Annotated in this window: 53 protein-coding genes (2 of these 53 cut by a window edge); 24 read left to right on the top strand and 29 right to left on the bottom strand. The window is 48.5% G+C overall.

Going from position 1 to position 57,671, the window contains the following annotated elements:
* On the bottom strand, positions 1 to 669 hold the 5' portion of the coding sequence (gene argC, locus ACOMG9_RS05200) for an N-acetyl-gamma-glutamyl-phosphate reductase (protein WP_448216059.1). 366 nt of this gene lie to the left of the window's left edge; the window shows 669 of its 1,035 coding nt (coding positions 1-669); its start codon is at positions 667 to 669; its stop codon lies beyond the left edge, outside the window.
* Between the two features lie 391 nt (positions 670 to 1,060).
* Here argC and hemJ point away from each other — a divergent pair, with 391 nt between their 5' ends.
* From hemJ to ACOMG9_RS05175, 5 genes are all read left to right on the top strand, one after another.
* Positions 1,061 to 1,483, top strand: a complete 423-nt coding sequence (gene hemJ / locus ACOMG9_RS05195) for a protoporphyrinogen oxidase HemJ (RefSeq protein ID WP_494529899.1) — start codon at positions 1,061 to 1,063, stop codon at positions 1,481 to 1,483.
* A 96-nt stretch (positions 1,484 to 1,579) separates the two neighbouring features.
* Positions 1,580 to 2,407, top strand: a complete 828-nt coding sequence (locus ACOMG9_RS05190; RefSeq protein WP_494529898.1) for a DUF805 domain-containing protein — start codon at positions 1,580 to 1,582, stop codon at positions 2,405 to 2,407.
* Between the two features lie 414 nt (positions 2,408 to 2,821).
* A complete protein-coding gene (locus ACOMG9_RS05185) occupies positions 2,822 to 4,030 on the top strand; it encodes an acetate kinase (protein WP_494529897.1) in 1,209 nt (402 codons plus the stop codon).
* Positions 4,031 to 4,075: 45 nt separating this feature from the next.
* Positions 4,076 to 6,172, top strand: a complete 2,097-nt coding sequence (gene pta / locus ACOMG9_RS05180; RefSeq protein ID WP_448216056.1) for a phosphate acetyltransferase — start codon at positions 4,076 to 4,078, stop codon at positions 6,170 to 6,172.
* Positions 6,173 to 6,431: 259 nt separating this feature from the next.
* Entirely contained in the window at positions 6,432 to 6,716 is a 285-nt protein-coding gene (locus ACOMG9_RS05175; protein WP_422476287.1) for a GDCCVxC domain-containing (seleno)protein, read from the top strand.
* Positions 6,717 to 6,803: 87 nt separating this feature from the next.
* Here the strand turns inward: ACOMG9_RS05175 and ACOMG9_RS05170 are convergent, their stop codons facing one another.
* From ACOMG9_RS05170 to bioA, 4 genes are all read right to left on the bottom strand, one after another.
* Complete coding sequence (locus tag ACOMG9_RS05170; protein ID WP_422132627.1) at positions 6,804 to 7,466, bottom strand: YiaD family glycine zipper/OmpA-like lipoprotein; 663 nt, start codon at positions 7,464 to 7,466, stop codon at positions 6,804 to 6,806.
* 11 nt (positions 7,467 to 7,477) lie between these two features.
* On the bottom strand, positions 7,478 to 8,122 hold the full coding sequence (locus tag ACOMG9_RS05165; protein WP_422132626.1) for an MBL fold metallo-hydrolase: 645 nt from the start codon (positions 8,120 to 8,122) through the stop codon (positions 7,478 to 7,480).
* 200 nt (positions 8,123 to 8,322) lie between these two features.
* A complete protein-coding gene (locus ACOMG9_RS05160; RefSeq protein WP_448216054.1) occupies positions 8,323 to 8,571 on the bottom strand; it encodes a hypothetical protein in 249 nt (82 codons plus the stop codon).
* A gap of 226 nt (positions 8,572 to 8,797) precedes the next feature.
* Complete coding sequence (gene bioA / locus ACOMG9_RS05155) at positions 8,798 to 10,084, bottom strand: adenosylmethionine--8-amino-7-oxononanoate transaminase (protein WP_494529896.1); 1,287 nt, start codon at positions 10,082 to 10,084, stop codon at positions 8,798 to 8,800.
* Between the two features lie 205 nt (positions 10,085 to 10,289).
* Here bioA and ACOMG9_RS05150 point away from each other — a divergent pair, with 205 nt between their 5' ends.
* From ACOMG9_RS05150 to nagA, 3 genes are all read left to right on the top strand, one after another.
* Positions 10,290 to 11,144, top strand: a complete 855-nt coding sequence (locus ACOMG9_RS05150; RefSeq protein WP_422137284.1) for a 6-carboxytetrahydropterin synthase — start codon at positions 10,290 to 10,292, stop codon at positions 11,142 to 11,144.
* A 111-nt stretch (positions 11,145 to 11,255) separates the two neighbouring features.
* Positions 11,256 to 11,912, top strand: coding sequence for a hypothetical protein (locus ACOMG9_RS05145; RefSeq protein ID WP_422137283.1), 657 nt, complete (start codon positions 11,256 to 11,258; stop codon positions 11,910 to 11,912).
* Between the two features lie 123 nt (positions 11,913 to 12,035).
* Positions 12,036 to 13,190, top strand: coding sequence for an N-acetylglucosamine-6-phosphate deacetylase (gene nagA / locus ACOMG9_RS05140; protein WP_422132621.1), 1,155 nt, complete (start codon positions 12,036 to 12,038; stop codon positions 13,188 to 13,190).
* Positions 13,191 to 13,232: 42 nt separating this feature from the next.
* On the opposite strand, the gene ACOMG9_RS05135 is transcribed toward nagA, so the two are convergent.
* Together ACOMG9_RS05135 and ACOMG9_RS05130 are read right to left on the bottom strand one after the other, a co-directional pair.
* Positions 13,233 to 14,132, bottom strand: a complete 900-nt coding sequence (locus tag ACOMG9_RS05135; protein ID WP_448216052.1) for a GlxA family transcriptional regulator — start codon at positions 14,130 to 14,132, stop codon at positions 13,233 to 13,235.
* Between the two features lie 197 nt (positions 14,133 to 14,329).
* On the bottom strand, positions 14,330 to 15,022 hold the full coding sequence (locus ACOMG9_RS05130; protein ID WP_448216051.1) for a class I SAM-dependent methyltransferase: 693 nt from the start codon (positions 15,020 to 15,022) through the stop codon (positions 14,330 to 14,332).
* Between the two features lie 269 nt (positions 15,023 to 15,291).
* On the opposite strand from ACOMG9_RS05130, the gene ACOMG9_RS05125 reads away from it, so the two are divergent.
* The 8 genes from ACOMG9_RS05125 to ACOMG9_RS05090 all read left to right on the top strand — a co-directional run bounded on the left by ACOMG9_RS05125 (position 15,292) and on the right by ACOMG9_RS05090 (position 24,435).
* Positions 15,292 to 16,506, top strand: coding sequence for an aspartate aminotransferase family protein (locus ACOMG9_RS05125; RefSeq protein ID WP_448216050.1), 1,215 nt, complete (start codon positions 15,292 to 15,294; stop codon positions 16,504 to 16,506).
* Positions 16,507 to 16,615: 109 nt separating this feature from the next.
* Positions 16,616 to 17,878, top strand: coding sequence for a hydrolase (locus ACOMG9_RS05120; RefSeq protein WP_448216049.1), 1,263 nt, complete (start codon positions 16,616 to 16,618; stop codon positions 17,876 to 17,878).
* The gene (locus ACOMG9_RS05115; RefSeq protein ID WP_448216048.1) at positions 17,875 to 18,906 is read left to right on the top strand and encodes an arginine N-succinyltransferase; all 1,032 of its coding nucleotides are present in this window, start codon (positions 17,875 to 17,877) and stop codon (positions 18,904 to 18,906) included. The genes ACOMG9_RS05120 and ACOMG9_RS05115 overlap by 4 nt, the downstream gene beginning before the upstream one ends.
* A 36-nt stretch (positions 18,907 to 18,942) precedes the next feature.
* Complete coding sequence (locus ACOMG9_RS05110) at positions 18,943 to 19,767, top strand: DUF1338 domain-containing protein (RefSeq protein ID WP_448216047.1); 825 nt, start codon at positions 18,943 to 18,945, stop codon at positions 19,765 to 19,767.
* A 114-nt stretch (positions 19,768 to 19,881) separates the two neighbouring features.
* Complete coding sequence (astA, locus tag ACOMG9_RS05105; protein ID WP_448216046.1) at positions 19,882 to 20,919, top strand: arginine N-succinyltransferase; 1,038 nt, start codon at positions 19,882 to 19,884, stop codon at positions 20,917 to 20,919.
* 48 nt (positions 20,920 to 20,967) lie between these two features.
* A complete protein-coding gene (gene astD / locus ACOMG9_RS05100; protein WP_448216045.1) occupies positions 20,968 to 22,434 on the top strand; it encodes a succinylglutamate-semialdehyde dehydrogenase in 1,467 nt (488 codons plus the stop codon).
* A gap of 33 nt (positions 22,435 to 22,467) precedes the next feature.
* Positions 22,468 to 23,811 (top strand): N-succinylarginine dihydrolase, encoded by a 1,344-nt coding sequence (gene astB / locus ACOMG9_RS05095; protein WP_494529895.1) that lies wholly within the window; start codon positions 22,468 to 22,470, stop codon positions 23,809 to 23,811.
* A gap of 66 nt (positions 23,812 to 23,877) precedes the next feature.
* The gene (locus ACOMG9_RS05090) at positions 23,878 to 24,435 is read left to right on the top strand and encodes a DUF4136 domain-containing protein (protein ID WP_422132608.1); all 558 of its coding nucleotides are present in this window, start codon (positions 23,878 to 23,880) and stop codon (positions 24,433 to 24,435) included.
* 32 nt (positions 24,436 to 24,467) lie between these two features.
* On the opposite strand, the gene ACOMG9_RS05085 is transcribed toward ACOMG9_RS05090, so the two are convergent.
* The 7 genes from ACOMG9_RS05085 to ACOMG9_RS05055 all read right to left on the bottom strand — a co-directional run bounded on the left by ACOMG9_RS05085 (position 24,468) and on the right by ACOMG9_RS05055 (position 36,697).
* Entirely contained in the window at positions 24,468 to 26,282 is a 1,815-nt protein-coding gene (locus ACOMG9_RS05085; RefSeq protein ID WP_494529894.1) for an F-box/WD repeat-containing protein, read from the bottom strand.
* A gap of 331 nt (positions 26,283 to 26,613) precedes the next feature.
* A complete protein-coding gene (locus tag ACOMG9_RS05080; protein ID WP_494529893.1) occupies positions 26,614 to 28,422 on the bottom strand; it encodes an F-box/WD repeat-containing protein in 1,809 nt (602 codons plus the stop codon).
* Positions 28,423 to 28,703: 281 nt separating this feature from the next.
* The gene (locus ACOMG9_RS05075) at positions 28,704 to 30,557 is read right to left on the bottom strand and encodes an F-box/WD repeat-containing protein (RefSeq protein WP_494529892.1); all 1,854 of its coding nucleotides are present in this window, start codon (positions 30,555 to 30,557) and stop codon (positions 28,704 to 28,706) included.
* Positions 30,558 to 30,776: 219 nt separating this feature from the next.
* Positions 30,777 to 32,582: an F-box/WD repeat-containing protein gene (locus ACOMG9_RS05070; RefSeq protein WP_494529891.1), complete on the bottom strand. Its 1,806-nt coding sequence runs from the start codon at positions 32,580 to 32,582 to the stop codon at positions 30,777 to 30,779.
* A gap of 592 nt (positions 32,583 to 33,174) precedes the next feature.
* Positions 33,175 to 34,188 (bottom strand): IS110 family RNA-guided transposase, encoded by a 1,014-nt coding sequence (locus tag ACOMG9_RS05065; protein ID WP_448215063.1) that lies wholly within the window; start codon positions 34,186 to 34,188, stop codon positions 33,175 to 33,177.
* A 208-nt stretch (positions 34,189 to 34,396) separates the two neighbouring features.
* Positions 34,397 to 35,914 carry an IS1182 family transposase gene (locus tag ACOMG9_RS05060; protein ID WP_494529730.1) on the bottom strand — a complete coding sequence of 506 codons (1,518 nt, stop codon included), beginning with the start codon at positions 35,912 to 35,914 and terminating at the stop codon, positions 34,397 to 34,399.
* Between the two features lie 147 nt (positions 35,915 to 36,061).
* Positions 36,062 to 36,697, bottom strand: a complete 636-nt coding sequence (locus ACOMG9_RS05055) for a glutathione S-transferase family protein (protein ID WP_494529890.1) — start codon at positions 36,695 to 36,697, stop codon at positions 36,062 to 36,064.
* 159 nt (positions 36,698 to 36,856) lie between these two features.
* On the opposite strand from ACOMG9_RS05055, the gene ACOMG9_RS05050 reads away from it, so the two are divergent.
* Positions 36,857 to 38,017, top strand: coding sequence for a JmjC domain-containing protein (locus tag ACOMG9_RS05050; RefSeq protein WP_494529889.1), 1,161 nt, complete (start codon positions 36,857 to 36,859; stop codon positions 38,015 to 38,017).
* Positions 38,018 to 38,046: 29 nt separating this feature from the next.
* Here the strand turns inward: ACOMG9_RS05050 and ACOMG9_RS05045 are convergent, their stop codons facing one another.
* On the bottom strand, positions 38,047 to 39,849 hold the full coding sequence (locus ACOMG9_RS05045) for an F-box/WD repeat-containing protein (RefSeq protein ID WP_494529888.1): 1,803 nt from the start codon (positions 39,847 to 39,849) through the stop codon (positions 38,047 to 38,049).
* A gap of 836 nt (positions 39,850 to 40,685) precedes the next feature.
* Between ACOMG9_RS05045 and ACOMG9_RS05040 the strand changes: the two genes are divergently transcribed.
* On the top strand, positions 40,686 to 41,567 hold the full coding sequence (locus tag ACOMG9_RS05040; protein ID WP_494529887.1) for a hypothetical protein: 882 nt from the start codon (positions 40,686 to 40,688) through the stop codon (positions 41,565 to 41,567).
* Positions 41,568 to 41,791: 224 nt separating this feature from the next.
* On the opposite strand, the gene ACOMG9_RS05035 is transcribed toward ACOMG9_RS05040, so the two are convergent.
* A complete protein-coding gene (locus ACOMG9_RS05035) occupies positions 41,792 to 42,313 on the bottom strand; it encodes a hypothetical protein (RefSeq protein WP_448216034.1) in 522 nt (173 codons plus the stop codon).
* Between ACOMG9_RS05035 and ACOMG9_RS05030 the strand changes: the two genes are divergently transcribed.
* Positions 42,312 to 42,659: a hypothetical protein gene (locus ACOMG9_RS05030; RefSeq protein WP_494529886.1), complete on the top strand. Its 348-nt coding sequence runs from the start codon at positions 42,312 to 42,314 to the stop codon at positions 42,657 to 42,659. The genes ACOMG9_RS05035 and ACOMG9_RS05030 overlap by 2 nt on opposite strands.
* On the opposite strand, the gene ACOMG9_RS05025 is transcribed toward ACOMG9_RS05030, so the two are convergent.
* The 5 genes from ACOMG9_RS05025 to ACOMG9_RS05005 form a co-directional block, all read right to left on the bottom strand.
* Positions 42,646 to 42,804 carry a hypothetical protein gene (locus tag ACOMG9_RS05025; protein WP_448216032.1) on the bottom strand — a complete coding sequence of 53 codons (159 nt, stop codon included), beginning with the start codon at positions 42,802 to 42,804 and terminating at the stop codon, positions 42,646 to 42,648. The two genes, ACOMG9_RS05030 and ACOMG9_RS05025, sit on opposite strands and share 14 nt — an antisense overlap.
* A 329-nt stretch (positions 42,805 to 43,133) precedes the next feature.
* A complete protein-coding gene (groL, locus tag ACOMG9_RS05020) occupies positions 43,134 to 44,780 on the bottom strand; it encodes a chaperonin GroEL (protein WP_422132594.1) in 1,647 nt (548 codons plus the stop codon).
* Between the two features lie 55 nt (positions 44,781 to 44,835).
* Positions 44,836 to 45,129: a co-chaperone GroES gene (locus ACOMG9_RS05015; protein ID WP_448216031.1), complete on the bottom strand. Its 294-nt coding sequence runs from the start codon at positions 45,127 to 45,129 to the stop codon at positions 44,836 to 44,838.
* Positions 45,130 to 45,266: 137 nt separating this feature from the next.
* Positions 45,267 to 45,734: an FxsA family protein gene (locus tag ACOMG9_RS05010; RefSeq protein ID WP_448216030.1), complete on the bottom strand. Its 468-nt coding sequence runs from the start codon at positions 45,732 to 45,734 to the stop codon at positions 45,267 to 45,269.
* A 117-nt stretch (positions 45,735 to 45,851) separates the two neighbouring features.
* Entirely contained in the window at positions 45,852 to 46,574 is a 723-nt protein-coding gene (locus ACOMG9_RS05005) for a HugZ family pyridoxamine 5'-phosphate oxidase (RefSeq protein ID WP_448216029.1), read from the bottom strand.
* A gap of 377 nt (positions 46,575 to 46,951) precedes the next feature.
* On the opposite strand from ACOMG9_RS05005, the gene ACOMG9_RS05000 reads away from it, so the two are divergent.
* Together ACOMG9_RS05000 and ACOMG9_RS04995 are read left to right on the top strand one after the other, a co-directional pair.
* Positions 46,952 to 48,004, top strand: coding sequence for a hypothetical protein (locus ACOMG9_RS05000; protein ID WP_494529885.1), 1,053 nt, complete (start codon positions 46,952 to 46,954; stop codon positions 48,002 to 48,004).
* Positions 48,005 to 48,247: 243 nt separating this feature from the next.
* Entirely contained in the window at positions 48,248 to 49,009 is a 762-nt protein-coding gene (locus ACOMG9_RS04995; protein WP_448216027.1) for an SDR family oxidoreductase, read from the top strand.
* 48 nt (positions 49,010 to 49,057) lie between these two features.
* On the opposite strand, the gene ACOMG9_RS04990 is transcribed toward ACOMG9_RS04995, so the two are convergent.
* Positions 49,058 to 50,002 (bottom strand): DUF481 domain-containing protein, encoded by a 945-nt coding sequence (locus tag ACOMG9_RS04990; RefSeq protein WP_448216026.1) that lies wholly within the window; start codon positions 50,000 to 50,002, stop codon positions 49,058 to 49,060.
* Between the two features lie 396 nt (positions 50,003 to 50,398).
* Between ACOMG9_RS04990 and ACOMG9_RS04985 the strand changes: the two genes are divergently transcribed.
* Both ACOMG9_RS04985 and ACOMG9_RS04980 read left to right on the top strand, forming a co-directional pair.
* Positions 50,399 to 50,713, top strand: a complete 315-nt coding sequence (locus ACOMG9_RS04985) for an MGMT family protein (protein WP_448216025.1) — start codon at positions 50,399 to 50,401, stop codon at positions 50,711 to 50,713.
* Between the two features lie 3 nt (positions 50,714 to 50,716).
* Positions 50,717 to 50,911, top strand: coding sequence for a hypothetical protein (locus ACOMG9_RS04980; protein ID WP_448216024.1), 195 nt, complete (start codon positions 50,717 to 50,719; stop codon positions 50,909 to 50,911).
* A 22-nt stretch (positions 50,912 to 50,933) separates the two neighbouring features.
* Here the strand turns inward: ACOMG9_RS04980 and ACOMG9_RS04975 are convergent, their stop codons facing one another.
* From ACOMG9_RS04975 to ACOMG9_RS04960, 4 genes are all read right to left on the bottom strand, one after another.
* The gene (locus ACOMG9_RS04975; protein WP_422132582.1) at positions 50,934 to 52,499 is read right to left on the bottom strand and encodes an AmpG family muropeptide MFS transporter; all 1,566 of its coding nucleotides are present in this window, start codon (positions 52,497 to 52,499) and stop codon (positions 50,934 to 50,936) included.
* A 242-nt stretch (positions 52,500 to 52,741) separates the two neighbouring features.
* Positions 52,742 to 53,227 (bottom strand): YajQ family cyclic di-GMP-binding protein, encoded by a 486-nt coding sequence (locus tag ACOMG9_RS04970; RefSeq protein WP_448216023.1) that lies wholly within the window; start codon positions 53,225 to 53,227, stop codon positions 52,742 to 52,744.
* Positions 53,228 to 53,323: 96 nt separating this feature from the next.
* A complete protein-coding gene (locus ACOMG9_RS04965; protein WP_317142992.1) occupies positions 53,324 to 53,545 on the bottom strand; it encodes a dodecin in 222 nt (73 codons plus the stop codon).
* A gap of 48 nt (positions 53,546 to 53,593) precedes the next feature.
* The gene (locus ACOMG9_RS04960; RefSeq protein WP_494529884.1) at positions 53,594 to 54,334 is read right to left on the bottom strand and encodes a class I SAM-dependent methyltransferase; all 741 of its coding nucleotides are present in this window, start codon (positions 54,332 to 54,334) and stop codon (positions 53,594 to 53,596) included.
* 521 nt (positions 54,335 to 54,855) lie between these two features.
* On the opposite strand from ACOMG9_RS04960, the gene ACOMG9_RS04955 reads away from it, so the two are divergent.
* The gene (locus tag ACOMG9_RS04955) at positions 54,856 to 55,329 is read left to right on the top strand and encodes a hypothetical protein (RefSeq protein ID WP_494529883.1); all 474 of its coding nucleotides are present in this window, start codon (positions 54,856 to 54,858) and stop codon (positions 55,327 to 55,329) included.
* Between the two features lie 85 nt (positions 55,330 to 55,414).
* Here the strand turns inward: ACOMG9_RS04955 and ACOMG9_RS04950 are convergent, their stop codons facing one another.
* The 3 genes from ACOMG9_RS04950 to ACOMG9_RS04940 form a co-directional block, all read right to left on the bottom strand.
* Positions 55,415 to 55,960: a class I SAM-dependent methyltransferase gene (locus ACOMG9_RS04950; protein ID WP_494529882.1), complete on the bottom strand. Its 546-nt coding sequence runs from the start codon at positions 55,958 to 55,960 to the stop codon at positions 55,415 to 55,417.
* A complete protein-coding gene (locus ACOMG9_RS04945) occupies positions 55,926 to 56,435 on the bottom strand; it encodes a MerR family transcriptional regulator (RefSeq protein ID WP_494529881.1) in 510 nt (169 codons plus the stop codon). Before ACOMG9_RS04945 ends, ACOMG9_RS04950 begins: the two co-directional genes overlap by 35 nt.
* A gap of 342 nt (positions 56,436 to 56,777) precedes the next feature.
* Positions 56,778 to 57,671, bottom strand: the 3' portion of a protein-coding gene (locus ACOMG9_RS04940; protein WP_494529880.1) for an AarF/UbiB family protein. The gene runs 774 nt beyond the window's last position; the window shows 894 of its 1,668 coding nt (coding positions 775-1,668); its start codon lies beyond the right edge, outside the window — the gene reads right to left on this strand; its stop codon occupies positions 56,778 to 56,780.

Genomic DNA, 57,671 nt, shown 5'->3' with positions numbered 1-57,671 from the left:
CTGCCCCCCCATTCTGCCTATTCCCTGTCTGATTTCTGGCAGGTGTCTGTGGCCTGGCACACCGTAGGCCTTGAATGACTCCGAAACTTCGCACAACAAACTGGCCACTTTGGCTTCACGACCAGCGCCGCTGACTCCTGACTTGGCATCTATAATAACATTGCCTTCTACCAGAGCATTTTCCATCAATGGCAACAGACCCAGCTGTGCAGCTGTCGGATAACAGCCCGGATTAGCCACCAACTGCGCAGTTTTAATGGACTCCCGATTCATTTCTGGCAAACCATAGACCGCTTCTGCCAGCAGTTCGGGACAGGCATGATCAATACCGTACCATTGCTTCCAGTCAGTAGCGCTGGCCAGACGAAAATCAGCAGCCAGATCCACGACTTTCACACCTTTGTCCAACAGTTTGGGCACGGAATTCATGGCAATTCCGTTGGGCGTTGCGAAGAAAACAAGATCACAGGTGGCCAGGACATCATCGTCTGGCTGTGAATAGACAATATCCATCTTGCCTCTTAGACCTGGATATAGCTCACTGACGGGCTTGCCTGCCTCTTTTCTTGAAGTAATCACCGTTACTTCAACGTCGGGATGAATCGCCAAAAGACGCAGCAACTCTGCTCCGGTATAGCCGGTACCACCAACAATGCCTGCTTTGATCATGGATACGACGCCTTAAAAATAGAATATTTATTTAAAATAATAGAATAAATATTTATAAAAGCTCTTTCAAGACTCGCTTCTGCAAATATTCTTTGTGACACCCCCCGCCTTGTCAGGCGAGGCTTCTGACTTCACAGGCTACAGCCAGCCTATAGCGACTGGACTTACACAGAAGCCTCCATCAGCAGTAACCGGGCGCCCCTCGGTATTTTATTGGTCTCTTGCGAGTCACTCTAACAGCAGGGTTTCAACAAAACAACGCTCAGAACACAACCTAGCCGGTTTACAATACTCAGAAATTCACTCACCCTTTCACCCGGATATCGAACTCTGGCGTCTTTTCCGCTACTCTCTATCCGCTATCAGTAATCAAAAATCAAGGATCTCGCGCATGCTCTGGGTTAAAGCCTTTCATATTATCGCCATGGTCTGTTGGTTTGCAGCCCTTTTCTACCTGCCAAGACTCTTTGTTTATCACGCCATGAGCGAAGATCAGGTCAGTAATGAACGATTCAAGATCATGGAGCGCAAGCTTTACCGTGGGATTGCCCTGCCGTCCATGATCGCCACTCTGGTGCTGGGTATCTGGTTACTCCGTTTCAACCCGTCCTATTATATGAGCAGTGGCTGGATGCACGCCAAGCTGGCATTGGTGGTTCTGCTGATTGGCTATCACCACATGTGTGGCGCGTTCCTGAAAAAGTTTGCCAATGATGCCAACACTAAGTCAGACAAATTCTACCGTATTTTTAATGAACTGCCGGTTCTGCTTCTGGTGGCTATTGTAATTCTGGTTGTAGTCCGTCCCTTCTAAGGATTAACAACCTTGCGTTTCCGGCATATCTGCCGATAAGACGCCCTGAGTGGTGACACCCCGAACAGGTGTTTCCAAAGCTCGGGGGATCCAGTTATGAAGCGCAAAGATTATAAAGTCATATTCAAAGGGCAGATTCTTCCTGGCTTTTCCGAAGCTGAAGTCAAAAATAATCTGGCCCGTTTGTTCAATGCCGATGCGCAGCGCATTGACCGCCTTTTTTCAGGCAAGCCCTACGCGGTTCGAAAGCCTGTCACCAGGAAAGAAGCCCGCAAATACGAAGAAGCCATTAGAAAGGCCGGTGGACAATGCCGGATTATGACCCTGGATGGCTCAAAAACATTACCACCCACTGAAGAAAACAGCTCATCTATCTTTGCCGAGACCCCGCTGTCCAGAGCACCCCGACAAAATAGTAATGAGCCATTGCGGCTGATAAGACGCATCGGACGAACCCGCTACCTGGCCATGAGTTGGCTGGTCGTAGCTGTAGAAGCTGTTGCCTTCCTGCTCCCTGATTATTTACCAATGCTGATTGGAGCAGCCCTGACTATTCAGCAGACTGTGTCAATGGTTCTGGGCATTCACAGTCTGGCAATCATGCTTACACTTTATCTGGTCATTACCCGACTTCACGATATGGATCGAAGCGGCTGGCTGTGGCTGTTTCTGGTCATTCCAGTGGTCAATATTCTGCTGCTTTTCTGGCTCAGTATCGGGCCGGGCACAGAAGGAAAAAACAACTATGGGGAGCCGCCGTTACCACCAGCCAATCTGACACGTGCACTGGGCATTTATCTTCCCATCTCATTGATGCTTGTTGGAGTCGCTGGCGCTTATCTCTATCAGGAACAACTGGTGACCTGGATTCAGATGTTGCCTGAAGCGACCAAGAAATGGACGGGGCTTGAGTATCCGGGATAAAAGGCTAAATTACCTTTGTGCCCTGAACAGACTCTAACGATATGATTTTCCTATCTGCGGAATACCTTTCCCCGGACTATAGAAATTCCGATAGAGGCATTCAAAAATAGTATCTGAATACGCATCTTTACGCAGTCCACTGACCTGCATCAATGGTTATAATCGAAACTTTTATAACGTTGCCCGTATTATGAGCCGATATTCGTCTGGTGAATTGCAAAGCATTTTTATTCATCCCTGGTTTTCGAATATCTGTCCTGCGGGCCACCATGATGCAAACAGTTCCTTCAGTATTGAACTCAGGGTGCTTCGGCACACAGAGTCAAACTACTGTTGACACATACCCCTTCAGGAGACTGACCGGAGTCAATCGGTCAGCCTCCCATTGCAAGTATTCTGCTAGGTACTATTTCAATGAGCAAAGACAGCATTCTGGTCATCAACTGCGGCAGCTCATCCCTCAAATTCGCAGTGATTAACCCGACAACGGAAGAAGAGAAAATCAACGGCATCGCTGAACGCCTGGACAGCAGCGAAGCGGTTCTGCGCTGGAAGGTCAAGGGCGAAAAAGGCTCTCAGGCGCTCGGACTGGCTGCACACGAAGCAGCTTTGGAAGCACTCATGGGCCTCCTGCGTGAAGAAGGTCTGGTAGAAGGCATCTCCGCCATTGGTCACCGCGTTGTTCACGGTGGAGAGAAGTTCTCCAAGTCCTGTCTGGTCACAGATGAGGTTCTGCAGGCGATTGAAGACGGCACCAAGCTGGCTCCTCTGCATAGCCCAGCCAACCTTGCAGGTATCCGTGCCGCCCAGAAAATTTTCCCGGGCCTGCCCAATGTTGTTGTTTTTGACACTGCATTCCATCAGACCATGCCAGCCGAAGCTTACCTCTACCCGATTCCATACAACCTGTACAAAGAACACGGTGTTCGTCGTTACGGCTTTCATGGAACCAGCTATCGCTATGTCGGTCAGGCTGCTGCCGACATGCTGGGTCTGGATATCAATGACAGCAATCTCGTGGTAGCTCATCTGGGTAACGGAGCCTCTGCCTGTGCGATCAAGAATGGCAAGTCCATTGATACCACTATGGGCCTGACACCTCTGGAAGGTCTGGTTATGGGCACCCGTTCCGGTGATGTTGACCCCAACCTCTTCAACTTCCTGAACAAAACTCTGGGCTACACCCTGGAAGAAGCCACCGACCTGCTGAATAAGAAGAGCGGTCTACTGGGCCTGTCTGAAATGGACAGCGACTGTCGTGTTATTGAAGACGCTGCAGCTCAAGGCAATGAACGTGCGCAACTGACCCTGGACGTTTTCTGCCATGTTCTGGCTGAAAAAGTAGCGGGTTTTGCTGCCGCCATGGGTAAGATTGATGCCCTGGTATTCACTGGCGGTATCGGAGAGAACTCCAGCGTCATTCGCAGGAACGTTATTGAACGCCTGAGCATTTTCGGCTTCAAGGTGGACAACAAGCTCAATGATGAAACTTTCCGGGGCAGAAGCGGTGTTATTACCGAGGAAGGCTCAACGATTGCAATGGTCGTGACCACCAACGAAGAGCTAATGATTTCCCGTGACACTCAGGCCCTGATCGCCTCATTCAACCTGGGGTCTGCCTGAAGACCCCAGGTTTGACTTGCTTGCGAACATTTCTGGAGCTGCATTATGCGTACGTTTTTTCTGGCCCCAACCCGATATGGAGTCGGCCTGACTTCAGTCTCCCTGGGTCTGGTGCGGGCACTCGACACTCTGGGCCTGAGGGTAAAATTCTTTAAGCCCATTGCCCAGTTGCATACGACGGATAAAGGACCTGAGCGTTCTACACGACTGGCTCAGCGTATTATGGACCATGAGCCACCGACACCGATTACCACCCAAAGGGTTGAAAACCTGCTGGGAGACAATAAAGGTGATGAGATTATGGAAGAGATTGTCGCTCTATTCGACGATGCTTCCGAAGGGGCTGAAGTGGTCGTGGTCGAAGGCTTGGTTCCCACCCGTGACATGCCTTATGCCAACCGCCTTAACAGCGATATGGCCAGAACATTGAACGCCGATATCATTCTGGTTTCAGAAAAAGGCAAGGACTCTCTGGAAGATGTTGCAGATAAACTGGAAATTGCTGCCGACAGTTTTGGTGGCATCAAAAACCCCAGTGTCATCGGTTATATCCTGAACAAACTGGATAAAGAGCTGGTTGAGCAACTGACTGAAGATCAACAATTCAGACCCTTGCCCGAGTTTACTCGCAAGAGCTTCTTGCCCCTGGGTTACATCAGCTACGATCCACAGCTGAGTTCACACCGCACTCTGGACATTGCCCGCCATCTGGGTTGTGAAGTCATTAACGAAGGTGACATTGCCCAGCGTCGTGTTAATTCCTACACACTGAGTGCCAGAACTCCCAGTAACATGATCCAATACCTGAAGCCTGGTAATCTGATCATTACTGCCGGTGACCGTGATGATATTGTTCTGGCAACCTCTATGGCAGCCTCCAACGGTGTTCCCCTGCCCGGACTGCTACTCACCAGCGGAATCAGAATGTCCAAGGCTGTTCAGGAGCTCTGTGCCAAAGCATTCTCTACCGGTCTGCCAGTCCTGATGACTGAAGATGACTCTTATACGACCGCTACCCGTCTGGATCGCATGAGCGACGAGCTGCCTCTGGACGACATAGAGCGTATTGAAAAAGTGATGAACACCATCGCCGAGAATCTTAATAACAACTGGTTCAAGCAGCACTGCGGAGGTCTGACAGAGCGTCGTCTTTCGCCTCCGGCATTTCGCTACAGTCTGGTGCAACAGGCAAAAGCAGCTCGCAAACGCATTGTTCTGCCAGAAGGTGATGAGCCAAGAACCATTCAGGCTGCCATCATCTGTCAGGAACGCGGCATTGCCGAGTGTATCCTGCTGGGTAATCGCGAAGTTATTGAACAGGTCGCTCGTGACAACGGTTTTGATCTGCCAGAAGGGCTGATTATTATGGACCCCAGGAGTATCAGTCAGCGTTACATTGAGCCCATGGTCGAACTGCGCAAGCATAAAGGCCTGAATGCTCCTATGGCAGAAGCTCAGCTGGAAGATACCGTTGTTCTGGGTACCATGATGCTGGCCACGGACGAAGTGGATGGCCTGGTTTCCGGCGCTGTCCACACTACGGCCAACACCATCCGTCCGGCTTTCCAGCTGATCAAGCCGAAAAAAGACGCCGGTGGACTGGTATCTTCCATCTTCTTTATGTTGCTGCCTGATCAGGTTCTGGTGTACGGTGACTGCGCCGTTAATCCAAACCCTGACGCAGAAGCTTTGGCTAACATTGCCATTCAGAGTGCCGACTCCGCCAGAGCCTTTGGCATTGAGCCGCGCATCGCGATGATCAGCTACTCTACAGGCTCTTCCGGCATTGGTGCAGACGTTGAGCGTGTTCGCGATGCTACCCAGCTGGTTCGTGAGAAGCGCCCTGATCTGGTGGTTGACGGTCCACTGCAGTACGACGCTGCGTCCGTCGAATCTGTTGCCAAGAGCAAGGCGCCCGACTCAGACGTTGCTGGTCGTGCAACTGTCTTCGTATTCCCGGACCTCAATACGGGCAATACTACCTACAAAGCTGTACAGCGTAGTGCCAATGTCATCAGTGTAGGTCCAATGCTTCAGGGTCTGAACAAGCCGGTCAACGACCTCTCCCGCGGTGCTCTGGTGGACGATATTGTCTACACCATTGCCCTCACCGCTATTCAGGCTGCTGCCGAAAAAGCCTGACTCTGCCTTTTGTTCGGGGGAGACAAAATGTCTCTCCCGTCATTTATGCAAATCAAATATCTCATCTCACTGTCGTTTTTTTATCCTGCTACACATCTTCCTGAACACGACCGCGAATAATCTCTTAATCATTCGAGGCAACACATAATTGTCACACTTCTTGCTTAACATTTATGAACAATCATTCAAGTAAGGAGAAACTGTGTCGACATTGGATTATTACGCCCTGAAGAAAATAACAAAAGCAGAGAAATTGACAATGAAACTTCATCTTAATACCGAGTCAACGGTTACCTGTAACTGCTGCGGCCATTCCGAAACTGAAACCATGCCACTGGATGCTTGCGTTTATCTCTATGAATGCAGAAGCTGTAAAAACCTGATGACTCCCCAGAGAGGGGACTGCTGCATCTTTTGTTCTCGTGGCTCCCATCCCTGCCCCACCAGCCAGAAAGAAAGCAGAAGCTATCGAGTAATACCCAAGCAAGAACAAGCAGCCACGGAAGCCTCACACTATGAGACGAGCCAAACGATGGCAGGATAATCTGTCTGCCAGCCCGTAAAGGAGCCAGTGAGGCCGACGAACGCTTATCTCAGAACAGTTTCGGCACACTGGCTGGCTTTTCAATATTTATTGATGCTTGGGATCCGGTATCAAATTTATCTCTACCCTTCTGTTCAGCGCACGACCCTGCATGGTGTTGTTATTGCCAATAGGATCTGAGGCTCCCGCACCAGAATAGGTAACGCGTGACCCGGAAACCCCTTGATATATCAGATAATCCGCCACACTCCTGGCCCGATCCTCGGAGAGAGGCAGGTTAATCTTGTTAGTCCCGGTGCTGTCGGTATAGCCAACTATGTCAACCAGATTCTTGTCGAACTCCTTGACAACTTTGGCAACAGAACCCAGAACAGGATAGAAACTGGACTTGATCGCTGACTTATTGGTATCAAATGTGATGTTAGAGGGCATGATTAACTTGAGGTTATCTCCATCCCGTTGTACCTGAACACCGGTTCCCAGCAACTCTTTTCTGAGCGCTGCTTCCTGCCTGTCCGTGTAATAACCATAGCCAGCTCCGGCTGCAGCACCAATCGCAGCGCCCTCCAGAGCCCCTTCGCCGCCACCGACCAAACCGCCAATGACAGCACCGGTAACTGCACCAATGCCACCGTATGCAGTGGTTTTACTGACTTCCTTCTCACCAGTGTATGGATTGGTCGTATGACAACCCGCTATGACCGCAGCGGCGGCAACGACCAATGACATTCTTTTCAGCTGCATTAACATGTTCACTTCTCCTAACCGCGAATAATGCTGTTTTCCCGGATTTCTTCGCCAATACAGGTATCCGGACCATGACCTGTAACTACAGTGGTTTCCTCATCCAAAGTGTACAGACGATCACGAATGGACTTCTCTATTGCTTTGAAGTCACCACCCCAAAGATCCGTTCTACCAATTGATCGGCGGAACAGGGTGTCTCCAGCGATCAACAGATTCTCTTTCACAAAGTGGAAACACATGGACCCAGGGGTATGTCCGGGAGTATGCATCGCCACCCCCCCACAGCAAGGAAGCTCCTGATCATCATTCAGCCAGAAGTCAGGATCTGGAACAGGGTTATAGGGCACACCAAACATACGACACTGAGTTTCGAGATTATCCCAGAGGAACTTATCTTCTTTGTGAAGATGAATGGAAGCACCAGTCTTTTTCTTGATTTCACCGCTAGCCAGGAAGTGATCCAAGTGAGCATGAGTATGAATCAACGCTACTGATTTTAGTCCGTGACTCTCCAACTTGGCAAGAATCACATCAGGATCACCACCGGGGTCGATGACGATGGCTTTCCTGGTAATGGGGTCACCAATGATGGTGCAGTTACACTGCAAAGGCCCCACAGGAAATGTTTCTTTGATCAGTGATGGATATTGCTCGGTCATTCTAGGGAACCTGCGAATAAGATTTGATTTCTTCCAACCTTTTTGTTTTCAGCAAAGCCAGATCGATATTCAGAAAAGAGAGTGGCTGTTGAACGGACACTCTTTGACAGGGCTTTGACGCGGAGATTATCACATATCGGGGAATCTTATTCGCCAGCTTACGTTCGAAGTGCCTGGTGTGCCAAACTCCAACTCCAATCTCAGGGAAGTCTTACCAGCACCTTCATTCGCCCACGACCCTGACTCAAAGAAATACTCAACCGCGTATTGACGGGAGCACCTCGCAGATTCAGCCTGACCAATGAATTACAAACGGTCACCCGCCTCATGACGACTTCTTCTGGCAACCCGCCAAATATCGGGTAGGGATAGCAGGGTTCTGCGTCACAAGAGCCCTGTTCTTCGTCAAAGTCTTCCAGCAGATCAGGCAGATCAAAACGGAGAGCCATAACTAAACCTCCAGCAGCAGCCTTGGGAAGTGCCAGCCCGGAAGCCCGAACGAGGGCCACCGGAACTCTATAACCGACTATCCGAGCCGGATAGCACGTAGAATTGTAGACAACCCCTGCAGAGCCCATGAATCTTTTTTGAGCACTGGCACGCCAATCAACAAATCCCTCAGCGCATCCTGCTCAGCCATTAATTGCGATTCGCACTCTCGCGAGACGGTGTTCGTTAACGGATGGACTCAACAACCCTACAAATGGCTTTGCACAGAGTATCCAGATCTTCATCTGAAATGACATAAGGTGGCATAACATAAACCAGTTTACCGAAAGGTCTGACCCATACCCCCTGTTCTGGGAAACGGGGTTGAATTTCAGACATCACCACCGGCTGTCTCAATTCAACCACACCAATAGCTCCCAGAACCCGTACGTTAGCCACCGCTCCAAGCTCATTACAGGGAGAGAGACCAGCCCATAATTTTTTCTCTATGTTAGCCACCTGATTGACCCACTCACCTGAAGATAAAATATCCATGCTCGCCACACCGGCTGCACAAGCCAGAGGATTAGCCATGAAAGTAGGTCCGTGCATGATCGGACCAGTGTCACAGATGGCCTTACTGACTTCTTCGGTGCACATCACAGCTGATAACGTCATATAGCCACCGGTAAGGGCTTTACCTACACACATGATATCCGGGATAACATCGGCGTGTTCACAGGCAAACATTTTCCCGGTTCGACCAAAACCCGTGGCAATCTCATCATGAATGAGCAAGACTTCATGCTCATCACAGAGTGCTCTGACTTTTCTCAGAAAGTCGGGGGAGTAGAAATGCATTCCACCAGCCCCCTGAACGATAGGCTCAATAATAACGGCGGCCACCTGATGATTCAGGGACTCCAGTTCAGAGCGAAAAGGTTCTATATGATGGTCTTCAAGTGTCTCATCGAAGCCGCAGCCGGGACGGGGCACGAAATGATGTTCTGGCAGAATACCGGTAAAAAGATGGTGCATACCATTGTCAGGATCACAGACCGCCATGCCCCCGGTCGTATCGCCGAAGTATCCGCCTTTAAATGTCAGCAACTTGTTCTTGTTAATCTCGCCCCTGCATTGCCAATACTGCATGGCCATCTTGATGGCTACTTCTACAGCGACTGAACCTGAATCCGCAAAAAATACTGTTTTGATCGGTTCGGGTGTCAACTCAACCAGTCTGCGAGACAGTTCAATGGCGGGCTTATGGGTCAACCCACCGAACATGACATGGGACATTGAATCGACCTGATCCTTAACGGCCTGATTCATAAACGGATGATTATAGCCGTGGACCGTACACCACCAGGAGGACATCCCGTCAATCACTTCTCTGCCATCACTCAAGCGGAGCCTGACCCCTGAAGCACTTTCAACGGCAAACAGTTTATACTGGCTGGGTGTTGTCCCATAAGGGTGCCAGATATGCCGGGCATCAAATTCAAGATCAGATTGTGTGATGGTTCGATCCAAAATGGACTCCAAGGTTTTCAGGTGTTCAGGATGCGATGAATAATAAGCTAAATCCCCGCAACAATTCACTGGGCGGCCAAATGAAAATCCATTCCACAGAATTTAGCCGGGCACTGAATCGCCTCGAGAAATGAGTTACAATTGCTCTTTAACTCATTATTTTTCTTCACCCCGTTTTCTTCAATCACAGTAGAACCAGAAACCAATGACCGCACTGTTCGTCAATCAACTCACCACACTTGATTTCAGTTACCTTTCTCCGGAACGCGGGGTTGTAGGGGAAACCTGGCTGGTCGATGTCGTGCTTCGGGGCGACCTGGATGAACAGGGCATGGTCTTTGACTTCGGCCATGTCAAAAAGCAGATCAAGGCTTCTCTGGACATTCTTGCCGACCACCGCCTGCTTGTACCTGCTTCTCACGGAGCAATAACCGTCAAAACAGAGAGCGAAGAATGCCTTTCTGTCAACATGCAGACCAGTACCGGTGATGTCATCGAATGCAAGGCTCCCGCCCCTGCAATTTTACTGGTCAATGCTCAGGAAATAACCCCTGAAGCTCTGACCCCCTTTCTCGAAAAAACCTTGCTGGATGAACTGCCAGACAATGTCATCGGTGTTGAACTGGATATTTATCCTGAACAGTTTTCTGGTGCTTTCTACCACTACAGCCACGGCCTGAAAAAACATCTGGGCGACTGCCAGCGAATTGCCCATGGCCACCGTTCTCCTATCCACATCTACCTGGACGGAAAGCGCGACCCGACGCTCGAAGCAGACTGGGCCGAAAACTGGAAAGATATCTACATCGCCACCCGTGAAGACCTGCTGGAAAAAGTGACCATAGGCAGGCGGGATCACTTTCGCTTTGGCTATACCTCAGACCAGGGCTACTTCGAGCTGACTCTGGCAGAAGACCGCTGCTACCTGATTGATACTGACAGTACCGTGGAACTTCTGGCAGAACACATTGCAACCACCCTGAAAGCCCGTACCCCGAATCACTCAGTCCGGGTTGTGGCTTTTGAAGGATTTAACAAAGGAGCTGTCGCGGAAAAATAAATACCCCTGATTCAGGAGGCGTCTTTGACGGGTCAGACTTATGCTTTCAAGCCAAAGCTGTCTTAAGTCGGACTAAAATTAGATCTATCGATCAACAGAAACGGATTTCTTATGGCCATCGAAGACGTCAATAATCGCCCCATTTCCCCCTCAAGCCCTCGACAAGATCCTGAATTGGGCCTTTCCGCTGAGCAACAGGTTGAAGAAGAAGTAAAATTCACTTTTCAAGACCTGAAAAGCCACATGGAAGAGATGTTGCAATTCAATTACGCCGTCATCCATGAACTCCTGGGGCAGATTGCCGCTATCAGTCCCTACAGGGCAGACATGGCTCAGGGTAAACAGCCAGAAGTGGCCTTAACAGAAGCTTCTGATGCCGTCAAAGCAACCCCTGTTGCGCCCGTCGGAAAAGCAAGCGCGTCAGCCTACCTGGCTGGCCTTCAGCATATTGAAGGGATGTTGGGAAACCACGACATCAAGCTTCAGGCAATGCTTGATAAGCTGGCGCTGTCGCGCTCTGGCAGAAAAGTCAGTCTGGAGAGTCAGGGGTTGGAGTTTGAACGTCTGAAATCCATCGTCATTCAGGCAGAAGGCAGAATGAACCAGGTATTAAGCCAGATGCCAGAAACCCTGCCTGAACATCCGGGACGCATGTTAAAGGACATGCTGCCTGAGGTCATCGAAAAATTGCAGCAATACGATGGCAGCTTTCGGGAAGCGCTCACCGAAGTGCGTGAAGAAATCCTCAGGGTCAGCTCACCCCGGTGAGAACCGATGATCACCTCACTGCTCCTGAGCATTCTCACCTGAGCATAGGTAATCATAACCCTACGGAGCCCGTTTAGCGTCATGGTACAATCATGGTCATTTTCCTGCTGACAGGTCTGAGACATGACGACTTTTTATCTGAAGGCAAAAAAGATCTTCACTGAAGAAGGCATTCTTCAGGACAGTTTTCTAAAAATAACGGACGGCCGTATTGCCGCTATTGACTGTGTGCCTGAAGAAGGCGCGGAGATCACGGATCTGGGAGACAGTCAAATTGTCCCCGGCCTCATTGATCTGCATATTCATGGCAGCGGTGGCTTTGACGTCATGGATGCCAGCCACGAAGCCATTAACACCATCTCAAAAACCATTGCTGCTAAAGGTGTCGTAGGCTTTCTTGCCACCACCGTTACTGATACCTGGGAAAGAAACCTCGCGGCCCTGAGAAACGTTAAGCACTGTATCGAGCAGGGCGTTGAGGGTGCAGAAGTGCTGGGTTCCTACAGTGAAGCCCTATTTTTTTCCGAACGTTTCAAAGGCGCCCATGAAAGCAGCTACTTCCTGAAGCCCACAAAAGAAAGACTCGACGAGTTGCTGGCAGCATCGGGTGGCACCCTTCGCTCACTGGCTCTGGCCCCTGAAATTGAGGGCGGCATTGAAGCAATTGAATACCTGACCAGCAAGAATGTCCGCGTCATGATTGGACACACAGGCGCTACTTACGATGTCTGCAAGAAAGCCTTTGCAGCGGGAGCCGTGGGCGGCGTTCATATTTTTAACCAGATGCTCGGATTGCATCATCGTCAACCCGGTACCGCCGGTGCTGTTCTGCACCACCGGGATATCTATGCAGAATTGATAGCAGACGGAGTTCATGTTGACCCCATAGTGATGGACCTGGTTTACCGTCTCAAAGGGGCTGATAAAACCGCTTTGATCACCGATTGCATCTGTGCAGGTGGATTGAGCGACGGGGAATACCAGCTGGGACTGTTGACAGTTCATGTCAAAGACGGTGTTGCCAGAACCGAATCGGGTGCTCTGGCAGGAAGCACCCTGACACTGAATCGTGCCGTCGCCAACATGATCGAAAAAGTGGCTGTAGACCCTCTGAGCGCTGTTCACATGGCTTCTCTGACACCAGCGACTTTGCTCGGCCTGCAGGACGAACTGGGCAGCATTAAGGTCGGTAAGCGTGCATCCATAGCGGTTATGAACAAAAATCACGAGGTCCTGATGACTTTTATCGACGGCAGGCAGGTTTTCAGCCTGTATTGATATCTTGCTCCGGTGGTGCGCTGACTACTTTAGAAGGCTAACTTACGATTGCCGCTCTTCCCTGGGCGTCAGATCAAAATGGTTTTTATACGCCGTGCTGAAATGTGAAGCATTAGAGAAGCCACAAGCAACCCCCACATCCACTACCGGCCTGTCAGTCTCCCTGAGCAGCTTTCTGGCGCATTCAAGCCTGAGCTTCAAGTAGTGCCTGGAAGGCACAGTATCCAGATATTTTCGAAACAGTCGTTCCAACTGTCTACGGGAAATACCCACCAGAGAAGCCAGTTCATCGGCACCCAGTGGCTCTTCTATATTGGCAGCCATCAACTGTGTTGCTTCCTCAATCTGTGGCTGCTGCTTTCTGACGGGGGGCGCGACAAAAGAAGAAGTCCCCGGCCCACCAAGACGATCCCTCACCAATAATTCCGATACACTGGCAGCAAGATAACCCCCCTGCTCCCGGGCGACCAGAGAGAGCGTCATATCCATAGCAGCCGTGCCTGCGCCACAGGTCATTCTGTTTCGGTCCAGTTCAAAAGTCGTCTGGCTCAACACCACCCGGGGATAGAGTTCCTGAAGGGCATCAGCGGCCCCTTCCAGTCGAGCACGATAACCATCAAGAAGGCCTGCACTCGCCAACAGGTTGGCGCCTTTGCCAATCCCGCCCAAAACAGATGCCTCGGACAATGCGGCAGAAGGAATCTGAACACCTGTTTTTGAAGCGACCAGAATCACCACATCCATGAATTCCAACGCCGACTGAGAGGGCTCAATGGAAAGACCCAGGTTACTCGTGACCGTTGATTCTGCAATGACAGCACTCTCATAAACGCACTGTCCGGTCGCCTGATTAACTGCTCTCAGCACTTCCAGGGCTGAAGACAACCCCAGCAAAGAGAAGTCGGGATATAAAAGAAAACCGACTTTGCAAGGCTTACTCACCCATAGCTCCTTTCTGCGCTGCAATCTCCGGAACCGAAAAAAGAATTATTCTTCATAGGGAAAAAATACTCGTAAAGCGTGCCTGATGATATCTCTATGGACAGAAGCCAGACTCTGAAAAATTCATCATAACAACTAAAGGCATCTTCTTTCAGTACAGAAATAAGCCTTGCAGCTCAGATCATGACAATGGCCAGTCAATGCCCCAAAATGTAAATACTGAACAAAGGTGAATGAAGCTCGTCCTTCCACGGCATCCCGTCATCTGCCGTCCCCAGAGGCTGACTAAACGCCAGCAGGTTCAAATTCGACAGAGAGAATACTGAGCGGTAGTCCTCATCAGTCCAGAAAAAATCTTCAAAGACCACCCCCGAATCCGCCACAGAACATTTAACTCGACAGCCACTGGTAAGCTCCCTGTTTTGAGGGAAGTCATTATCGATCGTCAACCAGTTGCCCTTGAACTTTTGCTCTGAACTGACAATCACTATCGCCGCACCATCGGGCTTTAATACCCTTTTCACTTCGCGGATCACCGCCTCCATTTCAGATAAAGAGTCTATTTCAACCAGAACATAAGACAACATCACCAAATCATAAGACGCATCGGGACGAGGAATAGCTGCGGAATGAATGCGGGTAAATACCGTGTTCTGATGATCCTTTATAGCCTGATGGAGCATACTGTCTGAAATATCCATACCCTCTACATCAAACCCGGCATCTTTTAATAGCGGAATCATCAATCCTGCACCGCAACCATAGTCCAGCGCCCGGGCTCCCACTTTAACGTATTTAGCCAGGATTCCAGGCAGGTCTCTGCGGATCATAAATCCGAGGTGGTTTTTCTCTTCGGCATAAGCCCTTGCTATCTCTTCTGTGTACTCCATAAACTCATATCACTGTGATGGGAACATGAAGGTAAAAAATAGCAGAGCCGTTCAGAAAAAAAGTTTCTCAGCAAATGATCCTCAGAGAAAACTTCAGGTCGCCTGGTGTAAACTGTTCGATCCGACTTTGATCTATAGTGGATAGGCAAGCGGCCAAAACAATAAATAAGTTCTTGATAAATCAGCCATGATCGGAAGCAGCGCATTTCAGTCTGTACCCTGTTGAAAGACGCTCACTCTATAAAAACCATGTACACCGAGGACAAGAAATGAGCGAATACTCCGTTAACAGAGCGACCTTCGATGAAGTCATGGTGCCTAACTACGCACCACAGGCGATGATTCCCGTTCGCGGAAAAGGTTCACGAGTCTGGGATCAGGAAGGCCGTGAATACATCGATTTCGCAGGGGGTATTGCCGTTAATGCTCTTGGCCACTGCCACCCTCGGCTGGTCAAGACTCTCAAGGAACAGAGTGAAAAGCTCTGGCATATGAGTAATGTTTACACCAATGAGCCTGCTCTGGCTCTGGCCCAGCGCCTGACCGAGATCTCCTTTGCCGATAAAGTATTCTTCTGTAACTCGGGCACCGAAGCCAACGAAGCAGCCTTCAAACTGGCCAGAAAATATTCTTTTGATCATGTTGGCCCTGAAAAGCATGAAATCATATCCTTCAAAAGCTCCTTCCACGGTCGCAGCCTGTTTGCTGTAACAGTGGGAGGCCAGCCAAGTTACTGTGAAGGTTATGCGCCGGTCCCCGCCGGTGTGACTCATCTACCCTACAACGATCTGGAAGCCCTGAAAGCAGCCATTTCAGACAAGACCTGTGCGGTCGTTCTGGAACCGATCCAGGGTGAAGGTGGGGTAATCCCGGCGGACCCAGAGTTCCTGAAGGGCGTAAGAGCACTATGTGATGAACACAAAGCTCTGATGGTTTTGGATGAAGTGCAAACCGGTGTAGGCCGTTCCGGTGAGTTTTATACTTACATGACCACCGGTGTCATTCCAGACATTCTGACCACAGCCAAATCACTGGGCGGTGGCTTCCCTGTGGCTGCCATGCTGACCACCGACGAGGTGGCCAAAAGCTTCGGCTTTGGCAGCCACGGCAGCACCTATGGCGGTAACCCGCTGGCCTGCGCTGTCGCTCTTGAAACCATCAACCTGATCCACAACGATCAGGTTCTGGCCAATGTCAGCAGCAAACACGAACTCTTTCGAAGCGAGCTGGAACGCATTAACAAAACCTATGGCATCTTCAGGGAAGTTCGTGGCAAAGGCTTGCTGATGGGTGCAGAGCTGACCGAAAACTGGCACGGCAAAGCCAAAGACTTTCTGGCGGCTGCTGCTGAAGAAGGTCTGATGATGCTGGTTGCTGGCCCGAATGTGCTGAGAATGGCCCCCTCACTGATCATCCCGGATGAAGATATCCGTGAAGGTATGGCAGCACTGGAACGGGCAATTGCCAAGGTAGTCAATTCATAATTAACCACTGCACCGGTCTCTTGCTTCTGGCCGGTGCCCCTCTTTAATCAGAAGAGAATGCCGCATTAGTGTGCATTTCAACAAAAAACATCTCTGAAAATGGTGTTTCATGTCCGACCTTCTTGCCCCGCTACAATCCCTGCTAACCCGTCTGGACAGCCTTCAGGCAGAAATGCTTCAGCACACCATTGAGCTGGCAGAAATCAACTCTGGCAGCCTCAATGCCACGGGCGTTAATCAGGTGATGGAACGCCTCAGACAAATGACTGCACCTCTGGGTGGAAAACAGGAAGTCATTGACCTGGAACCTTATGAAGTAATTAATGACCAGGGGGAAGTGATTCAACACACCTTGGGCAAGGCCCTGAGAATCCGTAAGCGCCCCGGGGCTCCCCTGCAGGTTTTCCTGTGCGGCCATATGGACACGGTGTTCCCAAAAGACAGCTCTTTCCAGAAGGTTGTCCAACTTGATGAAGATACTATCAATGGTCCGGGTGTCACCGATTTGAAAGGCGGCATCATTGTGATGCTGAATGCACTCAAAATTCTGGAAGCAAGCCCATGGGCAGATCAAATTGGCTGGGAAATTCTCTTTAACCCGGATGAAGAAATAGGTTCACCGGGTTCTGCTGCGTTAATAAAAGACGCCGCCAGCCGTGTAGATCTGGGCATGATTTACGAACCCTGCTTCCCGGATGGCAGCTTCGCGGGTCAACGCAAGGGCAGCGGAAACTTCACTGCTGTCTGCTACGGCAAAGCAGCCCACGCTGGCAGGGAACATCATCTGGGAAGAAATGCTATTCGTGCCCTGTGCGACTTTGTCTCAGCTATGGATGACCTGAACGGAAAGCGGGAAGGCGTCACATTTAATCCCGGCTATATTCACGGTGGTGGCGCAACCAATATTGTTCCGGACCAATGCATAAGTCGTTTCAATATACGTCTGGAGAGACCGGAAGATGAGCAGTGGTGCCTTAAGGAACTGCAAATGATTGTCAATGAGATCAGCAGTCGCAACGGTATCCGTCTGGAACTTCACGGTGGCTTTAGCAGAAAGCCTAAGGTACTCACTCCGGCCAATCTGCAACTGTTTGAGCTGGCCAGACAGTGTGGTCACGCCCTGGGGCTGACTCTTGATGTAAAGCCAACCGGCGGCTGCTGCGACGGCAACAACCTAGCCTCAGCCGACATTCCCAATATTGATACCCTGGGTGTTCAGGGTGGGCATATCCACAGTGAACAGGAGTACCTGAAAATCAGTAGTCTGGTACCCAGAGCCAAATTGAGTGCGGCCCTGCTAATGACCTTGGCCTGTAATGAAGCCCTGGGTACCGGAAACGCCTGGCTCAAGAATAAAGGGTCCCGACCATGAAAGTCGTCAGACCTGTTGATTATCAAGACCTCAGTGCTCTGGAAACACTGGCCAACAGCGCCAGAGGCTCAATGACCACCCTGCCTGCAAATCGTGATCATCTGGCAGAATTGATCTGCAAAACCCGGGACTCCCTCAGTCAGGACGTTGAAGATGCCGGAGAAGAAAGCTACCACTTTGTTCTGGAAGATCAGGAGACGGGTGAGATTCTTGGCATATCTGGCATTATCGCCACGACAGGTCTTTCGGCGCCTTTCTATAACTTCCGTGTCGACGAAGAAGTTCATGCCTCCGAGACACTGCAAACCATCAACCGGATGACGGTTTTAAAGCTCTGCCAGGACTACACGGGTTACACCAGCCTTTGCACTCTTTTTATCTCTCAACAACACGACAGCTGGTCTAATCTTCAGTTGCTGAGCCGTGCCAGGCTGCTGTTCATAGCTGAACACAGAGACCGTTTTGCTGACCGTGTTCTGGCAGAAATTCAGGGCGTTGTTGATGAAAACAATCACTCAGCGTTCTGGAACAGTCTGGGCGCTCACTTTTTCCCAATGGCGATGTCCAAAGCCAATTATCTGACCGGCCTTGAGGAAAAGAACTTTATTGCTGACCTGATGCCCCGTTATCCGATTTACACACGCCTGCTGCCGAAGCAGGCAAGAGCAGTCATTGGTGAACCCAGACCCGACCGGGAGCCGGTGTTTAACATTCTTGAACGGGAAGGCTTCAGCTATCAGGGGTATGTGGATATTTTTGATGCTGGCCCCACTCTGGAAGCAGGAACCGACCGGCTAACCACTCTCCGTGACAGCCAGATCCATCAACCGGATCTGTCCACAACATCGGCTGAACGAGAAACAGTTTATACACAAAACAACGATTACCTTGTAGCCAATACATCGGCCCAGTCTTTTCGATGCATCAGCACGGCTTTCAACCCTGAAGCCCCAACCCTGACACAGAAAGAAACGGATCTGCTGCAACTGGATGGCGGAGACCCCGTCAGAGTGGCAGTGAGCTATTAAAAGACCTTGGACTTATAAAGTTAGAGGATACAGGCAATGACAGAAGCCAAAACAAACACGATCAAAACCCTTCTGGAAGCCATGTGGCAGAATTATCTGGAACTGACCCCCGACGCCCGGACAATCCATAACCTCTTTGCTGCTCAAAATGATGGCAATGTGATCAATGATCACATTGCACTGCGAACGTACAATCTGGACAGGGTTAGCCTCGAAAAAGTAGCACGCCCTTTTCTCGATGCAGGTTATGTTGTCGGCGGCGACTATGAGTTTCCCGGCAGAAAACTGGTAGCCAAACACTTCCAGCATCCCGACGACACCCTGCCAAAAGTGTTTATCAGTGAGCTGCTGGTTGAGGCGCTGTCCATTGAAGCTCAGCAAGTTATCCACAGCCTGGTCAACCAGGTCGCTGAAACGTCTGTTCTTCAGGATGATTTCTGTTTTTCAGGACGCCCCTGGACGGTCAGTCAGCAAGACTATGACCTGCTATTACAGGAAAGTGAATACGCTGCCTGGGTAGCAGCCCTCGGATACCGTCCCAACCACTTCACTGTCTCCATTAATCACCTGCAATCCCATGATGACATCCAGGTTCTGAACCAGATGCTGCAGGACAATGGTTTCATACTGAATGAAAGCGGCGGTCTGGTGAAAGGCTCTCCCGAAGTGCTTCTGGAGCAGTCATCCACTATGGCCGGTAAAGTCAACGTCAGCTTCTCCGATGGTGACCGGGAAATCCCCGGCTGCTTTTATGAGTTTGCCAAGCGCTACCCTCTGCCCGACGGCAAACTCTATCAGGGGTTTGTAGCCGCTTCTGCTGACAAAATTTTTGCAAGCACTGACACCCGGTCAACCCAATAATCTGGAGTTGTTCAGTTATTGAAGAAGGCAAAAGCGGCAGTGCAGATTTTTTCTCAGGCTGCTCTGTTCAACTCAATATAATCAAAAACAACAACTATTCAGTGACGTTTTCTTATGATGATAATCAGACCCATCACCGAACAGGATCACGACGCACTCTGGCAGATTGCCCAGATAACCGGCGTGGGTTTCTCGTCCCTGCAACCTGACCCTGAGATGGTTCAGAAAAAGCTCGAATGGGCAGTCAACTCCTTCAGGGCTGAAAAACCTCTGGAAGAAGCTTACTACCTGTTCGTCATGGAAGACATGGAAACAGCAGAGGTCGTTGGTGTCTGCGGCATTGAGTCCGCTGTGGGCCTTAAAGATCCCTGGTACAACTATAAGGTCAACACTCAGGTACATGCCTCCAGAGAACTGCATGTCTATACCCGTATCAAGACCCTGACACTTTGTAGTGACTACACAGGTCACTCAGAACTTTGCACTCTGTTCCTGACACCGCAATACCGCAAATCCAGTAATGGACACCTGTTGTCCAAATGCCGCTTTCTTTTCATGGCCGCTCATGAGCCTCGCTTTGACGAAAGCGTCATTGCTGAGCTTCGTGGTTTTTCCGATGAAGAGGGTGAATCTCCTTTTTGGGAAGCCCTGGGCAGACAATTCTTTGCCGTGGACTTTGTCGAGGCTGATCAACAGGTCGCCCGTGGTAAATCCTTTATCGCCGAGCTGATGCCACGCAACCCCATTTATAGCAACCTGTTACCGGCAAAAGCCCAAAGTGTCATTGGCCAGACTCATGAGGATACCGTACCGGCCAGAAAACTACTGGAGGGCGAAGGGTTCCGATACACCGGTTATATCGACATTTTTGATGGTGGCCCGGTGCTGGAAACTCAGCTTAAAGACATCCGGGCGATCAGGGATTCCCGTCGCTACCGGATCAAAGTCCATGACCACCTGGATACCGATGAAACGGTCTGGCTGATGGCCAACAGTCACTTCCGTGACTTTCGCTGCATCGCCGGACAATTGTCTTTTGAAGGACTGGAGTTCGTCAACATCAGCCAGAAACAAGCTCAGGCACTGAATGTAAGGGACGGCGATGAACTCAGAGTCGTGCCACTTTTCAACCCACAACGAAGTCATCGTTAAGAAGCAGTTATTGATAAACAGCCCATGGCTCACTAACGGAGTTACATTATGAAAGGTTCTCTATTTATAAAAGGACAATGGCTTCAGGGTGAGGGGCAGACATTTCATTCCCTGAATCCAGCCAGTGGTGAAATCATCTGGAGTGGTTCTGCTGCTCAACCCTCCCAGGTTGATCAGGCCATTTCAGCAGCCCGAAAAGTCCAGCCGGAATGGGCTGCACGCACTCTGGAAGACCGCATTAAACGGGTGCGCAAGTTTGCCGCACAGGTTGAAGAAAATGCTGACTTGCTGGCCAGAACCATTGCCATGGAGACGGGTAAACCCCTCTGGGAATCCAGAACTGAAGCAGCGGCCATGAAAGGCAAGATTGAAATTTCTATCAAAGCCTGTAATGAGCGCACCGGAACGACAGAAAACACCATGCCCGGAGCCCGCGCTTTTATACGACACAAGCCTCATGGTGTCGTCGCGGTTTTTGGCCCCTACAATTTTCCGGGACACTTGCCCAATGGGCACATTGTTCCGGCCCTGCTGGCGGGCAATACGGTTGTCTTCAAACCCAGCGAACTGACCCCGGCCACAGCGGAAGAAACCATTAAACTCTGGCAGCAGGCCGGGCTGCCGGAAGGCGTGTTGAACATGGTTCAGGGCGAAAAAGAAACGGGTATGGCTCTGGCCAGGCACAAAGGCATTGACGGTCTGTTCTTCACCGGCAGCTCCAATACCGGAAGACTGATCCACCAGCAGTTTGGTGGCCAGCCAGGCAAAATTCTGGCTCTTGAGATGGGTGGCAATAATCCATTAATTATTACTGAAGTTAAAGACCACAAAGCAGCGATACACGACGCTATTCAGTCAGCGTTTATTACTGCCGGTCAGCGCTGTACTTGCTCCAGGCGCTTGTTCGTTCCTGCCTCAGAATGGGGTAATAGTTTTATTGATCAGCTGGTCGAAGCCGCTGGCAACATCAAAGTGGGTCAATGGAATGATGCAGACCAGCCCTTCATGGGAGCCGTTATTTCAGAAGCGGCGGCGGACGCTATTCTTCAAGCTCAGACACACCTGCAGCAGCTGCGTGGTCAATCACTGCTGACGAGCCAAAAATTGAAGAAAGGCACCGGTTTACTGTCACCCGGCATTATTGATGTTACCGCCATTAAAGAGCTGCCTGATGAAGAATACTTTGGCCCTCTGTTGCAGGTAATTCGTTACGACCAGCTCGACGAAGCCATTGAACAGGCCAATAACACCCGCTATGGACTCTCCGCAGGCATTTTCAGTGACAGTCGTCAAGACTATGAACAGTTCCTGCACCGCTCCCGGGCCGGAATCGTCAACTGGAACAAGCCCATCACCGGAGCCAGCAGTGCTGCGCCATTTGGTGGTATTGGCGACAGTGGTAACCACCGCCCCAGTGCCTACTTTGCCGCTGATTACTGTGCTTACCCGGTAGCCAGTGTGGAAGCTGAGAGCCTGTCACTCCCGGAAAAACTGGCCCCGGGTTTAAAGCTTTAATAACGCTGGCTCCGAGATCGGAATAGAAGAGATATGAATAAAACTGTTGAAGCCAATTTTGATGGCCTGGTAGGTCCAACCCATAACTATGCTGGCCTGTCTCTGGGCAATATCGCCTCAACCCATCATCAGTCAGCGCCTTCCAATCCCAAACAGGCTGCTTTACAGGGTCTGGCGAAAATGAAGGCATTGCACGACATGGGTTTAGTACAGGGAGTGCTGGCACCCCAGGAAAGACCAGACGTTTATACACTACGCAAGCTTGGTTTTAGCGGCAGTGATGAACAAGTGCTTGCCGAAGCCTCACGACAGGTGCCCAAAATTCTTGCCGCATGCAGTTCTGCATCCACCATGTGGACCGCTAATGCCGCTAGCGTATCACCCAGCGCCGATACAACCTCTGGCACCGTGCACTTTACACCTGCAAACCTGTGCAGCAAGTTTCACCGCTCCATTGAGCATGAGATAACAGGCAGAATTCTAAAAGCCGTTTTCTCCAGCGAGGAACATTTTACGCATCATCCTGCACTTGTCAGTAGCTCTCACTTCGGTGATGAGGGTGCAGCCAACCATACCCGTTTCTGTCAGAACTATGGAGACGAAGGGGTAGAGTTCTTTGTTTATGGCCGTTACAGCTTTGATGACGCCCGGCCAGCTCCGACAAAGTTTCCAGCTCGACAGAGTCTGGAAGCCTCACAGGCTGTTGCCCGCATCCATCAACTCAATACCAGTCGTACTGTATTTGCACAACAAAACCCCGAAGTCATTGATCAGGGAGTTTTCCATAATGATGTTATTGCTGTGGGGAATCGCAACGTCCTGCTCTGTCACGAGAAAGCTTTCCTGAACCAGGCTCAAGTCTATAACGACCTGAAAAATGCCTATGGCCGGGATGACTTCTGCATTATTGAAGTGCCTGAAAGTCAGATCAGAGTGGAAACGGCAGTGAAAAGTTACCTGTTCAACAGCCAGCTGCTCAGCACTTCCGATCGTGATATGACTATTGTGGTTCCCTCTGATTGCCAGAGCGATCGACAGGTTGCAACCTATCTGGAAGGGCTGGTTGCGTCTGATAATCCCATCAATGACATCAAAGTGTTCGACCTGCGTCAAAGTATGAATAATGGCGGTGGACCTGCCTGCCTGCGCCTGAGAGTTGTGCTGACTTCTGAGGAACTGGCTGCCACCAACCAGGCCTGCCTGATAAACGACACTCTCTATGTAACACTCTGCCACTGGGTTGAAAAGCATTACCGCGACAGGCTGACTGAAGCCGATCTTGCCGATCCTGAACTTCTGATTGAGTCTCGCACAGCACTGGATGAGTTAACCGGCCTTCTGAAACTGGGGTCTATTTATCAGTTCCAACAGGTGTAAAGGCCCGGAGCTGATTTTATCTCCGCAAGTGATAGAATCAGCTCATCCATTTCATGGGAGAAAAAAATGAGAACAATGTCGCTTGCCATGGTGGCGCTTATTTCCATAGTCCTTACAGGTTGCGTAAGCCTGACGGCTCCTCAGAAAAATCCCCAGGTCGCCCCCCTGTCGATTACTTCTTCGCCTCTGCATCGATTCTCTTTAGCCGATTTTGATGGTCTGATGTTCGAGCCCATTATCCCCGAAGAAGCGGACCCGATGTTCCCCAGCCGTGAGAGTGCTTATCAAACAATAGAATTCGAGATAGCCAAACAGCTGTCAGCGAAAATGACTATCGATCCTGACCAGATCCCTCAGAATTCATTGATTGTTCGCTATGGCATTGCTTCCGATTCCATCGTCTCCGACGCAGAACTGATTCAATTCTTTGGCACAACGCCGGGACTGGTCACTGAGCCGGGTCAGGAAAAACTGACCATAGCCATTGCTCTGATTCGGGCCAATACCGGCGACGCCCTGTGGAAAGGGGTAGCCCAGGGCACGATTGTTCCCGGACTGAGCAATGAAACACGACTGGCCAGAGCCGAAGCGGCCATAGCCAGAATGCTGGGCAATTTGAAGTAACGTCGGGGATATTGGAGAATGAAAGCAAGCAATCAATTATTCATTTTCCGTAGTTCAAAAATTTTCACCTTGTTATAGCCACCGGTATAGCCACTGCTGGCGGTGGTAAGCACATGGCCGCAGTCGTTACTGAAGGTGGCTGATTCAACCCCCCACCCAAGGGAAATTGTGGCTTTTTCTACCCATGTTCCATCAGCCCTCAGGCCAATAATTTTCGACGTTGAATCTCTGCTGGCAGTTATCAGATGACAGCCATCGGGACCGAAGGTGGCTGAGTTGACCCCTGCTTTGTGGGAAAAGGTGGCTAATTTTTCCCATACTCCATCATTGTCATGGCCATAAATTTTCACCTTTCCATCGTCACCGGCGGTCACCAGGTAAAGGCCATCGGCACTAAAGCTGGCTGAATTGACTTCGTTCTTATGGTAAATGGTGGTTTTTTTCTCCCATGTTCCATCCTCATCCTGGCCGAAGATTTTCGCCTTGCCATCAACACTGGCGGTCACCAAATGATTGCAATCAGCGCTGAAGGTGGCTGAGTTGACTACTTCCTTATGTAAAATAATGGCTTTTTCTTTCCATGGCCCGTCATCCTCATGACCATAGATTTTCACCGTACAATTGCTGACGGTCACCAGATGGCTGCTATCAGCGCTGAAGGTAGCTGAATCGACATCATCAACATGGTAAATTTTGGCTTCTTCTTCCCAGGTTCCCCCCTCCTTCTGGCCGTATATTTTTGACGTGCCATCATAACTGGCGGTCACCACATGGGTGCTATCGGGGCTGAAGGTAGCTGAGCTGACCCAGTCATCATGATCAATTGTGGCTTTTTCCACCCATAGTCCATCGCCCATCTTGCTGTAGATCTTCGCTGTGTGATCGCCACTGGCGGTCACTAAATGAGAGCTATTGGCGCTGAAAGTGGCTGAATTAACCCATGCATCATGAAAAATGGTAGCTTTTGCTTTCCATGATCCATCATCCTCATAGCCATAGATTTTTGCCGTGCCATCATCACTGGCAATGACCAGATAGCGGCCATCGGCACTGAAGGTGGCTGACTCTACGCGGGAATCATTGGAAATGGCGGCCTTCTCTTCCCATGAACCATCGTCATTCCGGCTACAGATTTTCACCTCTTCATCATCACCGATGGTCACCAGGTGGCGACCATCGTCGCTAAAGGAAGCCGATTCGACGCCATCATCATTGAAAATGGTGGCTTTTTCTTTCCATGATCCGTCGGACTCCTTGTCATAAATTTTCGCCCTGCCATCGTCACTGGCAGTCACCACGTGGAGACCATCTTTACTGAAAGTCGCTGAATTGATTAAGGCCTCATGGTAAATAGTGACTTTTTTATCGACATTAAATGTTTCACACTGCGACATTAGATCGGCATTGTTGAAAAAGAGCAGAGCAGGAAAACAAGCCTCTTCCCGACGTTTAACAAGTGACTGGATTAGCGCCTGATTATTCGTAAATTGCCCCAGCCAGGCACTGAGTTGCTGATCACTTCTTGCGACGATGGTTGTCTTCAGTAGAGACTGGTGTGCTGAAGAAAAACGGTGGTACCATTCCTTTGCCAGAATATCTTCTTGTTTAACAAGCTCTTGAAATTGGCTAGATACCTGTTTCAAACGGGTAACATCTTTAAGTCCCAAATAACCAATAATATTTAATGGTGTGGGGCGAGACAAATTGAGTAGCTGAGGTTCACTGCTCACAGATACAGTGATTTCCCTACCCCCACTGGCACCCGTTGGTGAATGCTCCGATATAGATTGAGGAGGTTTTGGTAAATATGAAAAGTCAGCTTTTGCGTTGTTGCATATTGATTCCATGCTTGGTCAATCCTTAGTTTGATAGTTTATGTTTATCTTCAATCAGGAAGAACATCCAAAATTGAAACTAAGGGTTGGATTCTGTTTTAAAGTAAAAGTTCATAACAGGGTGTTAAGTGGAACTAACAACAGTTTCTGCCTTTCAGCACACGCTAAAGGCAAACAATTAAGTACTCAGCCATACGGAATCGAATATTTCTGGCTTATTGGGCAGGTGCTCTGCAAGGCGCAACGACGGGAACATAGCAAGCTATGTGACCAGAGTTGCAACGCAGTCAGAGTGCCTGAACAATAAGTCAGAAAATATGATTTCGTATGGTTGAGTACTTAATTATTCATTTATCCGCAGCTCAGTAATTTTCGCCTTGTGATAGCCACCGTTGGCGGCGGTGGTAAGCACATGGCTACAGTCGTCACTGAAGGCGGCTGATGAGACCAGTCCCCTATGGGAAATTGTGGCTTTTTCTACCCAGTGTCCATCAGCTCCCAAGCCAATAATTTTCGCCGTTTTATCTTTACTGGCGGTGACGATATGGTAACCATCAGAACTGAATGTGGCCGAATAGACTCGACTATTATGGCAAATGGTGGTTTTTTCTTTCCATGATCCATCGTCCTCACGGCCATAAATTTTCACCTTGCCATCGTCACTGGCGGTCACCACATAGCGGCCATCGGGACTGAATGTAGCTGAATTGACATCGCCTCCATGGTAAATAGTGGCTTTCTTTTCCCATGACCCATCATCCGCCTTCTTACCATAGATTTTCGCCGTGCCATCATAACTGGCGGTCACCACATGGCTGCCATCGGCACTGAAGGCGGCTGATTTGACCTTATTTTTATGACGAATACCGGTTTTAAATTCCAATGATCCATCGTCTTCAAGGCCATAGATTCTCACCGTGTAATTGTTGCTGACGGTCACCAGATAGCTGCCATCAGCGTTGAAGGCAGCTGAATCAATATCGTAATAATGCAAGGCGGCTTTTTCTTCCCATATTCCACCTTCCTCCAGACCGTAGATTTTTGCCGTGCCATCATAACTGGCGGTCATCACACGGGTAGCATCGGCGTTGATCTTAACCGAGCTGATCAAGTCATTATGATAAATTATGCCGGTTTCCAGCCATGACCCATCGTTCTCCCTACTGTGGATCTTCACTGTGTGATCGCCACTGGCAGTTACCACATGGCGGCCATCGTTACTGAAGGTGGCTGAGCTGACAAATTCATTATGGGGAATGATAGCTTTTGCTTTCCATGATCCATCCTTCTCATAGCCATAGATTTTCGCCGTGCCATCGTCACTGGCAGTTATCAAATTGCGGCCATCGGCGCTGAAGGTGGCTGATTTGACATAGGCATCATGGCAAATAGTGGCCTTTGCTTCCCATGATCCATCATCATTACGGCCATAGATTTTCACCTTGTTATCTTCACCGATGGTCACCACGTGCAGGCCATCGGCGCTGAAGGTGGCTGACATAACCGATTTATCATGGGAAATGCAGGCTTTTTCTTTCCATGACCCTTCGTCCTCCTTGTCGTAGATTTTCGCGGTGCCATCGTCACTGGCAGTCACCACGTGGAGACCGTCTTTACTGAAAGTCGCTGAATTGATAAAGGCTTTATGGGAAATAGTGACTTTTTTATCGACATTGAATGTTCTGCACTTCGACATCAGATCAGTGTTGTTGAAAAAGAACAGAGCAGGAAAACATTCCTGTATACGACGCTTAACAAGAGACCCGATTAACGCCTGATTATTCGTAAATTGCCCCACCCAACCTCTGAGTTGTTCATCACTTCTTGCCTTGATAACTGTCTTCATCAGAGACTGTTGAGCTGGAGAAAAACGTCGATACCATTCCTTTGCCAGGATATCTTCTTGTTTAATAAGCTCTCGAAAATGGGTACATGACTGTTTCAAACGGGCAATATCTTTAAGCCCCAGACGGCCAATAATATTTAATTGTGTCGAGCGGGAAGCATTGAGTAGAGGAGGTTTACCATTCTCAAAGGCAGTAATTTCCCTACCCTCACTGACACTGGTTTTTGCTCGCTTCGATTGAGGTTCATCTGGATCTGGTAAACCTGAAACGGTGGTGATTGAGTAGTACTTTTCTATTGTATTCATGCTTTGCCACTCCCTGGTTTGATAGTTTGTATTTATCCTCAATCAGAAAAAACATTCGATTTTATATTTAGCATTGGATTCTGTTTTAAAGTAAAAGTTCTTAACAAGTTGTTAAGTGAAACTAACAAAAATTTCTGTCTTTCAGCACACGCAGAATAGCGTCACTCAAATGAAACCTCTTGAATGGATAAGCCCGGATCGCACGCTCATCTTCGGGGTGACAGGATTAATGAAATACGATCAATGGGTGCACTGTCGTGGACAATAAAATATGGGAGCGGCTACTCGAGGCTGTATCTTTGATGAAGATGCGGGGGACTGGTGAATAAAAGTGAAAGCAAACAATCATGCATCAGTAGTTGTGTAATTTTTACCTTGCGATCGTTACCAACGGTAACCACATGGCCGCCGTCATTACTGAAGGTGGCTGACATGACCCAATACTTATGGGAAATAGTGGCTTTTTCCAGCCATGATCCATCGGCCTCCTGGCCAATAATTTTCGCCGTGTAATCTTTGCTGGCAGTCACCAAATGGCGGCCATCGGAACTGAAGGTGGCTGAATTGACATCGTCAGCATGGGAAATAGTGTTTTTTTCTTTCCATGATCCATCGTCCTCACGACCATAAATTTTCACCTTGCCATCTTCACTGGCGGTCACCAGGTGGCGGCCATCGGCGCTTAAGGCGGCTGATCTGAGGTCACTTTCATGGGGAATAGCGACTTTTTCTCTCCATACTCCATCCTCAAGAGCAAAGATTGTCACCGTGTTATCGTAACTGGCGGTCAGCAAATAGCGACTATCGGAGCTGAAGGTGGCTGAAACGTCAGACTCAAAATGGCTAGTGGTTACTTTTTCTTCCCATGTTCCATCCTCCTTCAGGCTGCAGATTTTCGCCGTGCAATCATAACTGGTGGTCACAAGGTGGGTACTATCGGCGCTGAAGGTAGCTGAGCAGGCCCAGTTATCATGATAAATTGCGGCTTTCTCTACCCATGACCCATCGTCCTCCTTGCTAAGGATCTTCAGTGTGTAGTCGCTGCTGGCAGTCACTATATGCTGATCATCTGGGCTGAAGCTAGCTGAATGGACCTCTTCAAGATGGGAAATGATCGCTTTTTCTTTCCATGATCCATCGTCCTCATGGCCATAGATTTTCGCCGTGCCATCGTCACCGGTGGTCACGACATGGTGGCTATCGTTGCTGAAGTTGGCCGAATTAACATTTTTACCATGGCAAATGATCGCTTTTTCTTTCCATGATCCACCGTCCTCATGGCCATAGATTTTCGCCGTGCCATCGTGGCTGGCGGTCACCAAATAGCAACTATTAGCGCTGAAGGTGGCTGATTCAACACGGGCATCGTGAGAAATAATGGCTTTTGCTTGCCATGATCCATCGTCATCGCGGCCATAGATTTTCACCTTGTGATCGCAACCGATGCTCATCACTTGGCAGCCATCGTCGCTGAAGCTGGCTGATCTGACCAAGTCATTATGGGAAATGATGGTTTTTTCTTTCCATGATCCATTGTCCTCCTGATCATAGATTTTCGCCGTGCCATCATAACTGGCAGTCACCAAGTGGCGGCCATCGGTGCTGAAAGTGGCCGAGTTGACATCGTCACCATGGGAAATAGTGACTTTAGCTTCTAGATTAAACGTTTTGCGTTGCGACATTAAATCAGTGTTGTTGAAAAAGAGCAGCGCAGGAAAATAAGCATGGTTTCGGCGTTCTACAAGTGACTTGATTAACACCTGATTATTCGTAAACTGCCCCAGCCAACCACTGAGTTGCTGAACATTTTTTGCAGTGACGACTGTCTTTAGCAGGGACTGGTGTGCAGAAGAAAAGCGGCGATACCATGCCTTTGCCAGAATGTCTTCTTCTTTAATAACCTCTCGAAAGTGGGTACACACCTGTTTTAAACGGGCAATATCTTTAAGTTTCAAACAGCCAATAATTTTCAATTGTGCCAAGCTGGGCAAATTGACTAGTGAAAGTTCATCCTTGTCACATACAGTAATTTTCCTGCCTGTACTGACACCCTTTGGTGCTGGCATCGATGTAGATTGATCAGGTCTTGGCGAAAGTGAACCGACAATATTGGAGTTGTTATTGACTCCATTCATGCTCTGTTACTCCTGGTATTTACCCTCAATTAAAAAGAACATTTAAAATTGATGCCATGGGTTAGAATCGGTGATGAAATGAAAGTTCATAACAGGTTGTTAAGTGAAACTAACAAAAGTTTCTGTCTTTCAGCACACGCAGAGCAACGTCACTCAGATGGATAAGCCCGGATCGCACGCTCATCTTCGGGGTGACCGGAGTACCGAGCAAGCAAACAATCAATCGATGAATAGTTTAATGATTTGCACCCTGTCATGGTAGCTGACGGTAACCAGATGGCTAACGTCGTTGCTGAAAGTGGCTGATATTTCCGACTCCCATTGGTAAATCGCGGCTTTTTCTACCCATGATTCATCAGTTTCCTGGCCGATGATTTTCGCCATGTTGTCGTAACTGGTAGTCACCAGATGGCGGCCATCGGCACTGAAGGTAGCTGAGGTGACCGGATCGTCATGTTCAATTTCGGACTTTTTTTTCCACAAACCATCGTCGTCATGGCCATAAATCATCACTCTGCCATCGTAACCGGCAGAAACCATATGACGGCTATCGGCGCTGAAGGTGGCTGAATTGACGTAGTCATAGCCGCCATGGTCGATGATGGCTTTTTCTTCCCACAATCCACCCGCACCCGCCTTCTGGCCACAGATTATCGCCGTGCCATCGTCACTGGTGGTGACCAGATGGCAGCCATCGGGGCTGAAAGAGGCTGTATTGACCACATCTCTATGAAAAATAGTGACTTTTTCTTTCCATATTCCATCGTCCTCATAGCCATGGATTTTCACACTGTAATCGTTACTGACGGTAACCACATGGTATCCATCGGCGCTAATGGTAGCTAAAATGACACCGTCTTCATTGTAAATGTTGGCTTGTTCTTGCCATGTTCCACCCGCCTCCTGGCCGTATATTTTCGCAGTGCCATCCCAACTGGCGGTCAGCACACGGCGACCATCGTCGCTTAAATTAGCCGAGATGACACAGTCATCATGAGTAATTCTGGCTTTTTCTTTCCATGAACCATCATCCTCATAGCCGTAGATTTTCGCCCTGTGGTCGTAACTGGCGGTCACCACGAGACGGCCGTCGGAGCTAAAGACGGCTGAAACGATCTTGTTATCATGGGAAATGATGACTTTTTCTTCCCATAATCCATCCTCATCATGACCATAGATTTTTGCAATGTCGTCGTCACTGGTGATCATCAGATGGCGGCCATCAGGGCTGAAGTTAGCCGAGTTGATGCAGTCATTATGACGAAAGATAGCTTTTTCTTCCCATCTTCCATTAGCCTCCCAACCGAAGATTTTTGTGGTTTTATCGTCACTGGTGGTCACCACGTGGCGGCCATCGTCACTGAAGGTAGCTGATCTGACCGCGCCATAATGGGAAATGATGGCTTTTTCTTGCCATGATCCATTGTCCTCCTGGTCATAGATTCTCGCCGTGCCATCATTACTGGCAGTCACCAAGTGGAGGCCATCGCTGCTGAAAGTGGCCGAGTTGACACCCATCCAATGGGAAAAAGTGACTTTAGCCTCTAAATTAAGTATTTTGCGTTGCGACATTAAATCAGTGTTGTTGAAAAAGACCAGAGCAGGAAAATAAGCATTCTTTCGGCGTTTTATAAGTGACTGGGTTAACACTTGATTATTCGTAAACTGCCCCAGCCAAGCGCTGAGTTGTTCATCGTTTTTTGCGCTGACGACTGTCTTTAGTAGAGACTGGTGTGCTGAAGAAAAGCGGCGATACCATGCCTTTGCCAGAAGGTCTTCTTCTTTAATAACCTCTCGAAAGTAAGTACACACCTGTTTTAAACGGGCAATATCTTTAAGTCTCAAACAGCCAATAATTTTCAATTGTACCAAGCTGGGCAACTTGAGTAGCGAAAGTTCACCCTTGTCACATACAGTAATTTTCCTGCTGGTGCTGACACCCGTTGGTTCTGGCATCGATGTAGATTGATCAGGTGTTGGTGAAAGTGAACCAACAATATTTGAATCGTTATTTACTCCATTCATGCTCGCTTACTCAATGGTTAGCATTTACCCTCAATTAAAAAGAACATTTAAAATTGATGCCACGGGTTAGACTCGGAGTTGAAATAAAAGTTCATTACGGGTTTTCAAGTGAAACTGACAATAGTTTCTGTCTTTCAGCAAAAGCAGAATAGCGTCAATTAGAGGAAACCCCTTGAATTGATAACCCAGGATCGCACGCTCATCTTCGGCGTGATTGGAGTAAGGCTTTTCAGCCGGGTAACAATAACGCAGCTCAGCCTTACTTTTTTACCACCGGCAGCAATAATTTTCGCCACTAGGAGCCTTATATGGTCCGCCCCGTTTTGCAAGAGCCTGTTTTGTTAATTAGCAAACAAAGATAACTGCAATCATATATACGGCCTATTCATGAGGTCTAACCCTCTGGCCCTGATGGGTATCCGCGCAACCTGGCCTTATCAGTCCGACGGCCTCAAGGGTCAAGGCTCCTATCAGGTTTCAGGTTGCCGGTTTTTACCTGTTTGCCATCAACTGTACATGCTCATCGCAATCTGCGGGGGGGTCCCCTTTGATTAAGCTTATGCTTTACTTTGCCGCTGCCGCCTTTACTTCATTATGCAGCCTTGTAAACTTCATTTCGGGTCATGATGACCCAGACAATCCGAGCCATTTTATTAGCCAGACCAACGGCGGCAACGTTGTGATTGCTGCGCTCATTAAGTTGGCTAACCCATTTTTTACAGCGGTCATCCTTATTTTTGAGGCAGTGGAGTACCGAACGTGCGCCGTGTATCAATAATGTGCGCAGGTATTTATCACCCCGTTTACTGATGCCCAGCAGGACTGACTTACCGCCTGTGGAATGCTGTCTTGGAACTAATCCCATCCATGCGGCAAGGTGTCGACCAGATTTAAAATACGTCGCATCACCAATGGCTGCCTTCAATGCTGTGGCAGTGATGGCTCCGATACCCGGCATAGTCATCATTCGACGACATTCGTCGTCGTTTTTTGCTAGCTCCTGAATTTTCTGGTCATACTGTTGAATACGCTTGTCAAGACTGGCCAACTCTTCTGATAAACCATGTAGCAGCTCACGAGTCAGCGAATGGAGTCCATTTTCAGCATCTTCCAGAATTCGTGGAAGCTGTGCACGAACTTTACCAATACCCTGGGCAACTACAATACCTTCTTCCAATAGTGACCCCCGGATCTGGTTAACCAGGGCAGTTCTCTGATCAACCGCTTGTTGACGATAGCGGTGCAGAAGTTGCCAGGCCTGCTGCTCTGATGTTTTAACAGGTACAAAACGCATGCTGGGCCGTGAAGCTGCTTCTGCAATCGCTTCAGCATCGTTGTAGTCATTTTTGTTGGTCTTGACATAAGGCTTGACAAATTGAGGTGAAATCAGCTTGACAGTATGCTCATAGTTCTTGAATAACCGAGCCAAATAGTGAGCACCACCACAAGCTTCCATAGCGATAATGCATGGCTCCAGATTTGCCACGTACTCTAGAAGGTTCTTCCTGGACGACTTCTTTCTGATGACTTTGCTACCCTGCTCATCAACACCAAACAGGTGAAAGTTGTTCTTGCCAATATCGATACCAAGTACTGAAATAGTCATGGGTGGTTCGCTCCGGTTAATCCTGTTTAAATGGTTAACTCCATTTTGGCTCATTTGAAGCCGTTTAGGAGGGGCGGACCATCCCATTAGACCGAGAATGGCGTAACTAGATCCCCAGAGGCTCTCTAAAATTTCAGGATGAGCAAAAAACATCCAATTTTTGGTGTAATTTTGCTCATTTTTGCAAATTTAGGCCTTTTCACAGCCTTTATGCCGCTTTTTTAACCCCTTTTAAATTCTCAAGACGGATTGATCCCGTTGAAGCGGCCTTCACAAATTTTTTGAAATTGTGTGCCGTGCATACCAGTGAGAACTCTGCTTCTACCTTCTCTTTACCACGAAGGCTAAAACTCCTGAACCCTGAGTTTTTTATATGACCAAACGGTGGCTCTGCAATGACCTTACGACGCTCATAGATTGCTTTCGCACTGGCTGTCTCCATTTTCTTGTTCATACGTTGCCGCGCGGGCTCAAACTTGTCTGTGCGGATGACCCTGCCAGCATCCTTTTTTGAGCCACTGCATTGTGAACGGTAAACACACTTCCTGCATGCGTCCTTGTTCGCCCGGTAACTCTGCCTCTTGGCCTTGCTGTCTGGGTTAGTTATCAGCTTCTCCCCAGCCGGACAGATAAACACATCCATTTCTGCATCGTAGTCAAAATCTGCTTTGACAAACTTACGCTCAGAGTCCTTAAGCTGGGTATCTGCTGGCTTCTCTTTTCTGTCGGTGGCTATGTAGCCATCTATTTCATGCTTATCCAGCACATGCAGGTTTGGCCCTGAGAAATAACCATTATCCATGCTCACCTTATCCACAACAGCACCATCGGTTGTCTCAGACAGTGCTTCCAAAGCAGGCTCTGCCTCCTGAACATCATTGGCTTGCTGGCTGATGTGCTGGCCGACGATGATCTGATTATCAGCATCTACGGTGATTTGAGCATTGTAGCTGTACTCACAGTAACTTTTCTTGCTCATGATCCGGGCATCATGGTCTGCAAAGCTTATCTGCCTTTTGTCGTCAATAGGCTCATCAGGGTTCAGGGCTTTTTCGCGTTCTTCAAGGGCTTCTTTGGCCGCTTTGATTTTTTTCAGACGCTCCTCTTTAAACTGGAGGTCTTCAGGAATGCTGTAGCCGTTGCTTGCTTTGTAGGCGTCGTCTTCTTCCTGGTCGCACTGACTGGCTTTTTTGATCAGCTCATCCACTTCTGCACTGAGTTCTGCCTCTTTAGCCTTGAGCCTTCCGTAGGTCATGGCCTTGTGCTTTGAGCTGTTGGCTTTGAACTTGGAGCCATCCAGGCTGATATGGCCCAGTGATGCCATTTTGAGCTCCATGGCCAGTTTGACGGACTGTTTGAAGCAGTCATGAAAAAACGACAGATTTTCCTTACGAAAATCTCCCAGAACCCTGAAATTTGGGCAGTTCATTTGTGAGATATACATGAACGCCAGATCTTGTCGACACCGTCGCTCAATCTGACGGGAGCTGAAAACACCATGGCTATAGGCGTAGATCAGAATAGCGACAATGAGCTTTGGAGGGTAAGCGTGCTGACCAAGGTGGTGATATTTTTTTTCAACCTCAGACGTATCGATGTTCTGAAAAATGCTTTCATAAACGAAACAATCATGGTCTTTGGGAAGCAGGTCGAAAATGTTGGTTGGGAACAGCAGATGCTGGTCAAACTCAACAGGGCTGTCCTTGAATTTTGGTAGTGGTGACATCTGGCATCATCGGAGTTGGTTTAAGGCTTATCATAACAGATAAGCCTATTCTCGGTCAGGCTCCTAGCCTTCTGAGTTTGGATCTTCTAAACAGAAATGGATGACAACTGTTTTCCAGTATCCAACATTATTTTCCGTTTTTTTTGATTAATTCAACAACCTCGCATCTTCCTTCATTCTTTTCTGCAAAGCCGGATGCGCCTTGACCCTATGGAGATAGGCGGCAAAGGCCGGATATTCTGAGGGGTCAGGTTCGAATCCGGCATAACCGGCATTGATAAAACAGGAACCGATGCCAATATCAGCCATCATCAACGATTCACCCAAGAGAAAACCTTGTTCCGGAACAACACTTTCCAGATAGGCCAGTGTCCTGGGCATGTTGTCTTTAAGGTTTTGCTGTACTTTGTCTTCGTCCGTTTCCATCCCCATCATTGGCTTCACCACCCGTTCGAAGAACAAACCTTCAGCAATCACTTTCATCAAAACGGTATCAGCGTATTCCTCATACCAGCGGGCTTTGGCTTTGTGGGCCGGATCGGTGGGATACAAAGCAATTTCCGGATAGCGATCTTCCAGATACTCACAGATGATGGAGGAGTCGGCCAGGGTAACTTCACCATCCTGCAGGGCAGGAATTTTTTTCAGTGGACTGATTTTTTCAAAACCCTCCGGGGTATTAAATGGAATGACGAGGTCCAACTCAAAATCCAGTCCCTTCATTTCCAGGGCTGCTATAACCTTTCGGACCATGGGAGAAAGGATTGCTCCGTAAAGTTTCATGCTAATTCTCCTTTACTGTGAATCATTTTCATTCCTTAAAGATAAGAAAATGGTTCTATCACTATGACGACTGAGAACCCCTTATCCTACAACCAAGTCTGTTAATAAGACCACTTTATGCTAACCTTGCGTCGTTTATTTACATTCCGATGAAATTCAATGAGACAGTCTATTCTGGGTCCCCTCTCTGCAGAGGCTTTCCTGCAGGGCTATTGGCAAAAGAAACCCCTGCTGATTCGCCAGGCCATAGCGGATTTTCAGTCGCCTCTCTCAGCCGATGAGCTGGCGGGTCTGGCTCTGGAAGAAGAAGTTGAGTCCCGCATTGTTCTGGAGAAGGGAGAAACTCCGTGGGAACTGAGACGAGGACCTTTTAGTGAATCTGACTTTACCTGTCTGCCTCCCAGTCACTGGACACTTCTGGTTCAGGCTGTGGATCACTGGGTTCCCGATGTTCACTCGCTGCTGGATTACTTTGACTTTCTACCCTCCTGGCGCCTTGAAGACATCATGATCAGCTATGCAACCGATGGGGGTTCAGTGGGTCCTCACTACGATCATTTTGATGTTTTCCTGATTCAGGCCGAAGGCAAAAGGCGCTGGCAAGTCGGCCCGGTCTACGATGCCAGCTCACCAAAACTGGAAAACACTGACCTTCATATCCTGTCAGGGTTTGAAGTTCAGGAAGATTATGTCCTTGAACCGGGTGATATACTCTATCTGCCACCCGGTGTCGGTCATCATGGCGCTGCCGAAGGCGAATGCATGACTATTTCAGTAGGCTTCCGGGCTCCCAGTCATCGCGAAATTCTAATACAGTTTACTGACTTTATCGCCGATCAGCTGTCAGAAAGTCTTCGCTATTCAGACCCCGACCAGACTTTGCCCGAACGCAAAGGCGAGATTGATGAAAAAGCCCTGGATCGTCTGCAGACAATCCTGAAAGAGCATATAGAAGATCGTACAATGCTGGCAGACTGGTTTGGAGAGATGATGACTCAACCCAAACACGAGCAGCCTGTCGAAGAGCCCTGGCAAAATTGGGAAACCTTTAAGGAAGAGGCTGCAGGAGTTGATCTGGTGCTTAATGAGGGCTCAAGGCTCGCTTTCAGGGAAGAAAGAAATTCCCTGACACTGTTTGCTGATGGTGTCGCCTATGTATGTCACTCTGCAAGCGCAACGAACCTGGCTCAACAGTTGTGTCAGAACTCTCAACTTGCATCCGATCATTGGTGCTCTGTCGTAGATAATGAAACACGGGAGCTGCTACTCGGCTTGATTAACTCAGGCTCGATCTACCCGCTCTTTGAGGAAAGTGCATAGGACTGATGAATAAGGGTAAAAGCAAACCATCAATCATGCATCTGTAGTTGAATGATATTCACCTTGTGATCGCCACTGACGGTAACCAGATGGCTGACGTCGTTGCTGAAGGTGGCTGATATGACCCAATCCCAATGGGAAATAGTGGCTTTTTCTACCCATGATCCATCAGTTGCCTGGCCAATAATTTTCGCCGTGTTATCTTTACTGGGAGTCACCAGATGGCGGCCATCGGCACTGAAGGTGACTGAACTGACCGGACGATTATGACGAATTTCTGATTTTATTTTCCACAATCCATCGTCATCAAGGCCATAAATTATCACCCTGCAATCGTGAGTGGCAGTAACCATATGACGGCTATCAGCGCTGAAGGTGAAATTGGCGTGGCCATAGCCACCATGGTACAAAATGGCTTTTTCTTCCCATAAACCACCCGCACCCGCCTTATGGCCATAGATTATAGCCACGCCATCTTCACGGGTGATCAAAAGATGGCAGTCATCGGGGCTGAAAGAGGCTGTTTTGACCACATCACTATTGATAATAGTGACTTTTTCTTTCCATGTTCCATCGTCCTCATAGCCGTGGATTTTCACACTGTAATTGTGACTGACGGTAACCAGGTGGTGTCCATCGGCGCTAATGGTGGCTATATCGATACCTTCTTCATGGAAAATGGTGGCTTGTTCTTCCCATGTTCCGCCCGCCTCCCGGCCGTAGATTTTCGCAGTGCCATCATAACTGGCGGTCAGCACATGGCGACTATCGGCGCTTAAAGTAGCTGAGACGACAATGTCGTCATGAGTAATTCTGGCTTTTTCTATCCATAATCCATCGGACTCCAGACTATAGATTTTCGCTGTGTTATCGTCGCTGGCAGTCACCACATGGTGTCCATCGGCACTGAAGGAGGCTGAATTAATAACGCAACCATGGACAATGATGGCTTTTTCTTCCCATAATCCATCGTCATCATGACCATAGATTTTTGCTATGTAGTCGTCATGGGTGATCAGATGGCAGCCGTTAGGGCTAAAGTTAGCTGCGGTGATGTAGTCATCATGGTGAACGATGGCTTTTTCTTCCCATCTTCCATTAGCCTCGCAAACGATGATTTTTGCGGTTTCATTGTCACTGATGGTCACCACTTGGCGGCCATCGTCGCTGAAGGTGGCTGATCTGACCCTGTCATCATGGGAAATGATGGCTTTTTCTTGCCATTTTCCATTGTCCTCCTGGTCATAGATTTTTGCCGTGCCATCATCACTGGCAGTTACCAGGTGGAGGCCATCGGTACTGAAAGTAGCCGATCTGATAGGGCGTCTATGGGAAATAGTCGCTTTCGTCTCTAAACTGAACGTTTTGCATTGCGACATTAAATCAGTGTTGTTGAAAAAGACCAGAGCAGGAAAATAAGCATTCTTTCGGTGTTTTATAAGTGATCGGGTTAACACTTGATTATTCGTAAAATGCCCCACCCAACGGCTGAGTTGTTCATCATTTTTTGCGGAGATAACTGTCTTTAGTAACGACTGGTGAGTTGAAGAAAAGCGACGATACCAGGCCTTTGCCAGAATATCTTCTCCTTTAATAAGCTCACGAAAGTAGCTGCACACCTGCTTTAAACGGGCAATATCTTTAAGTCTCAAACAGCCAATAATTTTCAATTGTGTCAGGCTGGGCAAATTGAGTAGTGAACGTTCATCCTTGTCCGCTACAGTAATTTTCCTGCCTGCACTGACACCCAGACCCGTTGGTAATCGGGCCGATATAGATTGCTCAGGCGTTGTTGAGAGAGAAATATCAGAGTTGTTATTTATTCGATCCATGGGTGGTTGCTCCACACCTCGTATTTATCCTCAATTAGAAAAAGTCAATTAGAAAAGACATTCGAAATTGACGCTGTAAGTTCGACACGCTTTTAAAATAAAAGTTCATAATATGTTTTTAAGCGCAACTGACAAAGTTTCTGTCTTTCAGCATACTCAGAATGACTTCAATCATATAAAGCTCCCTGGATCGGTAAAACTTAGAGTTTTCATTTTCCACGTATCAAACCAAGAAAAGTTGAAGCTAGTTTCTCTGCTAGGTATATCCTGTCAAGTGCTGCATTTCTCGGTGTTTGATAGATGCTGGATTCAAGCTTTACTGAAAAAAAACCAACGGCAGACTTGTTTGTAACTATTCTAGTGAGGTTGTTTTAGCTAATGAAGGCAAAGTCATGATCTTGGCGCGCACCTTTAAGGTGCTTTTGTTTTCGGTGTTTTTTTGCTTCTTTCAGCAGGGGCTGGCAAAAGATACCTATGGCCTTGAAGAGTTTCGCCAGTATTTTAAAAAGAGCTGGAATCCGCCTTCGAAAGAACAACAAGAGGGCGCAGATAATTCGATCGTGAGTCCCTTTGAAAATATTCGTATTGGCTTTTTCAGACTGAATTTAACGGCTGACGATGTATCTGGAGATGATCGACTGGAAATACATAATGATTTTTTGCTTAATGAGCAAGACTTTAGAAATCTGTCAAGCTTTTACTTTAACTATGTCAACATTGGGGATTCTCAACATCGGCATGGGCGCATTCAGAAAATACTAAGGCTTATATTTCGTATATTCACTGTAAATACGACCACGGAAAACAGCCCGGAAGATCAGGAGCTAATACAGGCAATGGCAAAAAGCCTTTTTGATCCATTGTTTTATAATCAAACCAACGCTGACGGGACTAACCCCTATTACACTATTTTCAATCCAGATTCACCAGAATTCCTGTCTCATCATATCAATATTGATAACAGTTTAGCCCTGATGTATTTTACTTTTCTTGGTCCTTATGTTCTTACCATGAATACCTTCTTACATCATTCTGATGTTCTGATTAGACGTCTCACCCGAAACAGCTACTATCCGGCATTTTCCAATTCACTGCTGTCTGGCAATATCAGCGAATATTATTCTGCGCAAGGCTTTGCCAATCAGCTCAAAGCAGCAAACCTGGACACTGAAACAGCACTTTTAATCGGGCTATGCACTATGGCAAGAGCTTCTACAATGTGCACGAATTTTCATTGGAGCTGGCCAGAGACGCTGGAAGCACTGTTGAAAAAATTCATGCCCACTGGAATTTTGGGCAACTGCTTCAATGCTATTTCGCTCCTACGCCAAGGACCCTTTGCTTCTGTACCCGAGTTTTCGCATAGCTATCAAGGCATGCGAGAGTTTGCATACAATATTCTGGGTCTTGACATTAACTTCACACCCTCGCGTTTATTAGCTAAAGAAATCTATTCACATTCAGGCATTCCCGGCAATCTGTCGGACCATTCTCTCCAGGATACCGGTTCTTCCCGTAATTTTGATTCTGGCTGGCGTTCAGAAAATCAAGGTTCCAACAATGGAACAACGCTGGAAGCAGGAGCAATTGAGGGAGCCACAGAAGGACGTCAGGAATGTTTGATTTGTTCAGGATCACTGGAAGATAAAACAATATCAGAAAACTTCATACGCTCTGTTTTTTGCACAGCCTGTACTAAGAACATTTTGAAGGACTAGCAGCCTGTCGGACTTAAGACTGTCCTACTGCGGTTGCAATAAATTGGTCTAAAAATCCCTGTTTCTTCGTCAAATAGCTCGCTATTCTCCTCAGAAACAGAGATTTTTATCCTCAATTTCTTGCAATCCTCGCTACGGACGCTTAAGTCCGACAGGCTGCTAGAAAAGAAGGGAAGCCATGCTTCCCTTTTATCTTTCCTGCTGTTTGACATTCTTTCCGGCCTTTACTGGGCTGACTCAGGCGGACCTTCGGTAATTACTACGGGGCTATTGGAGCGGTTCAAACCTTCAAAAGCCTCCAGTCTCACAGGCTTATGGCGTACTTCCTTCCAATGCTTTTCCCAATCGTTATCGTAATCGTACTCACCTTCCTGATGAGTGTTGTCGCCCAGTTTATCAGCGATCACTTTGATACTGTTTTTAATGATTTCCAATTTTTCATTTTCATGTTCAGAATTGTAATTGGCAAAGTTTGCAATCTCATGTTCTGCCAGCACCTTTCTAGCGGTATCCCAAAGTTTATGAAAATCAGCTCGCTCCGTAAGCTGGTCGTCCCATGGAATGAGGGTAACGGGCTCCTCACCTGGAAAGGCAATGGTCACTTTGAGATCTTTTGGAGCATTCTTTGGATTATCCAGAGCCCCCTTGGCTCGATTTAATAAGGAAAACTCCTCATAGCGATTGGAGATCGGAGCTGCTTCATTCAGCTTCTCCTTCTGCCTGGCAATGAGTTGATCCTTAGTCATGGTTTCAAGCTCTCTGAACTCCCTGAAGGCTTTTTCTTCGGGAGTCTCGGGTGCCGGTGGTGCCGGTGGTGCCGGTGGTGCCGGTGGTACTGGTGGTACCGGTGGTGCCGGTGGTGCCGGTGGTACCGTTGGTGGTGCCGGTGGTGCCGGTGGCGCCGGTGGTACAGGTGGTGCCGGTGGTACAGGTGGTGCCGGTGGTACAGGTGGTGCCGGTGGTGCCGGTTGTTCCGGTTGTTCCGGTTGTTCCGGTGGTTCTTCACCGGGCCTCAGCCCCAGTATATTTTCGGGGCTTGAAGGATCTATTCTTCTTTCGCTTAAAGGCGTATCAGGCGTCATTTTTGGCTGAAGCTGCCCGAGCTGTCGCTCAGGATTAACAGGACCACTGATATTATGAGTTGATGAATTCCCGTCATTTGATAAGGGGTCGCTGCCGCCAGGACTTCCAGTCGGTATTTGAAGACGCCTACCACTTCCTGTAATTTCCATGCCACTGCTCATATGCTGCTCCTTTCCTGTTAATCGCCATGACCAGAGTCATCGGCAAAGTTCATTCCTGGTTGAGTTGGAAACTCTCCTTAAGGGTCAATGTCTGTTGTCCATATAATGTTTGATTCTGAAAGTTCTAAAAGGTTCCTTCATATCAACTTTTTTTTCACCCTTAGATTCGAGCTTGAGGAGCACTTTGTCAGCAACAATGGAGTCGGTATGAAGTGATTTCTGCAAGCAGATCACCGCAAACGATGGGGAATATGATCATCAAAAAAGGCCACTCCTGAAACAGAAGCAGCCTTTTGGGAGAAGCAGAGCTTCGGGAGGATGACTACATCATGCCACCCATACCGCCCATACCACCCATGCCGCCCATGTCAGGCATAGCAGGAGCAGCAGCGTCAGCGGGCTCATCAGCAACCATGGCTTCAGTAGTGATCATCAGACCTGCAACAGAAGCAGCCGCCTGCAGGGCAGAACGGGTTACTTTAGCAGGGTCCAGAATACCCATTTCGATCATGTCGCCGTACTCGCCGGTAGCAGCATTGTAACCGAAGTTGCCTTCGCCGGATTTAACCTTATCAACAACAACAGAAGCTTCATCACCGGAGTTGGAAGCAATCTGACGGATTGGACCTTCAAGAGCGCGCAGAATCAGCTCAACACCGGCTTTCTGCTCAGCATTCGCCGTTTCAACAGAGATCTTGGAGAGCGCGCGAACCAGAGCAACACCACCACCAGCTACTACGCCTTCTTCCACGGCTGCGCGGGTAGCGTGCAGAGCGTCTTCTACACGAGCCTTTTTCTCTTTCATTTCCACTTCGGTCGCAGCGCCAACCTTGACCACAGCAACACCGCCAGCCAGCTTGGCAACACGCTCTTGCAGTTTTTCCTTGTCGTAGTCGGAGGAGGAGTTTTCGATCTCGGCACGGATCTGCTCAACACGGGAAATGATATCAGCCTGGTTGCCAGCACCATCAACAAGGGTGGTGTCTTCCTTGGTGATGGCTATACGCTTGGCAGAACCCAGGTCTTCCAGAGAAGCGGCTTCCAGAGACAGACCCACCTCTTCAGAAATAACAGTACCACCGGTCAGGATCGCTATGTCCTGCAGCATGGCTTTGCGACGGTCACCGAAGCCAGGCGCTTTAACAGCAGCTACCTTAACAATGCCACGCATGTTATTTACAACCAGAGTGGCCAGAGCTTCGCCTTCAACATCTTCAGCGATGATCAGCAGAGGCTTGCCAGCTTTGGCTACGTTTTCCAGTACTGGCAGCAGATCACGAATGTTGGAGATCTTTTTGTCAACCAGCAGGATGAAAGGATTTTCCAGTTCAGCAGACATGCTTTCCTGGTTGTTGATGAAGTAAGGAGAGAGGTAGCCACGATCGAACTGCATACCTTCTACTACGTCCAGTTCATTTTCCAGACCGGAACCTTCTTCAACGGTGATAACACCTTCCTTGCCTACTTTCTCCATGGCTTCAGCGATGATCTGACCCACCAGCTCATCGGAGTTAGCGGAGATAGTGCCTACCTGAGCGATGGACTTGCTGTCTTCGCAAGGTGTGGCCATAGCTTTCAGTTGTTCAACAACAGCCGCTACCGCCTTGTCGATGCCACGCTTGAGATCCATTGGATTCATGCCGGCAGCTACGTACTTCAGACCTTCGTTCAGAATAGACTGCGCCAGTACAGTTGCAGTGGTCGTACCATCACCCGCCTGGTCGTTGGCCTGGGATGCGACTTCCTTAACCAGCTGAGCACCCATGTTCTGGAATTTGTCAGCCAGCTCGATTTCCTTGGCTACAGATACACCATCTTTAGTGATGGTTGGAGCGCCGAAAGACTTTTCCAGCAGAACGTTACGGCCTTTTGGACCCAAAGTCGCTTTTACAGCGTCGGCCAGAATGTTGACGCCTTCCAGCATTTGTTTGCGAGCTTCGTCGCCGAACTTAACCTGTTTTGCTGCCATGATGGGTAATCCTTTGGAAATTTAAAACAGTTGCTATGAAATCGGGGTTCCGGGATCAGTCTTCCAGAACAGCGTAGATTTCGCTCTCGGATACGATGATCAGCTCTTCACCGTCAATCTTCACGGTGTCAGAACCAGCGTACTTACCAAAAATGACTTTGTCGCCGACGCTCACACCCACAGGACGCTTTTCACCGTTCTCCAGAAATACGCCGTCACCGACAGCCACTACCACACCCTGGTTTGGCTTTTCAGTAGCAGAACCTGGCAACACGATACCGCCAGCAGAGGTAGTGGTTTCTTCTTCACGACGAACGACCACGCGATCACGCAACGGACGGATTTTCATCGATGTATCTCTCCAACTGTTTATGCCGAAAAATCAGCAATCAACTCTTGTAAAACGGTCTGACTTGCATCGCCAGAACCGAACCCAATTATCGGTACTAAGTAGGTAGGGGTGGCTTTTGTCTTTTCAAGGGGGTACTAAGATTTTTTTTCATCTTCGCGCTTGAACTCACCCTCAAGGGTCTGGTGAATCCCCCGGTTAGTGTCGACGTCTTCACGGTAGTATTCACCCTCAAACGTGCTGGATGACGCCTGCCAGCGACCATTTTTGATCATTCGTCTTACCAGCATACTGCGCACCGGGGGAATGAGCAGAACCAGCCCGATAAAATCGGTGATAAAGCCGGGAACCATCAGCAACACCCCGCCCAGGGCGGTTACAAAACCTTTCAGCAATTCCAGTGCAGGCTTCTCGCCACGATTCATTTTCTCTCGGGCCTTGAGCATGGTACGAAAACCCTGACGACGGATGACCGCCATACCTGCCACCATACCCAGGATAACCAGAGCCAGTGTATTAAGTGCGCCAATATAACTACCTACCTTGATCAGCACGACCAGTTCAAGAGCAGGGAGCAGTAAAAAAATCCAAACGGGGAAGCGCATAGAAGCCTCCAGAGACAATGGTGCTTCTTATATAATGTTAATTGTGCAAACTTCAAGAGTTTAGACGCAAAAAGCCCCGAACACGTCGGGGCTTTTTGCTAAAAGCAAAGCCTGTTATCAGGCCACTTTAGCCATCTCAACCAGAGTCTTGCGTACTGCCATTGGCTCATCCACTTCTGTCGGGAAAGGAATACGAACCAGCCTGTCTTTCAGTAGCAGGTGCATGCCAGTGGCATCAATACCTGCCATCTTTGGCTCAACACCTTCCGGAAGATCAATATCAGCAGCTTTGCAGTACTTCACCATCGCCTCGACATGATCTTCGTTCATATGCTTGACCATGCCCTTTTCTACGCTGCCGTAAAATGGGTTTTCACGAGTCATCAGCTCATTTTTTACCCAGAAAATCTGACCAAAACCACCGATGAAACGAGCACGCTTTAGATGAATTCGGTAGAAGTCAAAGCCATGGGTTTTGTGATAGTGGGCAGAAGGTGGGAAGAAAGAGTAGTAACGTTGCTCCAACTCCTTCAGTTCTTCACTGTCCGTTGTAATCTTTTCTGCATCACCCATCCAGGTCAGACGACCAGCTTTATGGATATCGTCTACACCGCTCTGGGTAATGATCAAAGAAACCTTGGGGTTGGCTTCAATGTTTTTGGTGTGCTGAGCAAGATCACTGATCAGGATGATCGGGTTGCCCTGCCCGTCCAGGCAGTATGGCATAACAGAACCAAACGGGTATCCGGGCACATCATCAGAGTGAGTCGACAAAATACCGTGGTACTCATTCAAAAGTAAGTTGCGTGCGTCGTGTGCTGCCTGAACCTTGGGTTCCATCTGTTTCCCCCTGAATTTTCATATCATAAAACATACCACTTATAACCACTGCCTTTGAAAATTTTCCAAATCCAGCGGGTATATTTCGATATGTAGAATACTGCTGATCAACCTATAGCTGGAATCAACTATGGCTGAATATTAAGACACCTGTTTCAGGTATTTTTCGGCGATTATATATTAATGAGAGTGATTATCAATAAGATTTTCATGCGCTGTTAGCCGCTAATCACCAGGCAGACATGCAATCATTGAACAATACCGCAGACTGTTAACGTTGGAACTTTGTTCGAGCATTGAGGTCTGAATGCTCAGGATGGCTGGTAACGCACTTAAATCAGCCCATTTACCTCAATTTAACTTACAGGAATTTCGTCATGCAGATCGGTAATCCAATGGCTCAGAGCCTGTCAATGGGACAGCCTGCTTCCACATCAGCCAATGCCTCTGAGGAGGGGGTGTTTAGAAATATCAGGAAAGTTTTTTCCTGGTATGATCCGATGGAGGGAACCAGGACAAAATTATTACCCAGCTTAGCACTCGTGGCGGGGACTGCTTCTGCAGGAGCGGTTTCCCTGGATGCTTTGGTAAAGAACTGGCCCCCTGTCACTGTGCCAACCGGCACAGGTCTGGCCGATCGCGCTGTTGCCGTGCTGGAAGATACCGTTCAGAGACATCCATGGGTCTGCGGTGCCGCCGTCGGAGCAGCAACAGCTTTCGTAGGGTTGAGCATGCTTGCCAGCAGTCTGAAGCCATTGGCCAAAGAGTGTATAGAAGCTGCCCGGGACGGGGTGAGGCATGAGCTTCACAGAGACTTTCAAGAAATCACGGTTCTCAAAGAGCTGATTGCTCAACATCAGAAAAAGATGTTGGAACTTAAGCCCCTTCTATCGGAGGAGAAAGCAAAATACAAAAAACATTCACAGAAAGCCTATGAGAATCGCTTGGCCGAGTTCCGGGAAGAAGCTAATAGTATGGCGGGGCATTTGAAAGGTTATGTCGATGGCTTGCTGTCGTCTGGCCGCAGTTATCGGAGAAATGTCCTGCGTGGAGATAACCCGGCTCATCTTTACAGGGCTGGTGTGGAGTTAGAAAGGTTTGTCAGCAGGGAGAATCAGGACTATTCATTCCTTTCCCAACGACAACTGCTTGATGCACTCAGACCTGTCTTAAGTGAGGATGAATTAAAGAGAGTTAAAATCATACTCCGAAACTTTCCTGTCAAACCCTACCTTTTCGTCCATCGCGGGCCAATAGCCAGAGAGTACGCAGAAATTCGGGAACAAAGCGCATCAGACCAAAGAGAGGTTGGCGAATTGCAATCCAAAATCAGAAAAGTGCTGGCCCAATACCCGATTTTAAACCCTGACGCTGCTGGTAATATTCCCGAACCTCCGGCTAAGGAGTTTGGGCGCTATATGCCAGAGTAATTTGATCGATGGTGTCGTCATTGAACTAAGGCCAGGTTGCGGGCTCAGAGTTCCAGAGAGGCTCCTTATCCACAAAAGCGCTTCTGACAGTGAAAGATATCGCTACATCCATGGCTGATCAGGAAGAACTCTGACAAAGCAGCTCGTTCTAATGGCTGCTCCGCATAACAGAGCCGTTTATAGAGAATTCGTTGTGTTCCGTTACAATCACTAAGTGGTTTTCAGACGCAGAAGAACAGTAGAATGAATCTTGAACGAAGCAACATCCTGATTACCGGCGCTGCCCGAGGTCTGGGCAAGGCCATGGCGCTGCATCTGGCAAAAAAAGGCGCTGGCCTTGGACTGATAGATCTTGAAAGCGAAGCCCTGGATCAGGCGTTAAAAGAATGCTCTGAGCTGGGAGCAAAAACCATTGCCCTGCCCACCAATGTCGCCAATGAGCAGCAAGTAGAAAACAGTGTCAGGCTTGCCAGAGAGAAACTGGGCCCGCTCAATGGTCTTATCAATAATGCAGGCATCCTGCGTGACGGCTTACTGATCAGGGCAAAAGACGGCAAGGTCACTGACAAGCTCTCATTGGCAAAATGGCAGTCAGTCATTGACGTCAATCTCACGGGTGTTTTTCTTTGTGGTCGTGAGGTGGCGGCCAGCATGATTGATTCAGGCAGCAAAGGATTGATTCTGAACATTGCCAGCATTTCCCGCTCAGGCAACTTTGGACAAACCAACTACTCCGCCGCTAAAGCCGGTGTCGTCGCCATGACAGTATCCTGGGCCAGGGAACTGGCTCGTTTTGGCATCAGGAGCGCTGCAATTGCACCGGGCATGATTGAGACTGAAATGACGCTGGGCATGAAGCCTGAAGCCCGCGCCAAAATGACTGCAGGTATTCCGGCTGGACGTATGGGCAAGCCTGAAGAGATTGCGGCAACTGTCGCCTTCATTTTTGAAAACGACTACTTCAATGGTCGTGTATTGGAACTGGATGGAGGTTTACGCCTCTGATGGGTCGCCGCAGAAGCTATTTGCCTCTGCGGCCAGCCTCCACCCTCTCTACCAGGAATAACCAATGCCCACCTTGATCTGACTGGAGGTTTTGTCAGCACCCTCTGTTGGAATACTGTCGTAATCCAGATAATGCATCAGGTTTAAAGAAAGACTTTCAGATAACCCCACCCTCAAACCATGCTCCCCATCAAACAACCACTGCTGACCTGAGTTCAGACGGTAAAACAGCTTACTGTTAAAGTAATACTCAAGGTTATCAATGAGCTTCTTCCGGTACACCAGCCCAGTTGTCACGGCCAGGTTTTTTTGGTTATCTTCCAGCTGATAATCTTCCCAGAGATGGGTCAGGCCGACAGTGGTAATCAAGGTTTCTTTGACCGTTTCCCTGAAGCGGTAACCTACCGACCCTCCCAGGGTCAGTCTTGATCTCAGATCTTCCGCGGAGTCGTACTCCTGCTCCAGAGAGCCCTGGACAAACCAGTGTTCAGTGAAATAGCGACTGTACGCATACCCCAGCTCCCACTCTTTGGTGGAAGAGTCTGAGTCTTCTTCTTTCTCTATTTCAATGTCCCACTTAAAACTGTTCTTGTTCCACTCGTCATTGATATCGAGATTGCCACTGAGCGTGAAGGTGGTTTCATTGTCCTCACCCTGATCACTGTCCAACCCAAAGTTGACTTTGCCTGCAATGTCCCAGTTAGAAGCCAGTACGGGTTGTTCACGGCGAATTTCTGCTACTGGCCAGGCGGCCGAGAAGCTCCGCTCAAAACCATCGGGATCCACAACCACCAGTTGGTCGCCATTGCTCTTTAACTGACGCTGCTGAGCCTCTTTCTCACCAATCAAACCAATCCAGACGGGCTGATCGGTTTCAAGAGAACGAACATGACGCCAATTGATGGAAATATCTCCAGCATACCGGGTAGAAACAGTCAGTTTACCCGCTTCCAGCCCCATGATTTTGCCACTGATTACATCTCCATTTTCCATCCATATCTTATCCCCATGGGCCATCGCTGCCATGCAGGAAAGAAGTAGTACCCAGACTTTGCGTAACCCAGGAAAACGGCCAATGCCCCTGAAACACTGGAGCCCCATGAATACCCCTCGATGAATCGATGTCTTAATGCTTTATAAGGGGGACAAGAGTTCCAAATTAATGAAAGCTTAACAAGAGGGAAAGCCGCTATAGGCATCAGTTTTGCCTCTACAAACGGGTGCCTGGAACCAACAAAAAGGCAGAATCATCGTTTGTCTTGCCATCTTTAGGTGCTTCGTCGGGGAACACTGAAAAACTTTTCACGACAAATGGCCAACAGATTAAGATATGCTTGGCTGGTAATATCTATCCCTCGACTAGTTTTCCAATCACTCTGGAGACCAGGCTTGCAAGCACCGTTCAGTCCATCCGATATCTGGCTCATCCTGACCAAAATACCCGGGGGTAAGGTGGTCACTTATGGACAACTGGCCAACATGGTCGGTGCTCCGGGCTATGCCCGGGTAGTGGGTAATATTATGAAGCAACTGCCTTCAGGTTCCGGACTTCCCTGGCACAGGGTCATCAATAGCAAGGGACAGATTTCGTTTCCGGAAACCAGCGCCAAGTATCAGCAACAGCAATCCTTGCTTGAGTCAGAAGGTATTACTTTTCTTAATGGCAAGGTCAATCTGAAGCTATATCAATGGAGTGGAGATTAAAGTTTGAACGATCAGGATCAGCACCCGGAAGACATTGCTCTGGCGATTGAAATTATTCGCCAGTTGGAAAACCTTAACTATCAACCCGAGACCATTCTCCAGGCAATGATGCATATTTGCAGGGATTCTCTCGGCAAGCTTCCTGAGCAGGAAAAAGAACAATGGCGGGCAAAACTCATTGCCGAGATCAAACGCTAGCGGGCTTTTAGCCCGCCTGGTGTCAATCGCGTGCAGCTTCCTCAGATTGCTCCATAAGCCTCTGCACGTAACTGATTAACAGCAGCACCGGCAAACCAAGAATAGCGGAGCCTGCAAAAAAGACAGGATAGTTCACTGCATCCACCACGCTACCGGAGTACCCCGCCAATAGTTTCGGTACAAGCGACATCAGCGAACTGAAGACTGCGTACTGCATCGCTGTGAATGCACGATTCGTCAAACCGGAGAGGAAAGCAACAAAGGCAGCAGAGGCAATACCTGCACTGAGATTGTCAGTTGCGATGACCACAGCCAGAATCCAGGTTTCAGGTTCCATTTGAGCCAGCAGGGAAAACAGCAGGTTACTGATAGCAGCCAATAGCCCACCGATCCAGAGAATTTTCATCACCCCGTAGCGAAGGGCTAACAATCCCCCCAGAAAACCACCGGCAATGGTCATTAACAGACCAAAGGTTTTGGTAACAGCTGCTATCTGTTCCTTGCTGTAACCCATGTCCTTGTAGAACACATTAGCCACTGCCCCCATAACAATATCGGCAATCCGATAGGTGCCTACCAGCAGCAAAATATAGATCGCCAGTTTTCCGTAACGCGCAAAGAAATCAGCAAAAGGAGCCACATAGGTTTCTCTGACCATCCCCTTGGGCGCTACGTTCAGACTGATCATCAACCAGGCAGCCCCACCACCCAGAGCCACACTGAACAGCAATCGGAAAGATTCAGAAAAGAACCCTGCAACATGAACTGAAACACCGCCATCAACCAACATTGTTTTCAACTGGGAAGAGATCTCGGGAGTTAATGTAAAACCTGCAACAAAAGCCCCTGCCGCTACTACAAACAACCCCAGAAAACGAACATAGTCACTGGTGCCATAATCCTGAGAGAAGGCAGACTGATTGTTTTCAGGCTCTGGAATCAACAAGGTGGTGACAACCCCTACCAGCATGAACGCAGCCATACAGCGATAGACAGAAGCCCAGGCCTGGTAGTGATAAACGGATTCATCACCCCCTGAAAACCAGCTGGCCAGTGCCAGACTGCCAGCCCCGGCCACCAGCATGCCGACTCTGTAGCCCGCAATGTAGGCGGAAGACATCATGGCCTGAAGATCGCTCTCTGCAGCTTCTATCCGGTAGGCATCAATCACTATATCCTGTGTAGCAGATGAGAATCCCAGCATCACAGCCCCCACTGCAACCCAGGTCAATCCATAGACAGGATCATGACTCGCCATAAATAAAAGAGCAGCCATCACCGCGAACTGGGCGAGTAATAGCCAGGCTCTGCGACGCCCGAGACTTTTTGTCAACCATGGCAGAGGGACCCTGTCTACCAGAGGGGCCCAGACAAACTTGAAGGAGTAACCCAGGGCAGCCCAGCTAAAGAAGGTCACCATGCTGCGCTCAACACCCGCCTCCCTGAGCCAGATAGAAAGGCTGCTGAATATGAGTAATATGGGAAGGCCGGCTGAAAAACCAAGAAACAGAACACTGATGACCCTTGGATGCCTGAAGCTTTTCCATGCCTCTCCCCAGGAACGGGAAGAAGAGTCCATTAGTTGCATTCTGCTCCTCCGGGTTTGCTCTTCACAGATGTCAGCGAGTTCTTCGTTGAACTCATAGAAAGGTGCCCTGATAATAACATACCGTTAACGTCTTCCAGTGGTCGAATCTGGCAAATTTATTTTATAGAACTATCGGGAAAGTTTAATAAAAGCACACCTGAACATGCCGGGGAATATTTTTTGTCTCGATGTTGATTTACCGGATGCCGGTTAACAGGAGAGGCAAGCCCCTCCTGCCAGAATCAGTCTCTGAAGTTGTTGTACTGCAGAGGCATCTCGGTATCCGCTTCTCTCAACAATGCAATAGCGGTCTGAAGATCATCACGCTTCTTACCCGTAACGCGAACCTGCTCACCCTGAATGGCTGGCTGTACCTTGAGCTTGGCATCCTTGATTATCTTGACGATTTTTTTGGCTTGCTCTTTATCCAGCCCCTGACGAACTATGACATCCTGTTTGACCTGTTTGCCAGAACCATAATGATCTTTCACTTCCAGACATTTAACATCAATGCCCCGCTTGACCATTTTGGTTTTCAGCATTTCAACCATTTGCAGCAGCTGGAAGTCAGCATCGGCCGTCATCACAATCTGGTTTTCACCGCTTTTTTCAAAGCTGGCTTCAACCCCTCTGAAATCATAACGGGTGGTCAGCTCACGGTTCGCCTGATCGACCGCATTGGTCAACTCGTGCATATCCACTTCTGAAACAATATCAAATGAAGGCATGAGGGATTCCCCAATCAACAAATTTTAAACGTTGACGACTATTGTATCCGAGAATCCCTGTTGAATGGCAAGCTTAGGTTGAACAGGGTATGGCAATCAGGATGATTGACCACGGTCTTCCAACCTGAAACCAATTCTGACGGTTACCTGAAAGTGTGCAATCTCACCATCCTCAACATGGCCCCGATGCTCCACCACTTCGTACCAGCCCAGGTGATTAAGAGTGACACTGGCAGTGGCAATAGCATTGCGAATAGCGTCATCGCTGCTGACAGTCGAGCTGCCTACCACTTCCAGGATTTTATAGATGTGTGCCATAAATACTCTCCACGACATTGGAACGTCAGGAGAAGTATAGACGTCCATTTAATCACGTTTGCCAAGAACAAACATTTGATAACCGAACTGTCCCAGGAATTTTCTGTAGATTTCCAGCTCAGTCTCAATATTCTTCAGCGCTAATGAGTCAGGCATGGCAGGTGACAAGTCATGGATTCGTTTTTTCAGTGGTTCGGAGTAGTTATCCCAGGACTCCCGGCTTAGAGAAAAATGGTCGACTATATCATATCCGACAGCGTCCATTTGCTTGAGACGATTGCTGATCGTCTGCATATCAGGGTAGTCTTGCTGCCAATAGGCCATCGCTTCCTGGTCCGGATTATCAGTTAGCCATACCAGGTCGCTTACCACCATGAAGCCACCGGGCCGCAGTAATGACTGCCATTGCGTCAGGGCTTTTTGGACCCCCATGATATAGGCACTGCCTTCCGACCAGATAAGATCAAAGCTTTCACTCTCAAAGGGCAATTCAGTCATGCTCACGCAAACGCTGGAAAGCCGTCCGGAAATATCCTGCTTCTCAAAACGCTCTTTTAATCGAGCCAGTGCTGACGCTTCATTATCTATGGCAGTGATGTGTGCTTCGGTATTGTCTATCAACACTCTGGTTGACAGGCCTTTGCCACAACCAATCTCCAGAATATCAGCAGGGGCTTCGGGCACCAGTGATAATGCTTTCAGCGTGTCTTTTTCACTGCCTGGCCCCCAGCGTTCGAGGGTCTCATAAACTTTCATAAAGTCGATCATGTAAGATTCGTGATCATTCATATCTTTTGTTAACCATTTAAATTTGATGCATTCTTAAACCATCAATTAAGCCTGCGGAGTTCGTGTGGGGCCGCCTGGGTGAGACTTGGAAAGGCCTGGGGTCTTGAGGATAGACTCGTCGAGAGGTGTAAGTATACCTCTGCCTGTCGATGAAAATCAGGATGCAGGGGAATCCATATAGATATTCTGTTGGGCATCTGTGAAACGTACTAAGATGACGAAGATAAAGAATGATGATTTGCACTGTGCGGTGGATCTCCAGCTTACTTGATGCGCCAAGTAGAGCATATCAGCTTTGGTGGTCACGAGGACACGACTTAGCTTCCTGAGTGCAACCAGCCATGCTTTGTGTTAACACAATCTTGCCTAAGCGTTCAAAATCTGTGTTGCCACAAAGTTGAATAATGGATGAATGGCATCGTTTTTATAATCCAATTTATCCAGATAATGGCATTGTGTCGGAATGAACGTTTTGTGTGCTACTGACGATTATTTGTGGTGTAGATAGTGGGTTCTTACAGATGATATACATTAATCGCGGTTTCTTGTTTGCATTCATTGCCTTATGCTCATTTAGTACATTAGCGGAAGATGCTTACATCTATTTTGCACACTATCCAGGCACACCTAAATCAGAGAGGCATAGTTATACCATTCGAGCTGGTGGTGAGAGTCAGGGCATGTATGGCGTATACTATCCAGGTGTGGCGCATTTGTCGGAAGACGTCGCCGATGTTGATTTAGAAACGAGTTGCCCACCGGATTACGTCGCGGTGCATTGGAAATCAAATCTGCATCAATCCTATCAGGACTTTTTTGTCACACGGGATGATAAGCCTTCTGTAAAGGCTCGATTCAGATGGTATAAACCTTATGCTGATCTGCCTTATATTACGGTTTTTGCGAATCCTGGCCACAGACTCACGTTTTATCAAAACTGGAGCGAAGGTAAGGTCGACTGTTCTGAACAGGATACCTTGCTGTATGTGGACTAGTTTTTTATGAGGTTCCGTGTGCAGAAATGAGTCAGGCATGGCAGGAGACAAATCATGGATTCGTTTTTTCAGTGGTTCGGATTAGTTATCCCACGCACTCCCGGCATAGAGAAAAATGATCGACCAGATCATATCCGACAGCGTCCATTTGCTTGAGACGATTGCTGATCGTCTGCATATCAGGGCAGTCTTGCTGCCAATAGGCCATCGCTTCCCGGACCGGATTATCAGTTAGCCATACCAGGTCGCTTACCACCAAAAAGCCACCGGGCCGCAGTAATGACTGCCATTGCGTCAGGGCTTTTTGGACCCCCATGATATAGGCACTGCCTTCCGACCAGATAAGATCAAAGCTCTCACTCTCAAAGGGTAATTCAGTCATGCTCACGCGAACGCTGGAAAGCCGTCCGGAAATATCCTGCTTCTCAAAACGCTCTTTTAATCGAGCCAGTGCTGACGGTTCATTATCTATGGCAGTAATGTTTGCTTCGGTATTGTCTATCAAAACGCTGGTTGACAGGCCTTTGCCACAACCAATCTCCAGAATATCAGCAGGGGCTTCGGGCACCAGTGATAATGCTTTCAGCGTGTCTTTTTCACTGCCTGGTCCCCCAGCGTTCGAGGGTCTCATAAACTTTCATAAAGTCGATCATATAAGTCTCGTGATCATTCATATCTTTCGATAACCACTTCAATCTGAGGGCTTCTTTTTCACTAAAACCCTGTTTTACTAACCAGTTCAGATGAGCATCAGGAGCAACCTTATCGAGGTCTTCATGCCAGGCTCTGAGGTCACCTTCACCCAGCATGGCTGCCAACAGCGCTCGTGACTGCTGCTTCAGTGCAATGTCTTCATCAAGCTGCCTGAGGCGGTTTTTCAACAGGTCCCTGTCTATCTTTTTTTCAAGGCAAACTTTGCACTCTTTCAAAGTCAGCCCTCCCGCCTGCAGTTGCTGAATCAAGCGGACTCTTTGAAGGTCTTTATCACTATAAAGACGGTAGCCATTTTCAAGTCTTTTACCTGAAATAAGCTGCTGTTTCTCGTAGTAGAGAAGCGCTGTACGTGAAAGCCCTACAGCGGCGGCTAACTCAGAAATCCGGTACACACTGATGCATCCTCAAACCATCAACAGGAAGGAACTTTAAGCTATAAAGCTGTAGACAGGTCAAGAAAAATTGAATGATCGAGAACAAATAGAGACCAACACCCGGAGCCTTAGAGGCTGTCGCAAAACTCTAACAACTCGTTCCCACGCTCTGCGTGGGAATGCATACCTCCCCTGAAAAGCGGACTCTGCAGCGCGAGATGGGTATGGGTTCCCACGCTGGAGCATGGGAACCAGAGTTTTGCGACACCCTCCTTAGAGAGGGTGTCACAAAAATACTTACCCATTCAGGTCAGGTCTTTATTATTGCAACTACTGATTATAGGGTCGCCCGGACGGGCGCTATTCTCTGTCAGGCTCCAATTTATCCAATAGCCACTCCAGATACCCTATATACTGACGATATGCAGATAATTGCCACCCAGTCCGCATTACCATGGGATCGATCGGTCTGATCTGGAAACCGAGACTTTTAACCAATTTGTCAAAAGGAACACCGACGACTTTGTTCAAGGTCGCTTTGCCAGCATTCTGCATATCTTGCTCCACATGCTCCATGGCAAGTCTGATCATAAATCGCGACAATAGCTCTACAAACGCAGCCTCTGATTGGACAGGCCCCTTCGTACTAGAGTCATCCGAGATGTTTTTTAACCAATGATAAATCTGACTGCAAACTGCTCCAACGGTAGCTTCTCTCTGAAATTGTTGTAATTCATCAATGGGGGGTATGATATCCCGTCCAAAGCCGCTACGAAAAGGTTCAATAAATTCTTCTAAAGATTCCAGCATTTCCGAAGATATTGGCGTGTAAACCAGATCCCGGACATCAACTTCGTCGGTTGTATCCGTTGGGCTGGGGGTATTTTGCTCCTCAACCAGACCATTCCCGGTAGCACGGCTATGAAAAAGCAAGAACAGTCCAATAATAAGTGAATAATAAACAGTATCTTTTACTATGCGCAAAATATCGTTATTGGCACTACTGTTAGCGTGATCAATACAATAAATACTGATACGATCGCTCTCCAGTTTCATCATGAAATTACCCGATTGAAAATCGGTGTTTAAAAAACAGGATTCACTGACTGAATCCAAATAAACCGATAGCACATGTTTATGAATGCCGACGATAATAGTCTTTATTTCCACTTCACTTAACCTTCCACCCTCTTTCCAGTCCGGCTGCCATGAAGCGAGCCTCTCCCTTAATGCGTCTGTACGATCGAGAGAACA

The organism is Endozoicomonas sp. PH6C, assembly GCF_059322965.1.
This window is presented reverse-complemented; position numbering and strand designations above follow the sequence as displayed.

What these genes read in the sequence shown, in the direction of transcription:
- ACOMG9_RS05110 (WP_448216047.1), top strand. Translation starts at nt 18,943, where the DNA reads ATGACAGAAGCCAAAACAAACACGATCAAAACCCTTCTGGAAGCCATG.
- ACOMG9_RS04975 (WP_422132582.1), bottom strand. Translation starts at nt 52,499, where the DNA reads ATGCAACTAATGGACTCTTCTTCCCGTTCCTGGGGAGAGGCATGGAAA.
- ACOMG9_RS05130 (WP_448216051.1), bottom strand. Translation starts at nt 15,022, where the DNA reads ATGGAGTACACAGAAGAGATAGCAAGGGCTTATGCCGAAGAGAAAAAC.
- ACOMG9_RS04995 (WP_448216027.1), top strand. Translation starts at nt 48,248, where the DNA reads ATGAATCTTGAACGAAGCAACATCCTGATTACCGGCGCTGCCCGAGGT.
- ACOMG9_RS05145 (WP_422137283.1), top strand. Translation starts at nt 11,256, where the DNA reads ATGGCCATCGAAGACGTCAATAATCGCCCCATTTCCCCCTCAAGCCCT.
- astB (WP_494529895.1), top strand. Translation starts at nt 22,468, where the DNA reads ATGAATAAAACTGTTGAAGCCAATTTTGATGGCCTGGTAGGTCCAACC.
- ACOMG9_RS05015 (WP_448216031.1), bottom strand. Translation starts at nt 45,129, where the DNA reads ATGAAAATCCGTCCGTTGCGTGATCGCGTGGTCGTTCGTCGTGAAGAA.
- ACOMG9_RS05080 (WP_494529893.1), bottom strand. Translation starts at nt 28,422, where the DNA reads ATGAATACAATAGAAAAGTACTACTCAATCACCACCGTTTCAGGTTTA.
- ACOMG9_RS05055 (WP_494529890.1), bottom strand. Translation starts at nt 36,697, where the DNA reads ATGAAACTTTACGGAGCAATCCTTTCTCCCATGGTCCGAAAGGTTATA.
- ACOMG9_RS05060 (WP_494529730.1), bottom strand. Translation starts at nt 35,914, where the DNA reads ATGTCACCACTACCAAAATTCAAGGACAGCCCTGTTGAGTTTGACCAG.
- ACOMG9_RS05190 (WP_494529898.1), top strand. Translation starts at nt 1,580, where the DNA reads ATGAAGCGCAAAGATTATAAAGTCATATTCAAAGGGCAGATTCTTCCT.
- ACOMG9_RS05150 (WP_422137284.1), top strand. Translation starts at nt 10,290, where the DNA reads ATGACCGCACTGTTCGTCAATCAACTCACCACACTTGATTTCAGTTAC.
- ACOMG9_RS04990 (WP_448216026.1), bottom strand. Translation starts at nt 50,002, where the DNA reads ATGGAAAATGGAGATGTAATCAGTGGCAAAATCATGGGGCTGGAAGCG.
- ACOMG9_RS05125 (WP_448216050.1), top strand. Translation starts at nt 15,292, where the DNA reads ATGAGCGAATACTCCGTTAACAGAGCGACCTTCGATGAAGTCATGGTG.
- ACOMG9_RS05065 (WP_448215063.1), bottom strand. Translation starts at nt 34,188, where the DNA reads ATGACTATTTCAGTACTTGGTATCGATATTGGCAAGAACAACTTTCAC.
- ACOMG9_RS05165 (WP_422132626.1), bottom strand. Translation starts at nt 8,122, where the DNA reads ATGACCGAGCAATATCCATCACTGATCAAAGAAACATTTCCTGTGGGG.
- ACOMG9_RS05005 (WP_448216029.1), bottom strand. Translation starts at nt 46,574, where the DNA reads ATGGAACCCAAGGTTCAGGCAGCACACGACGCACGCAACTTACTTTTG.
- ACOMG9_RS04965 (WP_317142992.1), bottom strand. Translation starts at nt 53,545, where the DNA reads ATGGCACACATCTATAAAATCCTGGAAGTGGTAGGCAGCTCGACTGTC.
- ACOMG9_RS05075 (WP_494529892.1), bottom strand. Translation starts at nt 30,557, where the DNA reads ATGAATGGAGTCAATAACAACTCCAATATTGTCGGTTCACTTTCGCCA.
- ACOMG9_RS05045 (WP_494529888.1), bottom strand. Translation starts at nt 39,849, where the DNA reads ATGGATCGAATAAATAACAACTCTGATATTTCTCTCTCAACAACGCCT.
- ACOMG9_RS05000 (WP_494529885.1), top strand. Translation starts at nt 46,952, where the DNA reads ATGCAGATCGGTAATCCAATGGCTCAGAGCCTGTCAATGGGACAGCCT.
- ACOMG9_RS05120 (WP_448216049.1), top strand. Translation starts at nt 16,616, where the DNA reads ATGTCCGACCTTCTTGCCCCGCTACAATCCCTGCTAACCCGTCTGGAC.
- ACOMG9_RS05185 (WP_494529897.1), top strand. Translation starts at nt 2,822, where the DNA reads ATGAGCAAAGACAGCATTCTGGTCATCAACTGCGGCAGCTCATCCCTC.
- ACOMG9_RS04950 (WP_494529882.1), bottom strand. Translation starts at nt 55,960, where the DNA reads ATGAGACCCTCGAACGCTGGGGGACCAGGCAGTGAAAAAGACACGCTG.
- ACOMG9_RS05050 (WP_494529889.1), top strand. Translation starts at nt 36,857, where the DNA reads ATGAGACAGTCTATTCTGGGTCCCCTCTCTGCAGAGGCTTTCCTGCAG.
- ACOMG9_RS05090 (WP_422132608.1), top strand. Translation starts at nt 23,878, where the DNA reads ATGAGAACAATGTCGCTTGCCATGGTGGCGCTTATTTCCATAGTCCTT.
- hemJ (WP_494529899.1), top strand. Translation starts at nt 1,061, where the DNA reads ATGCTCTGGGTTAAAGCCTTTCATATTATCGCCATGGTCTGTTGGTTT.
- ACOMG9_RS05070 (WP_494529891.1), bottom strand. Translation starts at nt 32,582, where the DNA reads ATGAATGGAGTAAATAACGATTCAAATATTGTTGGTTCACTTTCACCA.
- ACOMG9_RS05040 (WP_494529887.1), top strand. Translation starts at nt 40,686, where the DNA reads ATGGCAAAAAGCCTTTTTGATCCATTGTTTTATAATCAAACCAACGCT.
- nagA (WP_422132621.1), top strand. Translation starts at nt 12,036, where the DNA reads ATGACGACTTTTTATCTGAAGGCAAAAAAGATCTTCACTGAAGAAGGC.
- ACOMG9_RS05030 (WP_494529886.1), top strand. Translation starts at nt 42,312, where the DNA reads ATGGTTTCAAGCTCTCTGAACTCCCTGAAGGCTTTTTCTTCGGGAGTC.
- ACOMG9_RS05085 (WP_494529894.1), bottom strand. Translation starts at nt 26,282, where the DNA reads ATGGAATCAATATGCAACAACGCAAAAGCTGACTTTTCATATTTACCA.
- ACOMG9_RS05160 (WP_448216054.1), bottom strand. Translation starts at nt 8,571, where the DNA reads ATGGCTCTCCGTTTTGATCTGCCTGATCTGCTGGAAGACTTTGACGAA.
- ACOMG9_RS04970 (WP_448216023.1), bottom strand. Translation starts at nt 53,227, where the DNA reads ATGCCTTCATTTGATATTGTTTCAGAAGTGGATATGCACGAGTTGACC.
- groL (WP_422132594.1), bottom strand. Translation starts at nt 44,780, where the DNA reads ATGGCAGCAAAACAGGTTAAGTTCGGCGACGAAGCTCGCAAACAAATG.
- ACOMG9_RS05175 (WP_422476287.1), top strand. Translation starts at nt 6,432, where the DNA reads ATGAAACTTCATCTTAATACCGAGTCAACGGTTACCTGTAACTGCTGC.
- ACOMG9_RS04960 (WP_494529884.1), bottom strand. Translation starts at nt 54,334, where the DNA reads ATGAATGATCACGAATCTTACATGATCGACTTTATGAAAGTTTATGAG.
- ACOMG9_RS04955 (WP_494529883.1), top strand. Translation starts at nt 54,856, where the DNA reads ATGATATACATTAATCGCGGTTTCTTGTTTGCATTCATTGCCTTATGC.
- pta (WP_448216056.1), top strand. Translation starts at nt 4,076, where the DNA reads ATGCGTACGTTTTTTCTGGCCCCAACCCGATATGGAGTCGGCCTGACT.
- ACOMG9_RS05170 (WP_422132627.1), bottom strand. Translation starts at nt 7,466, where the DNA reads ATGTTAATGCAGCTGAAAAGAATGTCATTGGTCGTTGCCGCCGCTGCG.
- ACOMG9_RS05035 (WP_448216034.1), bottom strand. Translation starts at nt 42,313, where the DNA reads ATGACTAAGGATCAACTCATTGCCAGGCAGAAGGAGAAGCTGAATGAA.
- ACOMG9_RS05115 (WP_448216048.1), top strand. Translation starts at nt 17,875, where the DNA reads ATGAAAGTCGTCAGACCTGTTGATTATCAAGACCTCAGTGCTCTGGAA.
- astA (WP_448216046.1), top strand. Translation starts at nt 19,882, where the DNA reads ATGATGATAATCAGACCCATCACCGAACAGGATCACGACGCACTCTGG.
- astD (WP_448216045.1), top strand. Translation starts at nt 20,968, where the DNA reads ATGAAAGGTTCTCTATTTATAAAAGGACAATGGCTTCAGGGTGAGGGG.
- ACOMG9_RS05010 (WP_448216030.1), bottom strand. Translation starts at nt 45,734, where the DNA reads ATGCGCTTCCCCGTTTGGATTTTTTTACTGCTCCCTGCTCTTGAACTG.